Here is a 57,671-nt window from a genome sequence, read left to right on the forward strand (position 1 = left end):
CGCACCCGGCGCAGCCGCTCGCCGATCGGCGACTCGATGCCGGTCTGGGCGAAGGTGATCGTCCAGGAGGAGATGTCGGTGGACAGCAGCTCGGGCTTGCCGTTGCGCAGGACGAAGTCGTTGGACGCCGTCTCCTCGTAGTTGAGGAAGAAGTCCTTGATGTGCCGGGCGCCGTAGCCCAGGCACAGGATGAACTCGGTGTGCCCGAAGTACGCGTAGTAGCGCATCACGTGCCAGATCAGCGGCCGAGGGCCGACCATCGCCATCGGCTTGGGCACGTCGTCGGAGGCTCCGCTGCGCATGCGCAGCCCGTAACCGCCGCAGAACAGGACGACCTTCACGACCCCACCTCGACAATGCTCAGGTCCGGGATGGGGAAGACCAGGCGGCCGCCCCACTCGTGCACGAACGACAACTGCTCGATCAGCTCGGCCCGCAGGTTCCACGGGAGGATCAGGACGTAGTCCGGCTTGTCCTCGGCGATCCGCTCGGGCGCCAGGATCGGGATGCGGGTGCCCGGGGTGAAGCGGCCGTGCTTGTACGGGTTGCGGTCCACGGTGTACGGCAGCAGGTCGGGCCGGATGCCGCAGTGGTTGAGCAGGGTGTTGCCCTTGCCGGGGGCGCCGTAGCCGACGACGGTCTTGCCGTTCTCGGCCGCCTCGACCAGGAACCTCAGCAGGTCCCGGCGGACCTTGGCGACCCGGGCGGAGAACTCGGTGTACCCGGACAGCTCGCGCAGGCCCGCGGCCTTCTCCCGGTCCAGCACGTCGCTGACCCGCTGCGTCGGCTCGCCGGCCACCTCGGAGGGGCGCGCCCACAGGCGGATGGAGCCGCCGTGCGTGGGCACCAGTTCGACGTCCACCAGGGCGAGTCCGCCGCTGGCCAGGGCCTGGATGGCGGAGGCCACCGTGTAGTACTGGAAGTGCTCGTGGTAGATCGTGTCGTACTGGTTCTCCTCGATCAGGGTCAGCAGGTGCTGCACCTCGATGGAGACCCAGCCGTCGTCGGCCACCAGGGCGCGCAGACCCTGGGTGAAGCCCACCACGTCGGGGATGTGCGCGTACACGTTGTTGGCGACGACCAGGCTCGCCGGGCCGTGCTCGGCGCGCACCGCCGCGCCCGTCTCCGGGGACAGGAACTCGGTGAGCGTGGGCACGCCCGCCTCGCGGGCCGCGGCGCCGACGTTGACGGACGGTTCGATGCCCAGGCAGCGGATGCCGCGCCCGACCACGTGTTGCAGCAGGTAGCCGTCGTTGCTCGCCACCTCGACCACGAAGGAGTCCTCGCCCAGGCCCAGGCGCTCCACGGCGCCGTCGACGAAGGTGCGGGCGTGCTCCACCCAGGACGTCGAGAAGGAGGAGAAGTACGCGTACTCCTTGAACGTCTCCTCCGGCGTGATCAGCGGCGGGATCTGCGCCAGCCAGCAGTCCGTGCACACCCGCAGGTGCAGCGGGTACGTCGTCTCCGGCAGGTCCAGCTGCTCGGCGGAGAGGAAGCTCTCGCACGGCGGGGTCGCTCCCAGGTCGACGACGCTCCCCAACGCCGTCGATCCGCACAGTCGGCAACGTGTCATGGTGTGGTGTCCCCATTCCTGTCCGGGCGGTCGCCCCGCCGCGGGCCTGCGTTTCCATTCGTCACCGGCGGCGCGCCCTCCGCGCCGCCGGACCGGTCCGCGATCGCGGACCGGTACCCCTCCACGAGGCGCTCCAGGCCGACGGCAGGGCTGAACCCCTGCTCGTAACGGCTCCGGGCCGCCAAGCCCATCTCCTTGTTGCGGCCGGCCTCCGCCGCGATGCGGCGCAGGCTCCCCGCGAGCGAGGAGGCGTCGTTCGGCCGGTGCAGCAGCCCCGTCACCCCGTCCTCGACGAGTTCGACGAAGGCGCCGTGGCCGGCGGCCACGACCGGCACCCCGGCCGCCATCGCCTCCACGACCACCAGGCCGAACGCCTCCAGCCAGGTCGACGGCGCCACCACGGCGACGGAGCGCGCGATCGCGGCCCGGCACTGCTCGGTGTCGTACAGGCCCACGGCGCGCACGTCGCCGCGGCCCGCCGCCCAGGCGGCGACCTCCTGCTCCAGGGGCCCCGTCCCGGCGATGACCAGCGGCACGCCCACCCCGCCGGCGGCGGTGAGCTCGTCCCAGGCCGCCATCAGCAGCCGTACGCCCTTGGCCTCCGCCAGCCGGCCGAGGTAGAGCACGTGCTCGCCCCCGCCCTCGCGCAGGACCCCCGGGTCCGGCACGAAGTTGTGCTTCACCGCGAGCCGTTCGGCCGGCATCCCGGCCCGCGCCAGGACGTCGCGCTGGGCGGCCGAGATGCAGAAGAACCGCTCCACCCCGGACCACCAGCGCCGCCGGTTCACCGCCAGGCTCACCGCCAGCGGCGCCGTCGCCAGGCTCGAGCCGCGGTAGCAGCCGTGCTTCACCGCCGGCAGCGGCGAGCCGCCCACGCACTCGGTGCACGGCCGCCCGTCGCGTTGCAGCGTGCCCGGCGGGCAGACCTGGGTGTAGTTGTGCAGCGTGGCCACCACCGGCACCCCCGCGTCCGCGCAGGCCGCCAGCACCGACGGCGACAGCAGCGGGAACACGTTGTGCACGTGCACGACATCAGGGCGCTCCGAGCGCAGCTTCGCCGCCAGTTCCCGGCGCACCGCCGGGTTCCACGGCACCAGCAGCGGCACCGCCACCTTGCCCGGCAGCGAGCGCCCGGCGATGGTGTCGCTGCGCCGCTCGAACAGCTCCACCCGGTGGCCGCCCTCGCGCAGCAGGGCCACCTCCTGGTCGACCACCTTGTTCTCTCCGCTCGGCTGCGCCGAGGAGTAGCGGTTGTGCACCACGAGGACGTGCATCTCAGCTCACCTCCGTTCTCCGGGCTCGTCGTGGTCCGCGTTGGCGGGGGATCCTCAGCACCGGCAGGGCAGGCGCGGGGTCGGGCACCACCAGCAGCGAGGCGGCCACCGTCAGGTGCAGCAGGTACGGCGAGGCGTCGCCGAGGCCCGCCTCCGTGTACGAGGCGATGGCGCAGTAGCTGATCAGGTAGATCGCGCAGGCCCGCGCCAGCGAGGGCGGCCGCAGCAGGGCGACCCCGCCCAGGGCCAGGAACACCGCCGCCACGATGCAGACCCCCGCCAGGCCCTGCTCGTTGAACACCGCCAGCCAGCTGTTGTCGATCGGCAGGCCCCCGAAGGACTTGTCGCCCAGGCCGAAGCCCAGCCACTCCTCCAGCGGGGTGCGCGGCGCCGCCAGCAGCGCGTCCCACACCTTCGCCCGGCCCGTCAGGTTGGAGAAGTTCTCCTGGCTCTGGCCGCGCAGGAACCACGCCTGGAGCAGCGAGCTCAGCCCCACCGCGGCCACCACCGAGATCACCACCGCCCAGCTGAAGAACCGCCGGGCGGCGGCGCTGGTCAGCAGCAGCGAGCCGATGGCCAGCAGCAGCCCGACGATCATGCCGAGGGTGGCCGTGCGGGTGTGGGTCAGCGCGAGCAGGACGAGCGAGGGCACGATGATCGCGGCCGCGCTGCGGCCCGTGGTGCGCCTGTCCAGCAGGAGCAGCACCGTCAGCCCGATGATGACCGCCGCGTACTGCCCGATCTGCGGCGGGGTCAGCGGCCACAGCGCGCCCACCAGCCGCCCGCCGTACAGCTCCGGCATGGCCGCGCCGGGGGAGGCGACCAGACCGGCCGCCACCGAGGCGAGCACTACGAAGTACATCCGGATGTGGAAGCGGACGAACGTCGGCCTGCCGTCCCACCAGCGGGAGAGCAGCCACAGGGTGCCCACGAACAGCGACAGCCGGAAGCAGCGGAACAGCGAGCCGAGGCCGGCGCCCGTGTGCACGCTGGCGACCACGCTCAGCACCAGCATCAGGGTCAGCAGGAACAGGAAGGCGCTGGCCCGCAGCCGGATCCGCGGGTTGAGCAGCAGCGCCAGCACGAACGCCGAGACCAGCGCGCCCATGGTGGCCATCTGGATGAGGGAGCGGGGCAGCGGGATGATCGTCTTGGCGCCGGCGGAGCCGAGGGTGTTGAGGATCAGCAGGCCCCAGATCAGCTCGACCGTCTTTGGCGTGCGGTTCTGCGCGGTCTCAGGGCTGTGCGCCATGTCACCCACCGGCCTTCTGCTGGTAGGTGCTGCCCGCGTCCTGCGCGTAGGGCGCGCCCTGCCACTGGTGGAAGTCGAGGGTGCGGCTCGGGTCGTGGGCGACGAAGGTCCAGGGGCCGGCGTAGGTGTTCCGGTGCCAGTGGTTGTCCTGCGAGCCGGTGATCGCCTCGGCCACCAGCTCGCCCTTGTAGGGCGACCAGTCCGGGTAGGTGCCGTAGTTGGCCAGCACGCCCATCCGGTCGCAGCCCGAGGTGCAGCCGACGACGGACGGGTCCAGCGAGAAGAGGTTGTCGTGGATGTCCACCCGCTGGGTCTTCCACCGGCAGTCGTCGTACAGCGCCCCGGCGGCGATGGACGGCTGGGCGCAGCGCGCGGTCTCCTTCACCAGCAGGGTGCAGTGCCCGGAGGAGGTGTTGGCCGGGCTGTTGCAGAACCGGTCGGCGTTCTCCCACAGGGTGATGCCCGACCAGTTGTCCTCCAGGACGTTGTGGTCGATCTCGATCCGGTCCGTCCGGGCGGGCACGCGCGGCTCGCCGCCGGACTCGGACAGGTAGACGGTCGCGTACGGGAAGGTGTCGCCGCGGTCGGCGGCCCGGCGGCCGTCCACCCAGTTGTTGCGCCGGATGGTGTTGTTGCGGATGACGGCGTTGTAGCTGGTCTCGTAGATCAGGGCGGCGCCGTCGTTGGACTCCAGCAGGTTGTCCTCGATGCGGAAGTCGTTGTCGTCGGTGTCCGCCCACAGCCCGGGCCCGCGGTTGTCGTGCACCCAGTTGCCGAGCACGTCGGCGCGGTTGACGGCCCAGAACTTGGCGCCGCCGGTGCAGCCGCAGCCGGGCTGGCGCTTCTCCCACTGGTCGGTGTCGTTGCCGGTGATCTCGTTGCCCTCGACCAGCAGGTCGCTCAGCGGCCCGCCGGACTTGTACGCGTTCAGGCCCAACTGGCCGTTGTCGCGCAGGCAGTTGGCGCGCACCTTCTGCCGGGCGCCGGCCATCAGCCCGGCGCCGGAGTTGTTCTGGACGACGGAGTGCTCGATCACCCAGCCGTCGGCGGAGTCGTGGTTGACCACGCCCTCGTTCTGGGGGGCGACGAAGCCCTGGACGGTCAGATAGCGGACGGTGACGTCGGTGGCGGGGCCGCCGAAGGCGTACTGGTTGACCTTGTGGCCGTCGAGGACGGCGCCGGGCGCGCCGAGGTAGGTGTCGCCCTCCTTGGGGACGACCTGGGCGTACCGGTCGGCCTCCAGGGAGTGGGTGCCGGGCTTGAGCCAGAAGGTGGTGTGCGGGGGGCTGGCCTTGGTCTTCGCCGTGAGGTCCCCGGTCACCGCCGGGTCGACGAGGACCGCGCCCTCCGGGGGCGTGGCCGGACCGGCCTCCGGCTCGGCGCACACCCGGGCGACGGCCGTCAGCGCGGACGGCGTGGGGAGCCCTGGGGCGGGCGCGGCCGTCGACAGGGAGGACGGCGCCGTCGCCTCCGGCGGGGCGTCCGATCCGCTGGTGCACCCGGTCGCCGCCAGCAGGGCCAGCACCAGCCCCACCGACGCTCCCCACAGCCGCCTTGTCGTACCCAACCCCGTGGCCCTCCCTAGCCGTTGACCTTCGCTGCGTTGAATTTCCGTTGATCGAGTACTAGGTGAACGTCAGTACGGTGACGAACCCCCGCGCGCCCTCCGCCGGGCCGAGGCCCGTGCCGACGAGCGTGGTGGCGGGCACCTTGCGGCCGAAGCCCTCGGAGTACCAGCCCAGCGGAGGCTCGCTCTCGCCCCGGTGCGCCCGCCAGGCCAGCTGCCCGGGCAGGTCGAGCACCGCGGAGCGCTCCTCGCCGTCGACGCTCCAGGTCAGCCGGGCGAGCCCGTCCGACAGTTCGGCGGTGACCTCCGGGCCGAGGTGGAAGGCCAGGCGCACCTGGCCGCCCTCGCCGACCACCTCGTCGGTGATCCGCAACTCCTGCGCGGCGTCGGCGAGTTCGACCCGGCGCCGGTGCGTCGAGGGCTGGTAGCCGTCGTGCTCGGCGCACCAGCGGGCCACGGCCGGGTCGGAGGTGTCGGCGACCAGGACGCGGGTCCTCGCGTGCCTGGTCCACAGGAACGGGCCGCCGGAGACGGACTGGTCCGCGCCGCCGAGCTCCAGGGTGTTGTGGCCCAGCGTGGAGCGGAAGTAGCTGCGCCACTCGGGCTGGCCGTGGTAGCAGTACGTCCCCGGGTCGGCGAGCACCTCGACGCCGTCGTGGCGCACCTCCACGGACAGGGCGTCCGCGTGGCCGTGCGCGGCGATGGACAGGAACCCGTGCGGCCCGCCGTCGCAGCGGCACCAGATCCGGTCGGCCGCGTCGCGCAGGATGGTCATCCCGGCGTCGGGCAGGTGCACGGGCCGGCGCTCCGGGCGGGCCACGCCGGGCCCGTACGGTCGCAGCAGCGCGGCCAGCATCGGGGTGCGGGCGTCGCCGGCCGTCACCTCCGGCCACCAGGGCAGCCGGCCGAACACGGCCTCCCCGGTGGCGAGGAGCGAGGCCCAGCGGTCGGTGCCCGCGCCGTCCACGACCAGGCCGTGCCCGTCGTCCGCGTCGCCCTGGCGCGGGGGCCGCAGCCGGTTGTCGACCACGGCCGCGAGGGCGTCGGTCATCCGCAGCAGCACCAGCCGCACCGTCGTGGGGACGGGCACCTCGGCGGCGTCCGCCTCGGCGAGCGCGGCCAGGCCCAGTTCCAGGACGAGCCCGTGGTACTCGCTGGCCAGCTCCCGGTTGAGGCCGGACAGGAAGGTGTTGGCGCGCAGGTGCCGGTCCAGGGAGCGCAGCGCCTGCCCGCGCCAGCGCTCCGACTCGGGGAACCAGTCGAAGGCGCAGGAGGCGGCGAACTGCCCGGCCGCCTCGGCGATGACGTGGTTGTTCGCGGAGGAGCCCCGGCTGGGGAAGGCGGCCAGCCAGCGCTGGTGGTGCCAGATCTGGTGCAGCGCCGTCGGGTTGGCCTCGAACAGCGCGGCCGCGCCCGGCCAGCCCTCCAGCAGCCGGCGCACCCACACCCAGGACAGCAGCCGGATGCCCAGCTCGATGCCGCTGACCCAGTGCACGCCCTCCAGCGGCGGGTTGACCTTCCACCAGGAGCGCAGGTGGGCGGCCACGCGCTCGGCGTAGCGCTCGTCGCCGGTGACGGCGTACGCGGCGGCGAGCACCGTCAGGTACTGGTGCCGGGAGGGCTCCCAGATCTGCTTGATGTCGCCGACGGTGTCCTCGTCGCGGTAGGGCACGTCGAGGGCGTAGCCGGCGGTGGCGCGGCGGCCGGTCTTGGGGTCGAGCCACCAGTCCGGGTCGGTCATGTCCTCGCGCTCCACGCCGAAGAACTCGGCGCGGCCGTCCATCAGCCGGTCCGCCTCGGCGACCAGCCGTTTGGCGGCGTCCACGGGCACCGCCTCGATCGCCCCGTCGGGCAGCACGGCGGTGAACCGGGCGCCGCTGACGGCCGGGCCCGCCGGCGGGGTCTCGTCGCCCCACCGGCGCCGGCGCAGCGTGTCGCCCACCCGGCCGGCGATCTCCTGCGGCCCCATGGCGGAGAGGCGCCGCAGGTACCAGCCCGCGCTCATGGTCACAGTGACCTCGCCAGGGCCACCGGGGCGCCGGCGGCCAGGCTGGCCTGCACGGCGAGGGTGGCCGCCGTGGTGGCGACCAGGGACTCCAGCGGCACCGGCATCGGCCCGCCGGTGCGCACGGCCTTGACGAAGGAGGCCAGTTCGTTGGACTGGCCCTTGTCCCGGGCCTTGGGCAGCCGGGAGCTGACCCACCGCTTGCGGCCATACACCGAGGCGCGCACGAAGTCGTCCAGCTTGAGCACCTTGCCGTCGGCGAGCAGGTCCAGCGTCTCCTTGGGGAAGGCGGGCGCGCCGGAGGTGACGTAGCTGATGGTGGCCGTGGAGCCGTCCGGGTAGGTCAGCACGATCTGCAGGTCCTCGTTGCCGGACGGGGCGACGGCGTACACCGAGACCGGGTCCGCGCCGAGCAGCCAGCTCGCCGTGTCGATGAAGTGCCCGCCCTCGCCCTCGAAGCGGGAGCCCTCGGTGCCCTGCTGGAGGTACCAGCTGCCGTGCTGGAGGCGGCCCGCGTTGACGAGGTAGCGCAGGCTGGCCGGGCCCGTGCGGGCGCCGAGGCGGGTCTTCGCCTCGCGCAGCAGCGGGGCGAAGCGGCGGTTGAAGCCCACCTGGAGGCGGTCGTTGCCGGATTCCTCCACCGTGGCGAGCACGGAGGCGAGTTCGTCCCCGGTCAGGGCGAGCGGCTTCTCCACGAAGACGGTCTTGCCGGCGAGCAGTGCCTGACGGGTGAGGCTCGCGTGCGAGCTGTGCCGGGTGACCACGAAGACCGCGTCGATCGAGGAGTCCCCGAGGACGGCGTCCAGGTCGGTGGTCGCCTGGGCAAAGCCGAACTTACGCTGGGCGTTGGCCGCCGAGAGCGCCGTGGTGGTGACGACGGTGGACAGCGCCACGCCCTCGCGCTGGGCCAGGTGCGGCAGCAGCATGGAGGAGGCGTAGTTGCCCGCGCCGATGAACGCCAGCCGCACGGGGGACTTGGCCGGGCGGGCCGAAGTGGCTTGCGCGGCCTGGCGCTTGACTGCGTGGATCTCGATCTTCGGGGCCTCCTGCGCCGGCGCCTGCGAATCCGACTCCGCCGGGGCGTAGCGGAACAGCGCGGTGACGGCCTTCAGTTCGCCGTCCTTCAGGCGCCGGTACGTCTCGACTGCGTCCTCGAAGTCGGCGACGTGGGAGATCAGCGGGTCGACGTCGACGCGGCCGCGGGCCATCAGGTCGATGAAGCAGGCGAGGTTGCGCCGCTCCGTCCAGCGCACGTACCCGATCGGGTAGTCGCGGCCCTCCAGCTCGTACGCCGGGTCGTAGCGCCCGGGGCCGTAGGAGCGGGAGAAGCGGACGTCCAGCTCCTTCTCGTAGTACGCGTTCCACGGCAGGTCCAGCCGGCACTTGCCGATGTCGATCACCCGGCCGCGGTCCCGGGCCAGGTGGGCGGCCAGCTCCACGGGCTGGTTGCTGCCGCCGCCGGCCGCCAGGTACACCTGGTCCACGCCGTGGCCGTCGGTCAGCTCCGCGACGGCGTTCTCCACGGCCGCCGAGCCCGGGTCCCCGCAGGCCGCCGCGCCCAGGCGCTCGGCCAGCTCGCAGCGCGAGGGGTCCGGGTCGGCCCCGACCACGCGCACGCCCGCGGCGGTGAGCAGCTGCACGACCAACTGGCCGATCAGCCCGAGGCCGATGACCAGCGCCACCTCGCCGAGCTGCGGCTCGCCCTGGCGCACGCCCTGGAGGGCGATCGAGCCGACGGTGCCGAAGGAGGCGTGCTGCGGCGCGAGGCCGTCCGGGACGGGGGTGTAGAGGTTCTTCGGCACCCAGTTGATCTCGGCGTGCAGCGCGTGCTCGTTGCCGGCGCAGGCCACCAGATCGCCGACCTTCACGTCGTCGACCCCGGCGCCGACCTGCTCCACGACCCCGCACAGCGAGTAGCCCAGCGGCGTGTAGGAGTCGAGCTTGCCCATCACCTTGCGGTACGTGGCGGGCAGGCCGTTGGTGGCCACGCTCTGCATGACCTTGGCCACCTGGTCGGGGCGCGAGCGGGCCTTGCCCACCATCGACATCCCGGCCTCGGAGACCTTCATCATCTCCGTCCCGGTGGAGATCAGGGAGTAGACGGTGCGCACCAGCACCCCGCCCGGCTTGCACCCCGGCACCGGCACCTCGAGCACCGACAGTTCGCCGCTCTTGTAGTTCTGCACAACCTGTTTCACCGGAAGTCCCCTTGTTTCTATGCCGGTTGCTTCAGTTCCGGGATGGCCGGTCTGGCCGGGATGGCCGCTACGCGCCGGTCGCGCCGCGGTACCAGTACTCGAGGGTCAGCACGTGCCACAGGTGCTTGGAGAAGTCCTGCTGCCCGGCGGCGTCCTCGGCCGCGAGCCGCGCCAGCGCCTCGCGGCGCAGGAACCCGGAGCGCACCAGCTCGCCGTCGTTGATCACCTCGCGCACCAGCGGGGCCAGGTCCCGGCTCATCCAGGCGCGCAGCGGGGCGCTGAACAGGCCCTTGGGCCGGTACACGATCTCGCGCGGCAGGATCGAGGTGGCCGCCTCCTTGAGGACGGCCTTGCCCTGGCGGCCGACGATCTTGCGGTCACCGGGGAAGGTGAACGCGGCCCTGACCACCTCGACGTCCACGTACGGCACCCGCACCTCGGTGGAGGCGGCCATGCTGGAGCGGTCGGTGTAGGTGAGGTTCAGGCCCGGCAGGAACATCCGGGCGTCGCCCAGGCACATGCGGTTGACGAAGTCGTCGAGGTCGTTGTCCTCGTAGACGTCCGCGTGCTCGGTCAGCACGTCCTCGACCGCCGGGGCGAGGTCCGGGTTGACCAGGTCGAGCAGCTCGGAGCGGTCGTACATGGTGTAGCTGCGCCGGAACGCCGTCTCCTCCGGCAGGTCGGCGAAGGAGAGGAAGCGCTTGGCGAAGCGCACCGAGCGCAGGCCCCGGTTGGCGGTGGCCACCGGCAACCGGTCCACGGCCGCGGACACGCCCCGGCGCAGGGGGCGCGGGACGCGCTGGTAGCGCAGGGCGAGCCGGTTGGCCAGGTGCTTGCGGTAGCCGGCGAACAGCTCGTCGGCGCCCATCCCGGAGAGCATCACCTTGACCCCGGCCTCGCGGGCGGCCGTGCAGATCAGGAAGGTGTTGATCGCCGCCGGGTCCCCGATCGGCTCGTCCAGGTGGTACGTCATCTGCGGCAGCAGGTCGAGGACGTCCGGGGCGATCTCGATCTCGTGCAGGTCGACGCCGAACTGCTGCGCGACCTGCCGGGCGTAGCGCAGGTCGTCGGGCATGGCCTCGAACTTGGCGTCCTCGGCGCGGAAGCCGATGGTGTACGCGGAGATGCCGGGGTGGTCGCGGGCCGCCAGCGCCGTCAGGTAGCTGGAGTCCAGTCCGCCGGACAGGAAGGTCGCCACGGGGACGTCGGAGAGCAGGTGACGGCGCGTGGACTCCTCGACGATGGCGGCGAGGTCGGGGATCTCGCCGGCCAGGGCGCGCTCCCGGCCCTCGGCGGCGACGTCCCGCAGGTGCCAGAACCGGCCGCGGTCCACCCGGCCGTCGGGGCGCACCCGCAGCCAGCTGCCCGGCGGCAGCTTCTCCGCCTCGCGGTAGGCGCAGCGCGAGTCCGGCACCCAGTAGTAGAGGAGGGAGGCGACCATCGCCGCGTGGTCCACCTCGAGGGAGCCGCCGGTGGCGGCGGCCAGCGCCTTGAGCTCGGAGGCGAAGACCAGGCCCTCGCCGCGCCGGATCAGGAACAGCGGCTTGATGCCGAGCTGGTCGCGGGCGAGCACCAGCTCGCCGGTGCGCTCGTCGAAGACGCCGAAGGCGAACATGCCGCGCAGCCGGGGCAGGCAGTCCGTGCCCCAGCGCCGCCACGCCTCCAGCAGGACCTCGCTGTCGGAGGTGCCGCGGAAGCGCACCCCGGCGGCCTCGAGTTCGGTGCGCAGCTCGGGCGCGTTGTACAGCTCGCCGTTGTAGGTGAGGACGAGTCCGTCGCGGACCATCGGCTGGGCGCCGGTCTCCGACAGGTCGATGATGGACAGCCGCCGGTGGCCCAGGTGCACCTCGCCCTCGGCGAGGGCGTGGCTGTAGCGGCCGGACCCGTCCGGGCCGCGGTGGGCGAGGGTCTCGGTGAGAAGGTCGGTCACGGCCTTCCCGTCCGGCCATCGGTACGTGCCTGCGATGCCGCACATGTCCTACCTCGCCTCCTGGTCACTGTCGTCGTCGGGGACCGCTGCGGTCCACACGGGCTGTCGTTCGGTCAGCCGCGGGGCGGCCCCGTTGAGGCGGGCGGGCGGTTCGCCCCCGCCGCGCGGTGGGGCGGGCGGGCCGTCCCACAGGGTGCCGTCGGTGCGGTCGCGCGGGTCGGGGTCGATCAGCACCACGCCGATCACCTCGATGCGCTGCTCGGCCATCTGGCGCGCCACGGTGTGCAGCCAGGCGGCGCTGCCGTGCCCGGCCCGCACGACCAGCACGGCGCGGGTGCCGAGGTGCTGAAGGTCCGTCCAGGCCGTACCGGGGGCCACCGAGCCGACGGCGAGGCGCAGTTGGCCGGGCTCCGGGCTGTCGGGGGCCTGCGCGGCGCGGACCACCGTGGTGTCCGTGCCCGTGCCCGTGCCCGTTCCCGAGGCCTTCGGGGCCTTGGCCAGCTGGGTGCCGGGCAGGCCGTCGACGAGCAGCACCGGCTGGTCCTTCCGGAGGTCGGCGGCGAGGTCCAGGGCGATCCCGGCGGTGCTGCGCGCGGAGCCCAGCTCCAGCAGGCACACCGTCTCCTCGCCGCCGCGCACCTGACGGGCCAGGGTCGCGGTGAGCCGCTCCCGGGCCTCGCGCACCCGGCGGCGCTGCAAGCGGGCGAGCGGCCCGCGTGGAGTGCGGGGCAGCTCGGTGAGGACGGACGCGCCCAGGTTGGCCGCGATGTCCCGGCGCAGCACCGGACGGTCCGCCACCACCGCGCCGACGGCGGCCAGCGCGATGCCCATGACCAGCCCGAGGACGAGCCCGACGGCGGCGTCCGTGGCGGCGGCCTTCGGCAGGGACGCCTTCACCAGGCGCGGGGCGTCCACGATCTGGGTGCCGGCGACGAGCCGGGGCGTGCCGACCCTCGCCTCGGCGGCGCGCTGCCCGAAGTCGGTGATGCGGGAGGTGAGTTCGGCCCGGCTGGCGAACAGCGTCTCCAGGTTCGGCGAGGTCTTGGCCGCGTTGCCCTGGGAGGCGTCGGTGATGGCCTTGTTGACCTGGTCGAGATCCGCCTTGAGCCGGTCGCGCTGCTCGGTCAGGGCCTTGGACTCGGCCTCCGCGGCCTGCTGGAGCCGGGCCACGTGGTCGGCGACGAACGCCTCGGCCAGCGCCTTGGCCCGGGCCGTCGCCTGGGTCTCGGTCTTGGCCGTGACGGTGATCTGGAGCAGGTTGTTGGTCAGCCCGGTGCCGCTGTACTCCTTGATGAAGTCCTCGGGCTTGTCCGGGGACCCGAGGGCCTTCAGAGCGGTGCCGGCGATGTTGGTGGTCTGGAGCAGGGCCGCGTCGGTCTTGATCAGCGTCCCGGGGTCGTTGGGCTGGTCCGCCGTGTGCTGGACCAGCACGGTGGCCACGGCGGTGGGCGGCGGCGGCTTCAGGACGGCCACGGCCGCGCCGAGCACGAAGCCGACCAGCGCCAGCAGCGTCCACAGGCGGCGGCGCCTGCGCACGGCGACCACCAGCGACTGGAGGTCCAGCAGGGGGGAGGCGGTCGACGGTGGGGAGGCCGTACGGGTGGTCACCGCTCACCGCCTTCGGTCTCCGTAGGTGTTGCGGCGGGCTCCGGGGCGGCCTTCTTCGAGGCGCGGCCGCCCGAGCGCCTCCCCTTGGTGACGACCGGGCCGGCCAGCACCAGGCCCACGACCTCGTGCCCGGCGTCCCCGCAGGCCTCGGTGATGCCGCCGAGCTCGAGGGCCGTCCAGTTGCCCGCGCTGAGCATCACCACGGCGCCGGACTCCTCGTCGTGGTCGGGCACCAGCGGCCTGCCGACCGGCACCTCGACCACCCGCAGCAGCGGGTCGCTCCCCGCCTCGGCGGCGAGCCGCTCGGCGCCCAGGCGGGCCGGCCCGTCCCCCTCGGGGACGAGCAGCAGCAGCCGCCGGGGCGCGGCGAACCGGTCCTTCAGCCGGGCGCACACCCGGCGGTAGCGGATCCGCCGGCCGGCCTCGTCCCCGGAGGCGTGCGGCACCGGCAGGTCCCAGCGCACGTCCAGGGCCAGCACCCGGCGCAGCAGCGCCCCCGGGCCCTTGCCCCCGGGCCGCAGCGCGGCCCGGTCGCCGGGCACGTCGACACTGCCCAGCAGCGAGGTGCCCAGCGCCGCCGTGATCTCGCCCTCGGTGCGTAGCCGCCGGCTCATCCGGGCGGCCGTCAGATGCCCGATGACGGTGAACAGGAAGAAGGAGAGCGCCCCGGCGGCGACGAGCTGCATCCGCGTCGGCGCCGCCTCCCCGGTGGGCCGGGCGGCCGGGCCCATGACCACCATGTTGGCGGACTTGAAGGTGGCCGGGTCCGCCTGGTCCAGCTTCTTGACGGCCTCCTGGAGGGCGGTGCGCAGCTTCGCGAGCTCCGTGCGGGTCTGCACGCTCTCGACCGTCTGCCCCGGGTTGGCGGCGTTGGCCAGGTCGGTGATGCGGTTGTTGGTCTGCTGCACCATCTGCCGCAGCGCCTCGGGCTGCGCCGCCTCCGGGTCGGTGCCGTCGCCGGTGAGCCGTGCCGCGTAGCCGACGAACTGCTTGGCGACCTGGTCGGAGAGCTGCTGGGCGCGCTCCGGGGTGTCGGCCGTGCCCGTGATCTCGATGATGTTCCCGTTCGAGGCCGTGGCGGTCACCTTGTCACGCAGTTGGGTGCCGCCCACCCCGGCCCATTTGAGGGTGGCGGCCGTGCGGTCGATCACCACCGAGCTGGTGGCGATCTGGGCCTGGGTGAGCAGTTCGCGTTCCTGCCACGCCCCCGGCAGCAGCACCGACGCGGAGGTCGTGTACTGCGGCGGGAACAGCAGGGACGTGCCGTAGCCGACGAGTCCGCCCACGACGGCGAGGACGGCGAGGAGCCGCCAGCGCCGCCGGAAGATCCGGCCGATCGTGACCAGGCGTATCGTGTCGTCGCTCAACGGTGCTTCCTGCTCCCGTGGTCACGGCAGGCGGCGGCGTAGGCGTCGAGCAGGGCTTTCTGGGAGTTGCGCCAGGCCAGCGGCCCGTTGATGCGTTCCTGGCCGAGCTTGCCCATCTCGGCGCGCCTGTCCGGGTCGTCCATCAGCTCGGCGATCAGCTCGGCGAAACGGGACTCGTCGTTGGCGGGCGCGTACAGGGCGGCCTCCCCGGCGGAGACCCGCGCCTCCCGCAGGTCGAAGGAGACCATCGGCCGGCCCATGACCATGTACTCCAGGACCTTGTTCATGGTCGACACGTCGTTGAGCGGGTTGAGCGGGTCGGGGGAGAGGCAGACGTCGGCGGAGGACAGGTAGCGCACCAGGTCCGCGTCCGGGACGCGCCCGGTGAACTCCACCTGCTCGGACAGGCCCAGCTCGCGGGAGAGCTCCACCATCGCGTCGAAGGTGTCGCCCCCGCCGACGAACACGGCGTGCCAGTCGGTGCGGCCCACCTCGTCGCGCAGCTTCGCCAGGGCGCGCAGGGCGTAGTCCACGCCGTCCTGCGGGCCCATCACGCCCAGGTAGCACAGCAGATGGGGCTTGCCGCGCTTCAGCTCCGGCTCCGGCGGCACCGGCTGGAACCGCGAGGTGTCGGGGGCGCTGCGCACCACGAACACGTCCTCGGGCCGCTTGCCGCCGCGGCTCTGCGCGACCTCCCGGTAGCTCTCGTTGGTGGCGATCACCACGTCGGCCGCGCGGTAGGTGAATCGTTCCAGCGCGCAGACGGCGCGGTAGAGCGCGTCCTTGCCGCGGTCGAACCGGGACAGGTACAGCTCCGGCACCAGGTCGTGCTGGTCGAAGACGAACCGGGCGCCGCGCCACTTCAGCAGCAGCGCCGGCAGGAACAGCAGGTCCGGCGGGTTGCAGGCGTGGACGACGTCGACCCTGCCGACCCTGAGGGCCAGCCGGGCGGTGTGCCACAGCGCCGTCCCGTACTCCTTCAGGTAGCTGGCGGGGCCGCCGGTGGCGGCCTGCAACGGGTAGCGGTGGATGCGCACCCCGTCGATCACCGCCTCGGGCTCGGTGTCCCGCTTGCTGCCCTGGGGGCAGATCACGTCCACCGTCCAGCCCGCTTCGCGTAGCGTCCTGCACTCCTGCCACACCCGCCGGTCGAAGGGCACCGACAGGTTCTCCACCAGGATCAGCGCGCGGCGTCCGCGCCCGCCGCGGCCGGTCTTTTCACCAAGCAAGGCCGATGTACCCCGGTTCGGTCCGGCGCGTGTCCGCGTCGGGAAGGCGGATGAGGTCGACGATCAGCGGGCCGTCACCGTGGGGCAGGGCCGACAGCACGGCCGGCTCCCTGGTGCCCACCACCGCCACCTCGGCGTGGTCGAGCACCTCCTCGACGGACTCCGCGAGCAGCTGCGCCAGGTGCGGCAGCCGGGTCTCGATGTACTCGCGGTTCGCGCCGAGCAGCCGGGACAGGCTCACGTTCGGGTCGTAGATCCGCAGGTCGTAGCCCTTGCCGAAGAGCCGCTCGGCGAGCTCGACGAGCGGGCTCTCGCGCAGGTCGTCGGTGCCGGGCTTGAAGGAGAGGCCGAACAGGCCCACCTTGCGCTTGCCGGTGCCCTCGATCAGCTCCACCGCGCGCTGGAGGTGGTCGGCGTTGGAGGGCAGCACGTGCGAGAGGATCGGCACCGAGACGTCGGCCCGCCGCGCCGCGTGGACGAGGCTGCGCAGGTCCTTGGGCAGGCAGGAGCCGCCGAAGGCGAAACCGGGGCGCAGGTAGGCGGGGCTGATGTTGAGCTTGCGGTCGGCGAGGAAGACGTCGATCACCTGGTGCGAGTCCACCCCGAGGGCCTGGCAGACGGCGCCCAGCTCGTTGGCGAAGCCGATCTTGAGGCCGTGGAAGGCGTTGTCCGCGTACTTGATCGCCTCGGCCACCGGAACGGGCACCCGGAACACCTCGCCGGGCAGGCCCTCGTACAGCGCGGCGACCACGTCTCCGCTGGCCGCGTCCAGCTCGCCGATGACGGTCTTCGGCGGGTCGAAGAAGTCCCGCACGCTGGTGCCCTCGCGCAGGAACTCCGGGTTGACCGCCACCCCGATGTCCACCCCGGCGGTGCCGCCCAGGTGCTTCTCCAGGATCGGCACCAGCAGGTCCAGGCAGGTGCCCGGCAGCATGGTGCTGCGGAAGACCACGGTGTGCCGCTCGCCGCGCCCGGCCTTCTCCGCCGCCGCCGCGCCGATCTGCTCGGCGACCCGCTCCAGGTAGGTGGTGCACAGGCTGCCGTTCGCCTCCGAGGGCGTGCCCACGCAGACCAGCGACACGTCGGTGCCCAGCACCGCCTCGCGGACGTCGACGGTGGCGCGCAGCGCACCCGAGGCGACGACCTCGGCGATCATCTCGCCGATCCGCTCCTCGACCACCGGGGCCTTGCCGTCGTTGACCAGGTCGACCTTCACCGGGTTGACGTCCACCCCGATGACCTCGTGACCCAGGCTCGCCAGGCAGGCCGCCGACACGCACCCCACGTAGCCCAGACCTAAGACGCTGACCCGCATGATCCGTCCCTCCCCTCGGGCCGGCCCCGGTGGCCGGCTCGCACCCCTTGCGCCTCTTGCTCGTCCTGCTTGTTTTGCACGTCCTGCACGTTCTGCTCGTCCCGCATTCAGTACGCCCCCTGCCCCTGGAGGACCGCCCGCAGCGTCTTCCAGAGGATCACCGCGTCCAGGGCCAGCGACCAGTCCTCGACGTACCGCAGGTCGAGGCGCACGGCCTCCTCCCACGGCAGGTCGCTGCGCCCGCTGATCTGCCACAGGCCCGTGAGCCCGGGCTTGACGAGCAGCCGCCGCTTGATGTCCGGCCCGTACGCGGCCGTCTCCTCCGGCAGCGGGGGCCGGGGGCCGACGAGCGACATCGAACCGGCCAACACGTTGAACAGCTGCGGGAGTTCGTCCAGCGAGTACCGCCGCAGCACCCCGCCCACCCTGGTCACCCGGGGATCGCGGCGGAGCTTGAACAGCAGGCCCGCGCCCTCGTTTCGGTCGGTCAGTTCGGCGCGCTTGCGGTCCGCCCCGACGACCATCGTGCGGAACTTCACCAGCGTGAACTGCCGTCCGTCCTTGCCCACCCGGTGCTGGCGGTAGAACGCCCCGCCCCTGCTGTCCATCAGGACGAGCAGCCCGACGGCCAGCATCAGCGGCGAGAACACCACCAGCAGGACCGCGGCGCCGAGCCGGTCCACGACCGCCTTGACCGCCCGGGGCCCGCCGGTGAAGGCCGGCATGGACACCCGCAGCATCGGGATGCCGAGGACGGCGTCCACGTGCAGCCGGGGCCCGGCCACCTCCATCAGCACGGGCGCCACGACCATCTCGGCGTCCCCGCCCTCCAGGTTCCAGGCCAGCCGCTGAAGCCGGTCCGGCGACCAGTACGGGTCGGGGGTGATCGCGACGACCCGGTAGCCGTCGCGGTGCACGTGGCCCGCCACGTCCGTGAGCCGGCCGACCACCGGAACGCCGTCCAGCCGGTCGCCGTTGGGCCCCAGCCCGTACGGCGTGCACACCGCCTCCACCCGCCAGCCCAGGTGAGGGAACTTGCGGGTGCGGGCGATCAGGTCGCGCAGGGTGGCGGGGCTCCCGGCGGCGAGCACCGGGCGCAGGCACCGCCCCTCCTTGCGCTGCTTGTGCAGCGCGAGCCGCAGCAGATAGCGCTCGGTCATGGTGACCAGCGTGATCGCCGGGATCGCGACGAAGATCCAGAGCTTGATGTTGGTCGACGTGAGGGCGATCCCGCCCAGCGACAGCACCACGGCCGCCGTGAACAGGGACCGTCCGAGCCTGCGGAACTCCTCGGCGCCCTGCCCGAGCACCGCCGGGGCCCACGCCCGGGTGGTCGTCAGCGCCACCAGCACCAGAACCTCGGTGCCGAAGGCGAGGATTCCCCACTTCTCGTGCCAGTTGGCCGCGTCCCTGACCCCGAAGAAGCCGCCGATCGCCGCCACCACGAAGGCGGTGGCCACCGTGTCGCTCACGATCACGGTCCGGCGGTACTGCTGCTCCCAGTCCAGCGCGTCCCGGTCGATCGCCCCCTGCGTCCGGTGCCGTCGCACCGGTTGCAACGGGGCCGATAACTCGGCTTCCCCCTGCTCGACAGCCCCTTCGAGGTCGTCAGCGGGTTCGACGTGTTCGCTCCACACGATTCCTCCCCCCAGGAAGGCTCGCGCCTTCCGTCCCTGATGCCTCCCCTGGGGAGGCCCCACCTCCCGTGCCGCACCGTTCCTGCAGCCGTCGCGCCGCACCCGGAACGCTGCTCCCGGGAATGGCGAATCGGCGGTCGTCGCTAAAGCCGCTATTGCCGCGTGACGTGGACACCCCGCCCGGGCGCCGAGAAATGATCGTCCCCACCGCGCGCCTGAGGGCGTGTCAACACACCGCCCCCGGCGCCGAACCCGCAGATCACCACTCGTCGCCCCTCGTCCAACCGTGCGAGGCGGAATCAATGTAGAGCATCCGGACCACCCGAAGAGGTGGATGTGTGAAACGCATGGTCGAGATTTGAAGATTGGCCTACCGCTTGTTACCGGGGGAGGGGGCGGCCGGGGCCGTGACAGGTGGGATGACCTGTGACGACACCTCTCTTCCGGGGCTGTGGAGGTGATGTGTCGAAGCGTCAGGAAACCGCCAGGAGTCCGTACACGAGGGCCCTCAGGCCCTGACGGTAGGTGTCCTCGGCCGTGATTTCGGCCCAGTCGGCCGCGACCCGGGCCAAACACGGGAACTCGTGTGCGTCGAGATCGGCGAAAACTCGCTCCCTGTACGTTCGATGGCCGCTGTCCGCGCGCCGCCGGCCGGCCGTCGCCCGGATCATGATCTCCCCGGCCGTGTAGTACCAGATCGCGCGGTACCCGTGGACGGCCCGCTCGGGGGTCAGGCCGCAGGCGAGCAGGCCCTCGACGATCTGTTCGACGAACCAGAGCGAGGCGGTGGACATCAGGTCGTCGGCGGTCAGCACCTCGACGATCCAGGGGCAGCCGGCCAGCGCGTCGTGGATCGCCGTCGCGGCCAGCAGCACCCGCTCCTGCGGGTCGGCCGGCAGCTCGGGGCGGCGCAGGTTCCGCCGGGCGTAGTCGTCGAGGAGCAGGACGAGCAACTCGTCCTTGTCGCGCACGTGGTGGTACAGCGCCATCGGGGTGCTGCCGACCTCCGTCGCGAGCCGGCGCATCGTCAGCTTGGCCACGCCCTCCTCGGTCACGACCCGGCGCGCGGCGTCGAGGACCTGGTCGAGCGAGATCCGGGGCGGGCGGCCGGGGGACTTGCGGGGCGCTCTGCGCTGCTCTTCGCGGGGCTCTTCGTGCTGCTCGGGCATGGACCCATCATCCCCCGGGCGCTCTTCCCGCCTCTCGCTCGACAGGGGGCGCTGCCGCGCGCTACGTTGCTATACATGTACAGAAACTCCCGAGGGCGCCCCGCCGTGGTGCTCGCGGCGGTCGCCGTCGCCCAGTTCGTCTTCGCCCTCGACCAGTCGGTCGTCAACGTCGCCCTGCCCGCCGTCCGCACCGCACTCGGTTTCGCCCCCCTCGACCTCTCCTGGGTCGTCCACGTCTACGCACTCACCTTCGGCGGAGCCCTCCTGCTCGGCGGCCGCGCCTGCGACCTGTACGGGCGGCGCAGGTTACTCACCCTCGGCCTCGCCCTCTTCGCCGTCTGCTCCCTCGCCGGCGGCCTCGCCCAGGCACCCTGGCAGCTCATCGCCGCCCGCGCCGGACAGGGCCTCGGCGCCGCGGCCGCCGCCCCCGCCGCGCTCTCCCTGCTCACCGCCACCTTCCCCGAGGGGCGCAGCCGGGTGCGCGCCCTCGGCGTGTGGAGCGCGGTCAACGCCGCGGGCGGCGCCCTCGGCGTACTCGCGGGCGGACTCCTCACCCAGTACGCCGGGTGGCGCTGGGTGATGCTCGTCAACCTGCCCATCGTCGCCGCCGCCCTCGTGCTGACGGCCGCCGGCGTACCCGCCGACGCGCGGGCCGCGCGCCGGGAGCGCCTGGACGTGCCCGGCGCACTCCTCGCCACCGGCGGCTGCGCCCTGCTGGTCCTCGGCGTCGTCCGCGCCGACCGCCTCGGCTGGGGCTCCCCGGCCACGCTGCTCACCCTGGCCGTCGCCCTGTCCTCGCTCGCCGGCTTCGTCCTCGTCGAGTCCCGCAGCTCCGCACCCCTGCTACGGCTGGGACTCCTGCGCAGCCGGTGGGTCGCCGGGGCCAACGTCCTGGTGTTCCTGGCGGCCGCAGGCCAGTTCGCCGCCTTCTACTTCGTCTCCCTCTATATGCAGCAGGTCCTCGGCATGGGCGCGGCCGCGACCGGCTCCGCGTTCCTCCCCTTCTCCGCGGGCGTCGTCGTCGGCACCGTCATCGCCACCCGCGTCACCACCACCCGAGGCCCCCGCGCCTGCCTCATCGCCGGCGCCCTCCTCGCCACCGCGGGCCTCGCCTGGTTCGCCCGCCTCAGCCCCGACGGCACCTTCCTCACCGATGTCCTCGGCCCCTCCGCCGTCACCAGCATCGGCCTCGGCCTCCTCCTCGCCCCCGTCGCCGCCGCCGCGACCACCGGCGTCACCCCGGCCGAAGCCGGCACCGCCTCCGGCCTGCTCAACAGCTCCCGCCAACTCGGCGGCTGCATCGGCCTGGCCGCCCTCGCCACCGTCGCCGCCCAGCGAACCGGCGGCGCCACCGACACCGCCGCGCTCGGCGACGGCTACGCCGCGGGCCTCACAGGCGGGGCCTGCCTGTTCCTGCTCGCCACGGCCGTCGCCGTCCTCGCCCTGCCCTCACGCCGCGCTGAAAGGAACCCCTCATGACCACCTCCTCCTTCTCCCTCTTCACCTCAGCCCTCCACTTCCACCCCGACGGCCACGTCCACGCCGCCGAACGGAAGATGACCACCAGCCCCACCGGCGCCTGGCAGATCGGCACCTTCCACGTCGAGACCGACGCCGACGTCCACGCCGACCACTGGGAGATGCACCCCCACGCCGAAGAAGCCGTCTGCTGCCTCACCGGCTCCCTCCGCCTCTACCTCCGCCCCACCCGCCCCGACACCCCCGAAGAGATGCACCACCTCACCCCCGGCACCGCCGTCATCGTCCCCCGCGGCCGCTGGCACCGCCTCGAACTCGACACCCCCAGCGACCTGATGTCCATCACCCTCCGCGAAGGCACCCGCCTCGAAAAGCGCCCCACCCCCTGACCCTCCCCGCTGCCCGCCCCGCGGCCTACCGCCTCCGCGCCTCAGTGGCCGGGGGAGGGCAGGGCGAGCGCCCGGCGGCGGACCTCGGCGGCCTTGTCGGTGTCGCTGCCGGTGATCGCGCCGACTCCGGCGGGTGCGGGCTGTCCGTCGGTGGCCACCGCGAGGAAGGCGCTGTGCGGGTTGGCCTTGGCAGCGGTGTCCAGTGCCTGGGCGAAGGTGGGCCCGACCGCGACGATCAGAGCGCAGTGCTGGGCGGCGAGTCCGGCGAGGTACGGCAGCGCCTGATCGGCGGTGGAGGCCGGAACGAAGAGCCGCTGGACGTTCAACTGGCTCTGCCGAGATGCCTCTTGGAGTGACGTCCAGATCGTGTTCGTGTCGGTTCGCCCGTCGGCCTCGGTGGTTTCGCCCGTCAGGCAGACGGTGGGACGCCCGGCGATGTTCGAGGGCGTGATCGGGGCGGGCCGGTCGTTCCCGGAGTCGTTCCACCCGAGGGCGAGCAACCCGGCGGCGGCACCCACTGCCAGTGCTGAGCCGAGGCCGACGGTCCAGCGAGTACGTGGACGGACGGGGAACGTCATCGCGGTCTGCTCCTCGCGCGTGGTGGTCGGTCGGCGGGGTTCGGTGGGCGCCCCAAGTCTTGCTCAGTGGTTTCGCTCGGAAGGTAAAGACTATGAAAAGAATCTGAAGATCATATGAGGAAATCATGGGATATCTTTCCATCTATTGACCAAGCGATCGTCAACTCCGCTCTGTACCCGCCAGCTTGGGCCGTATAGGAATGACCGGGGCCGAGCCAGGGGAGAGCCGGCCGCTTTGCTGGCATCTGTGGGGGATTGGCCATGCGGCGCTTACTCGTGTTCATGACGGCCCTGTTGGTTCTGCTGACGGTCGGTACGCAGGAGGCGAGCGCATTCACCGCCGCCAACGCCCCGACCCCGGTGGTCACTCCGAGCACTCCGCAACAGCTCAGCGGTGATCCGAGCCGGGGTGGCCACACCGTTCCGTCCGACCGGACGAAGAAGGACGGCGGCGCCTCAGGGGGATCCGCCCACCAACCCGGCCCGGGTGAACTGCCGGAGAGCAAGGGAGTGTCGGGCGACACCACCCCGCACCCCTCGGGTGACGGGCAGTCCAAGGCTCCGGTGAAGAGCGAACCCGTCGTCCCGCCGTCGTCGCTGGACCACCGCCCGGGCGACGCGAAGCCCGGCAGCCCCCGGCCCGGCGACCAGGGAAAGCCGGCAACGGCCGTACCGCAGAACGACACCAAGGACGACCGCGGCGCCCAGAAGCGTGGTGCCCAGGCCCCGGATCTCCAGGCCCGGAACGACGCGGGCACCGGGCCCGGCTCGCCGGGACTCGCTGCCGAGGGGGTCGAGGTCAGCGGTTCCCGGACCGACAGCACATCGGTGTACCAGAATCCGGACGGTACCAAGACCCTGCGCGTCTACCCCCGCCCCGTGCACTACCGGAGGGCCGACGGCAGCTGGGACGACATCAACACCAACTTCTCGCTCGACCGCGCCGGCCGGTGGGCGGAGCAGGCCAACAGTCAGCAGGCGACCTTCGCCGTCAAGTCCGACGACCCTTCGGTGGTGAGCTGGTCGCTGGACCAAGCGCACGCCGTCTCCTACGGCCTGGAGGGGGCGGCCCCGGTCCGCGGAGTCGTCCGGGGCGACACCCTGACGTACCCGTTGGCGCGCCCTGCGAGCGACGTCGTCTACAACGGCCTCGCACAGGGCGTCAAGGAATCCCTGGTGCTGCACGACGCGACCGCCCCGACGAGCTGGGTCTTCCCGCTGCACACGACCGGACTGACCGCAGCGATCGGCTCCGGCGGCGAGGTGCAGTTCAAGGACGCGGCCGGCGTCGTGCGGCTGACGATTCCGCGTGGCTTCATGACCGACTCGAAGGTCGATCCTGCTTCCGGTGACGGCGTGGTCAGTGACGGAGTCCACTACCGGCTGGTCGACAGGAACGGTGCCCCCGCCCTTCAGATGGACCTGGACGGAGCCTGGCTGCACGATCCCAGGCGTGTCTTCCCGGTCACCGTCGACCCGTCGACCGCGTCCATCGGCGTCGGCCAGTCGACCTACGTCCGCTCCGACCAGACGGCGAACTTCTCGACCGACCCGCTGCTGCGGATCGGGACCTCCGACGGTGGCGCCTCGAAGGTCAACAGCTACCTCTACTTCCCGGGCGTGGCCGGCTCGTTGCCGAACGACTACCTGCACGTCGTGTCCCTCAATCTGAACAACACGCACTCCTACGAGTGCTCGCCGCACCCGGTGAACGTCAACCAGATCACCAGCGGGTGGGACCCGGCGACGATCAACAGCTACCCCGGCGTGTCGATCGGCCAGCAGGTGGGAACCGCCAGCTTCTCCGCCGGTGACACCTGTGGCGGTGCGCTGTGGGAACCCATCTACCTCGGAAAGAGCCACAACGATCCGGGCGTTCAACTGGTCGAGAGCTGGGCACGGGGCGGCGCCAACTACGGCCTCGCGCTGACGGCCAGTACCACGGACTCGTACCACTGGAAGAAGTTCTCCAGCGCCAACAGCGCCTATCCGCCCTACCTCTCGATCGTCTACAGCGACTGGGCCGCGACCTACGCGCCGGCCGGCACCTACACCCCGCCGACGTACAACCAGTCCGGCCACCAGCAGGTCACCCTGACCAACGTGGCGGCCAACTGGTGGAATTCGCAGAGCATGCAGGTCAAGGCCCGCCTCTTCGACTCGAACTGGAACGAGCAGTCTTTCAACGCGCCGCTCATCGGAGTTCCCGGGCTGGTCAAGACCTATGAGTCCGTGACCATCGACGGGGTGATCCCACCGCTGCCACCCGGCCGGTCCTACTACCTCTGCTGGGACGGCTACGTCGGCGGGACTACGTCCCTGCACGACTCCTACTCGATACCCTTCGGCACCTGCACCCCCGTCGGCGCGGCCAACACCGCGCCCCAACTCGACGTCCTGGCACCGCCCAGCAACACGGTGGTCGGCAACCTGACCCCGCAGCTCTACGCCACCGGCCACGACCCGGACAACTATCCCGGCACGGGACTGGACTATGACTTCAGGGTCTACACCAACCCGTCGTCGGGTGACCCCCAGCTCGTGGTGGAGTCGGGCTGGCGGCCCAGCACCGCGTGGGCGGTGCCGCCGGGCAAACTCGCTTGGAACACGGGCTACCTGTGGAACGTCAAGGTCGGTGACCACGCGGGCGAGAGCCCGTTGTCCGGCACCGCCGCCTTCTCCACCCAGGTCCAGCAGCCGGTGATCACCTCGCACCTGGGCGGCGCCGTCGGCGATGGGGCGGGGCGCCCCTTCGACGCCAAGGTCGGCAACTACACCACGGCGGCCACCGACGCGGACGTCAAGGGCGTCGGACCGGCCCTCGCGGTCAGCCGCTCGTACAACTCCCTGGACCCGCGCACGTCGACGCTGTTCGGAAACGGCTGGACCTCCAACTTCGACATGCGGGTCCAGCCCGACAACGACGGCACTGACGCCGTCGTCCTCACCACCGACAGCGGGCGGGCGGCCCGCTTCGGGGCCGACCCGAACAAGGCCGCGCTGTACACACCGCCCTCGGGCGAGTTCCAGTCCCTCACCAAGGTCACGGGTGGTTTCGACCTGATGGCCAAGGACGGCACCCGCTACGAGTTCCACGTCGCCTCGGGCGACGGCTACGTCCTTTCCCTGGTCCGCGACGCGGTCGGCCGTACCCAGGAGCTGAGTTACGCCAACGGAGCCCTGGCGACGGTGAAGGACACCACCTCGGGCCGGATGCTGCACTTCGAATGGACAGCCGGCAACCGGCACGTCGCGAAGGTCTACACCGACCCGGCCACCGGGACGGACTGGAACACCGCCCTGACCTGGACCTACACCTACAACACCGACAACCCCGACCAGCTGGACCAGGTCTGCGCCCCGGCGACCGGCGGGAACACCGCGCGGTCCTGCACCAGCTACGCGTACACCGCCGGCTCGCACCTGCGTTCGGCGGTCCTGGACTCGGCCCCGGCCTCCTACTGGCGGCTCGGCGAGAAGTCGGGCAGCACCGCGGCCAGCGAGGTGATCGAGAACCAGGGCAACGACAACGCCCGCTACTCCGGCACCGGTGTCACCCTCGGCACACCGGGCCCCACGACCCCCGGCGCCACGGCCGCGACCTTCGACGGCACCTCCGGGTTCGTCGGACTGCCGCCCAGCGTGCTGGACACCTCCTCGTACACCTCGGTCGGCCTCTGGTTCAAGACCAACAGCTGGGGCGTGCTGTTCAGCTACCAGGCCGACACCTTCCCGGGCAACGGAACCACTCCGGCCAACTACACGCCCGCGCTGTATGTCGGTGAGTCGGGCAAGCTGCACGGCAAGTTCTGGAACGGTGCTGCGAACACCATCGAGTCCAAGAACCCAGTCAAGGACGACAAGTGGCACTTCGCCCTGTTGTCGGCGGCTGGCAACGCCCAGACCCTCTACCTGGACGGCGAGGCGCAGGGAACGCTGCCGGGAGCCGTGATCGCCCCCGGGCAGCGCTACGAAGCGGTCGGCGGAGGCTTCATCAGCGCGGGCTGGCCGGACAACCCGTACCAGTCGTCCGGGCAGGCGAACTACTTCAAGGGCAGCATCAGCGACGTCAGCTTCTACAACCGGGCCCTGGGCGTGCCGGCCGTCAAGTCCCTATGGCAGGCGGGGAGCCAGCAGTCGTCGGAGCTCTCCGGCATCAAGCTCCCCTCGGGCAAGTCCCAACTGGCCGTGAGCTACGACGCCGTCAACGACCGCGCGGACAAGGTGACCGACGAGAACGGTGGCACGTGGTCCCTGGGGCAGCCGACGGTGACCGGGTCCTCCCAGGAGTACCGCGGCTCGGTCATGGGCTCCCGGCCGAACGGATACTGGCGGCTGTCCGACGGCGCCGGGGTCCAGGCCGCCAACCAGATCTACACACCTCGGCCGACCCCCAACAACGGCACCTACGCCAACGTCGCGCTCGGGGCACCCGGTCCCATGGCCGGCTCGACCGGCGCCGCGTCCTTCGACGGCAGCACCTCCTGGGCGGAACTTCCGTCCTCCTACGCTCCGCAGAACGGTCCAGGGGCGCTCGCCCTGTGGTTCCGGACGGACCGCGAAGGCGTCCTGCTCTCGTACCAGTCGTTCCCGGTCAACGGCACCCCCAACGGTTCTACCGACCGCTGGAACCCGGCTCTCTACGTCGACAGCAACGGCAAGCTGCGGGCCCAGATGTGGATGGGCGACGCGGCGGCGACTCTGGCCTCCGGCGCCACCGTCACGGACAACAAGTGGCACTTCGCGGTGATCTCCGCCGACACCCCGAGCAGCCAGACCCTCTACCTGGACGGTGCGTCCGTTGCCGGGCCCCTCAACGGCACGATCGTCCCCAACGGCACCAGCCACGTCTTCCTTGGGGCGGGCAACGTGACCGGAGGCTGGCCACAGGCGCCGACCGACCGCGCGGGCCACTTCAAGGGACAGATCGCAGACGTGGCCGCCTATCCGCACGGTCTGAACGGTGCCGTCATATCGTTGATCTACTATCTCGCCACCAAATCCGGCGCCGCCCAGTTCGACGCCGCGATGGTGGACCAGAAGCCGACAGGTTACTGGCGCCTGGGCGACACCATGGGCAACCAGGCCACCGACCTCATCTCCTCGACGGCACTGGCCCAGAACCGTGGCAGCTACCACAACACCACCTGCTGCCAGCCCGGCCCATGGGCCTCCGGCACCTCGACGGCCACCGGCTTCAACGGCACCAACGCCCACGTCCAACTGCCCGCCGACACCGCCCCTCAGCACTGGGGCGCGGCCACCGTCGAGCTCTGGTTCAAGACCACCGCCCCCGGGGTGCTGTACAGCTACCAGTCGTTCCCGATCGACGGGAAGCCGAACGGTTCGACCGACCGCTGGAACCCGGCGCTCTACATCGGCTCGGACAAGAGGCTCTACGGCACCCTGTGGACGGGCTCGGCGAACAACGCTCTGGTCTCGTCCTCCACCGTCACCGACGGAGCCTGGCACCACGTGGCCCTGGCCGGCGACGGTTCCGGTCAGACCCTCTACCTCGACGGCGCGCCCACCGCGACGAGCACCACCGCGCTGCCCATCACCTACAACGGATCCGCGTACGCCTACCTCGGCGCGGGCTGGACCGGGGGAGGCTGGCCCAACAGCCCCTCGGACCAGGTCGGGTACTTCAACGGTTCCATCGCAGACTTCTCGCTCTACCGCTACCCCCTCACCAAGGACACGGTCTCCGGCCACTACAACCGCGCGACCTCCGGCGCCGTGGTCGGAGGGCTGGACGCCGCCGGGTCCTACCGGGTCGGCCAGATCCAGGACGGCGCGGTCGGGTACTGGCGCCTCAACGATCCGTCGGGCGCCTCGTCCGCCGCGAGTCAACTCGGCTCCGCCCGCCCAGACGTGAACTCCGGCGATCTGACCGATGTCCTGCTGAACGGTGAAGGCCCCTCCAACGATCCCAACCAGAGGTCGGCGATCTTCAACGGCACCACGTCGAAGGTCCAGCTCCCGTCCGATGCCGCCCCCATCCGGGGGCCGGCCAGCATCGAGCTGTGGTTCAAGACCACCGGCAGCGGCCCGTTGTACAGCTACCAGGACTTCCCGGTGGGCGCTTCGGGTAGCAGTTGGAACCCCGCCCTTTACGTCGGTACGGACGGCCGGATGCGCGGCGAGTTCTGGATGGGATCGGGCGCCCCGATGACCTCCGACCGGACGGTCAACGACGGCAAGTGGCACCAGGTCGTCCTCGCCGCGGACGACAGTGGTCAGACGCTCTACATCGACGGACAGGCCAGCGCCTCCGACACCAGCGGACGTAAGATCACCTTCAACGGCACCCCTTACGTCTACCTCGGCGCCGGCACCACCAGCCCGGGCTGGCCCGCCGGTGGCGCCGACCACTTCAACGGCAACATCGCGGAAGCCTCGTACTACACCAGCCGGCTCGACTCCGCGACCGTGGCCGCCCACTTCAAGGCCATGGGCGACGGCGGCTCCGCTGTCCCGGTGACCACCGCGACCGTCACGGACCCGACGGGCTACAAGCTCACCTACCAGTACGACGCCCGCTCCTCCCGGCTGCTCTCGCGCGGCGACGGCTACGGCAACACCACCCGCTACGGCTACGACACCGCCGGATACCTCTACGCCGTCAGCGACGCGAACGGACACACCATCACCACCGGGCACGACGCCCGCGGAAACACCGTCTCCCGCACCACCTGCCGAGGCGCCGGAAGCTGCCAGACCAGCTACGCCACGTACTTCCTGGACGCCGCCAACCCGTTCAATCCGACCAACGACAAGATCCTGACCTCCAGCGACGCCCGCTCCTCCGGGCCCGCCGACACCACCTACACCACCCGCTACGGCTACGACGGCAACGGGAAACTGACCTCCACCACCGGCCCGGCCACGCCGGACTTCCCGCAGGGCCGGGTCAGCTACACCCTGCGCACTGACGCCACCACCCAGGCGCAGGGCGGCGGAACCGTACCGGTCGGACTCGTGCGGGCCCAGACCGCCCTGCTCGACGCAGCCGCCTACCCGGACCCGGCCAAGGTCCCCGCCGACCAGCAGACCACCTACACCTACCGGGCCAACGGAGACGTCGCCTTCGTTGCCGCACCCTTGCGGCCCACGGTCTCGTACGGTTACGACAACCTCGGCCGCACCGTCAGCCAGTCCTACGGCTGCGACGACTGCCCCGGCGGCAGCACCACCAGCCCCCGCGTCCTGGAGACCGACTACACCTGGGACGGCCAGGGCCACCAGGTCACCCGCACCGAGCCGTACACCACCGACGCCGTCACCGGTACCAAGCACACCCGGCAGACCACCACCGCCTTCGACCTCGACGGCAACCCGCTGAGCCAGACCGTCGCCGACACCACGGGCGGCGACCAAGCGCACATCACGAACTGGACGTACGAGCCCGACACCAGCCGGGTGAAGCAGGTCAAGGACCCGGGCGGCCACGTCACCTCGTTCACCTACGACCGCTACGGCAACGTAGCCACGCGGACCGACGCGGCCGGAACGGTGTACAGCTACAGCCACTCGCCGATGGGGCAGCTGCAGCAGACCGCCATCGCCAACTACACCGGCAGCGCCGCCACTCCGACCGGACCGCGCTGGCAGGTCATCGGCTCCCGCGCGTACGACCCGGCGGGCCGTCTCGCGACCGACACCGATGGCATGGGGCGCACCACCCACACCTACTACAACGACGACAACACCGTCTCCGAGATCGACCGCGACGGCTACCACAACGCGGACGGCACCGTGCGCAACGTGGTGCTCCAGCAGAACACCTACGACGACGCGGGCCACCTCGCCCAGCAGGTGACGGGAGGTGGCAGGACCACCACCGCGACCGCCTACGACGCGGCCGGCCGGGTGACCCGGACGACCGTCGACCCCGGCGGGCTCAACCGCACCACCGCCTACACCTACGACGTGGCGGGCCGACCGACCAGCGTGGTCAGGACCGGTGGCGCGGACGCCAGCTCGGCCCAGACCGACTACACGTACGACGCGACCGGGAACGTACTCAGGCAGACCGCCCGGAACCAGCCGACCGACTCCGTGGTGGTCAACTCCTACAACAGCCGCGGCCTGCTCACCAGCACCGTCAGCCCGAACGGAAATGCGACCGGCGCCGACCCGAGCGCGTTCACGAGCAGCGTCTCCTACGACGAGGCGGGCCGGCCCACCGTCACCACCGGCCCGTTGGTGAGTGCCGAGTCGTACGATCCGGCCAGTCGCGGCACCAAGCCGCAGCAGGTCAGGCCGATCGGCCGGACCGGGTACGACACCTTCGGCCAGACGACTTCCATGGTCGACCCGTTGGGCAACACCGTCACCAACACCTACGACCTGGACGGCAACCGGGTCGCGGTGGCCGGCTCCGCCTACACCGACCCGCAGTCCGGCGCCACCGTCACTCCGGTTTCCACGGTCGAGTACGACGCGCTCGGCCGACCCGTGACGAGCGTGCTCGACCCGACCGGCCTGAAGTTGACCCGCACGATGCGGTACGACCAGTCCGGCAACGTCGTACAGGCCACCCTCCCGCCGACCGGCGGCACCGCCGCCCCGACCGTCACCAACTCCTACGACCTCGACGGCGAACTGCTCGCCACCACCGGCCCCACCGGTGCGGTCAGCCAGTCGACGTACGACGACCTCGGGCGGCGCATCACCAGCACCCAGCTGGAGCGCTACCCGGCCGTGGCCGCCTACACCTCCACGTTCACGTGGGACGACGCGGGCAACCAGATCAGCTCCACCCTGCCGGGTGGTGCTGTGACCAAGGCCGACTACAACGCCGTCGGCCAGGTGCTCAGCGCCACCGACCCGGCCGGAGTCACCGTCCGCTCCGCCTACGACGGGCTCGGCCGGACCGCCCGGGTGACCAAGGCGGACGGCACCGCAGTCACCTCCGGCTACGACCGGCTCGGACGGACGCTGACCGCGACCGACCTGGACACCACCGGCGCGGCCGTGGCCGGCCGCTACGCCACGTACGATCCGGCGGGCAACGTCCTGAGCGCCACCGACAGTGTGGCGAGCAGCGCCGACATCGCCGCGCACGCACGGAAGTTCACCTACAACGCGGCCGGTCAGGCGATCCAGCAGACCGAACCCGTCGCCGCCGGGCAGACGATCACCACCTCCGTCGGCTACGACGCCGGCGGGCGCAGGACCCGCTGGACCAACGGGAAGAACATCCCCGTCTACTACACCTACAACAGCCTCGGCCTCCCCGAGACGACCGTCGAACCGCCGACGACCGCCCACCCGACGGCCGCCGAGGGCCTCTTCACGACCAGTTACGACGCGGCCGGACGGGCCGTCACCCTGGCCGAGCCCGGAGGCGTGATCCGGCGCCGCAGCTACGACGGCTCGGGCAACCTGACCCAGGAGACCGCCACCGGAGCCGAGACGGCTACCCCGAACCGGACTCTCGGATACGACGCGGGCGGCCGCCTCGTCTCCGTCGGCACGCCCACGGGCACTCCCGACACCTACACGTACAACGACCGCGGCCAGCTGCTCACCTCGGCGGGCCCCGGCGGCGCCAGCGGCTACACCTACGACGGCGACGGCCGGATGACCGCCCGCACGGACGCCTCCGGCACCACCGCCTTCGGCTACAATGCGGCCGGTCAACTCGCGAGTACGACCGACCCGTTGACGCACCTGACCGTCGGCTACGGATACGACGCGGCAGGCCGCCTCAGTACCGAGAACTACGGCGCCGGCGGCGGCACCCGCACCTACGGGTACGACAACTTCGGCCGCCTGCGCGACGACACCGTCAAGAACCCGAGCGGGGCGACCGTCGCCTCGATCGGCTACGGCTACGACCTCAACAGCCGGATCGTCAGCAAGACCACCGCCGGCACCACGGGCGCCGCCAGTAACCAGTACGGTTACGACCTCCTCGGGCGGCTCACCTCCTGGAACAACGGCACCACCACCACGGCGTACACCTGGGACGCGGCCGGTAACCGCACCTCGGCGGGCAGTGTCACCTCCACCTTCGACGAGCGCAACGAACTGCTCAACGACGGCTCCACAAACTACAGTTACTCGGCTCGGGGAACCCTGACGAGCAGCACCGCCCAGGGCTCCCAGCCCAAGGACTTCCAGTTCGACGGCTTCGACCGGATGGTGAAGGAAGGACCGTCCACCTACACCTACGACTCGACGGACCGCGTCGCCCAGACGGGCAACACCACCTTCACCTACGACGGCGGCTCCAACAGCATCGTCACGGACGGCACCGCCACCTACACCCGCACCCCCGGCGGCAAGCTCCTCGGTACGGCAACCTCAGGCGCGACCCCCAACCCCCGCCTGGTGGTCACCGACCAGCACACCGACGTCGTCGCCACCATCGACCCCGCCGCCAAGGCCGTCACCGGCTCCACCTCCTACGACCCCTTCGGCAAGCCCACGGCAACCGCCGGCACCGGCAACTCCCTCGGCTACCAGAGCGGCTGGACCGACCCCGCCTCCGGCGACGTCAACATGGCCGCCCGCTGGTACCGCCCGGGCAGCGGCACCTTCGCCTCCCGCGACTCCTGGCAGCTCGGAACCAGCCCGTCCACCCAGGGCAACCGGTTCACGTACGGCAACGGCGACCCACTCGGCTCGACGGACCCGTCGGGGCACGAATCCTGCCGCATCAAGTTTGAGCTTAGGTGGCCGGTCATTCCGGTCTTCGGCCCCTGGGGCACGACGATCGAGTGTGAGAGGTCCAGGCGCGACCAGCCACCTGCGCCGGAAACCTTCGGTGACCGTCCCCCGCCGGGCTTTTCCGGGCCGCAGGCCGATTGCGACAGGCACCCGTGGACGTCGGACTGCAATAGTTCCGGCTCCCGGCCGGCGCCCTCGATCGACCCGGAAGAAATCACGGCAATCGGGCACCTTGACCGAGGAGACTCGGGCGGCGGTGGATACGGTCCCCCACACCGCAAGCGCCCGGGCGGCGGCCGCATACATCCCGGACCCACCCTCCCCAAGGCCAAGCCCGCGGTGCAGACCCGCCCGCTCAACGACCACGACCGCCCGAGCGCCGAGCCCGGCCCGTTCGACTTCCTGACCGACACCATCGTCAAAACCGCTACTGCCGCCTTCAGTACCGCGGTTGCCGCAGGGGGCTCGGCCCTCGCCGCCGTCGTCGCCGCCACCGGCGCCGGCCTCGTCGCCGGCACGGGCGCCCTGATCGACCTCGGCGAGGACATCTACAACCTTGTCAACGGCGGTGGCAACCCGGCGCCCGCCCCCGCACCCAACCCCGCGCCGACGTCGCGTCCGTGGCCGATCCCGCTTCCCCTGCCCGATCCGGAGCCGAACAACCCGGATGGTCCCAGGCGGAACGGCAACCGGCGCGTCCTTACCTGCAAGGATCTGCAGCCCGCGGGGGCCGTCCCTCTGAGCGGCGGCGGATGGGTCGAGTATCTGCCGTCGGATAGTCAGGGTCGTAATCAGGGAGTTAGTGCTTGTCTCCAAGGGAAGCCCAGTTCCAGTAGGGGACAGGCCGCAAGTGGCACGATCCGAGGCTGGCAGGAAGCTCAGAACAAGGCGACGAAGTACGGGTTCAATCCGGCCACTGCCCTCGCCCGCTGCCACTCCGTGCCACGCATGGCCGGCGGAACCACGGATGAGCGGAATCTGACGCCGTGCTTCCAGCAGGGGGCTAACACCAATCAGAGAACCGGTGGGAGGATCACGAACAGCATGCGGACGTTCGAGACCAGGGCAGAGACGGGCATGAACCGGGGATATGTACTCTACGACGTCCTTCCGCAGTACACCGATCTCAAGAGTACTGTCCCGAACGGATGGGCGATGGGCCTTGCGGCCTGGGACGCCAACACCGGCTTGCCCACGGACTTTGGATGGGCTGTTGTAGACAACGGGCGATACGGCGACAAGGGGTATGCGAACCTGGGAAACTAAGCTTCGGAGGAAACGGGTGGCCGATGGGAGACGGATGTGACGATCGAAGAGACGCTGGACCGACTCGGCGCGGTGATCGGGCCGCCGCCGGAGGGTGGGGTGGTCCCGGTGCCCTGGGAGCGCGGGCTGGAGGAGGTCGGGTTCCAATTGCCTGTGGACTACCGGGCGTTCATCGATCGGTACGGGATGGTCAGCATCAGCGACGAACTGCACGTCTACGCACCGTCGAAAGTGCCTAGCCCCCAGGTAGGGCAGCCGCTCGGCTATGCGGGATTCCTGTACTACACGACGGATCCCCATGGATACTGCGCCATGCTGGCTCAGGCGTTCGGGGATGGCGACTACGACGAATGCCCGTATCCGCTTTTCCCAGCTGAGGGCGGGCTTCTGAAGTGGGGTAACAACTGGAACTCCGACCACTTTTTCTGGCTTATGCGGGGCCCTGACCCGGACCAGTGGCCAGTCGCTGCCAAGTTCGACTCGATGCGGGAGTGGGACTTGTTCGAGGGGGGCTTTCTGGAGTTTCTGCTGTCGGCGGTGACGGAACAGTACCCATATCACGGGGATGTTGTTCCTGGAGGGATGAAGCAGGTTGGTGACGGCCGTGCCTATCGTCCTCGCGGTGACTGGTCGAAGCAGAGTTGGTAGTACCCGATCGGGATGATGGTGATTCCGGCCCGGCCCCCGAGTGTCGGGGGCCGGGCCGGTTGGGGTTTCAGCGGCGGCCGCCGGGGGCCCAGGGGTGGGTTTCGATGGTGGCGTAGGCGGTGGGGGTGAGGAGGGTGTGGGCGGTGGTGGGGGTGGGGGTGTCGAGGATGGCGGCGGTGCCGAGCCAGGTGGTGCCGTCGTCGGCGAGGAGGGGGCCGTAGGCGATGAGGTGGGGGGTGTGGGTGGGGGGTGGGGTGAGGTCGGCGGGGGCGCCTTCGCCGAAGGCGAGGACGAGGGTGCGGGGGGCTTCCTCGGTGAGGAGGCCGGGGTGGTCCCACATGGTGCGGCCGAGGGTGTTCCGCCAGCGGCGCAGGAGGACGTCCCGGTAGGCGCCGGCCTGGTAGTTGGGCTCGTCGAAGGCGAACGCGCGGGCGGCGGCCGGGTCGGGCAGGTCGACGATGTGGACGCTTCCGGTGCAGGCCTCGGTGGCCTCGTCGAAGGTCGGGCCGCGGGCGATCAGCTGCTCGGCGAAGCCGTCCATGTAGGACCAGTGGGCCTCGATCAGGGCGTCGCGCAGCGGCATCGAGCCGGGGCGGTCGCGGTGGTAGGCGAGAAACTCCATACCGCATGGTCCCGCCCCGGCCGCTGCCGTGGGAACGGATTTACTGCCCGGTGTGCCAGTCGGCCTCGAGCCCGGTGGTGCCGTCGGGGTGGCGGACCGGGTGCCAGTGGGCGTGCAGCCCGGCGGGCCGGGCGGTGGTGCGGGGGGCGCCCATGGCGTGCAGGACGGAGTTGTCGAGCGGGCTCGCGGTGAGCCGTTCGACGATCCGGGCGAACGCGGCGCGCAGGCGGTGCCCGGGGTGGTCGACGGCGGGCGCGGGGGCGTGGGAGTGGAACGCGGTGAAGACGGACATGCGGGCTCACCTCCGGAACGGCCTGCGGATGTGCAGGTCACGCCCACCCTGCACCCGGCGGGCGGAGTGCCGGTCGGGTTTTGACAGGGTGCTGATGCGGCCCTGACGTTTTCCTATTCCGCCGCGTCCGGGCGGTGGTTCCAGGTGAGGGAGACCTTGAAGTTGGCCTCGGCGGAGGTGCTGGAGATGACCACGTCCGCTTCGGCGGAGAGGGAGAGGCCGAACTCGATGCTGATCTCGTCGGGGGCGTGGGCGAGGCCCTGGAAGCCTTCGACGAAGTTCTGGGCGATGGGCCGGATGCCGGCGAGCATGTCGCCGAGGGAGCGGGTGGCGCGGGCGACGACCTGGCCGGGGCGGGAGACCTGGACGAGGCCCTCGCCGACCTGGGAGATCTCGACGCGTACGGTCTCGGGCGCGTCCGGGCCGGCGGTCACGGGCAGTTCGACGAAGTAGGTCACGAGGTCCCCCGGGGTGGTCTGGGCTGCGGCTCAAGTGCCCAGGGAGCGGGGTGACTTGTCCGCCGGTCGCCAACCACCGTAGCGGCTGCGGCGGGCGCCGGGGCGGGATCGGGGCCGGTCCCGTACGCACCATCGGTATCATCGGTGCGCACAACGGGCACGGGGAAGCGGGACGACGTGGAGATGCTGGGGCCGGACGGGCCGGAGTGGATCGGGCCGTTCCGGGTGCTGGCGGTGCTCGGCCGTGGCGGGATGGGGCGGGTCCTGCTGGGGGTGTCGCAGGACGGGCGGGCGGCTGCCGTGAAGCAGGTGCACGCCGAGCTGGCCGAGGACGAGGGTTTCCGGGCGCGGTTCCGCCGGGAGGTGGAGGCGTCGCGGCGGGTGTCGGGGGCGTACACGGCGGCCGTGATCGCCGCCGATCCGGACGCGGCGACGCCCTGGCTGGCCTCCGAGTTCGTGGCCGGGCCCTCCCTGGGCGAGGCGCTGCGTACGGCGGGCGCCCTGCCGGAGGGGTCGGTCCGCAGGCTGGCGGCCGGGCTGGCGCAGGCGCTGGTGGACGTGCACCGGGCGGGGCTGATCCACCGGGACCTCAAGCCCTCGAACGTGCTGCTCGCGGCGGACGGCGTGCGGGTGATCGACTTCGGGATCGCCCGGGCCGCCGCCGAGGGCCAGGACACCAGGCTGACCCGCACCGGGGCGATGATCGGCTCGCCCGGCTACATGGCGCCCGAGCAGGTCGAGGGCCGCGAACTGACCCCCGCCGGCGACGTGTTCGCGCTCGGCGCCACCCTCGCGGTGGCCGCGACCGGGCGGCCGGCGTTCACGGGGGAGTCGCTGCCGCGCGTCCTGTTCAACGTCCTGCACGCGCAGCCGGACGTGGACGGCGTCCCGGACGGGCTGCGCCCGCTCGTCCTGGCCTGCCTGGCGAAGGACCCGGCCGCGCGGCCGACCCCGCAGGCGGTGCTCGCGGCGGTGGGCCGGATCGCGCCCTCGACGCGGCCGTGGCCGGAGGCGGTGCACGGGCTGCTGGCGGCGCAGGAGGCGGAGCTGGCGGTACTGATGGGCGCTGTGACGGCGATGAAGGAGCCGGTCGCACCCGAGCCCGTGCGGCGGCCGCGCAGGGCCGCCCTCATAGCCGGCGCCTCCGTCGCGGCGCTCGCCGCCGTGGCCGGCACGCTGCTCGCCACCGGGGCCGTCAGCCTGGACTCCCTCCGCCCCGAGCCCGTCCCGACCCCCGGGACCACGCCGCTGTCGCAGGTCGCCGACAGGTACCGGGCCACCGCCCCGACCTGCGAGGACGCCCGCGCCGTCGACACCCCCGGCGAGTTCGCCGCCCCGGCGGGCAACCCGCCGGGGCCGCCGAGCCCGGACGGCCACGCCACCGACTTCTGCGAGTGGACCTCCCGTTCGGGCGACCGGATACAGATCGTCTGGGACGTCTTCGCGAGCACCCCCGGCGGCGAGACCGGCGCCGAGCGGGCCAAGGACCACTACGAGGGCCTCTACCTGGGAGGCCGCACACGCGACCCGGGCATCGACTTCGCCGAGGAGGGCTTCTGGCTGCCCGCGAAGCAGCTGGGCGAGGAGAGCTGCGTGCTCTACCTGCGGGACGTCAACCTCGGCGTGTTCGTGGCGGTCAAGGGCGGCACCTACCCGCGCGGGCACTGCGAGGAGATGACGAAGGGCCTGGGCGAGTCCGCCGTGCAGGTCGCCGCCACCGTCTCCCGCGACGGCCACGCGCCCGCGCCCGCGCCCACCCCGGAAACGACGGGTGCTCCCTGATGCGGCCCCTGCGCGAGGGCGATCCCGCCGAGGTCGGCCCGTACCGCGTGCTGGGCGAGCTCGGCCGTGGCGGCATGGGCCGGGTGCTGCTCGGCGCGGCGCCGGACGGACGGCTGGCGGCCGTCAAGCAGGTGCACGAGCGCTACGCCGCCGACGACGGCTTCCGCGCCCGGTTCCGGCGCGAGGTCGGGGCCTCCCGGAGGGTCTCCGGCGCGTACACGGCGGCCGTGCTGGACGCCGACACCGAGGCTGCCACCCCCTGGCTGGCCTCGGTGTTCGTGGTCGGGCCTTCGCTGGGCGCGGCCGTGTCGGCGGCGGGCGCGCTGCCGGCCGAGGTCGTCCACCGGCTGGCGGTGGGGCTGGCGACGGCGCTCGTCGAGATCCACCGGGTCGGGCTGATCCACCGCGACCTCAAGCCGGAGAACGTGCTCCTGGCCGAGGACGGCGTGCGGGTGATCGACTTCGGCATCGCCCGGGCCGTCGGGGACGACGGCGACCTCACCCACACCGGCGGGGTGATCGGCTCGCCCGCCTACATGTCCCCCGAGCAGGCCGAGGGCCGGGCGCTGACCCCGGCGAGCGACGTGTTCTCCCTCGGCTCCCTGCTGGCGCTGGCGCTCTGCGGCCGCAGCCCGTTCGAGGGCACCTCCACCTTCCAGACGCTGTACAACGTCGTGCACGCCGAGCCGGACCTCGCCGACGTCCCGGCCGCCACCCGCCCGCTGCTGGCCGCCTGCCTCGCCAAGGACCCGGCCGCCCGGCCCACCCCGGCGCGGCTGCTCGAACTGCTCGGGCCCGTCGCCCCGACCCGGCTCGCCTGGCCGCCGGCCGTCCACGCGCGGATCGCCGAGCAGCAGAGGGCGGTGGACGCGCTCCTCGGGGCGGCGCCGGAGCCCGTACGAGTTCCGGATCCGCCCACCCTGGTCGACCGAGAGCCGCCCGCACCCCGGCGGACCCGTCGTACGCGCCGCCGGGCGGCGCTGGCGGCCGTGGCCGTCGCCGTGGTCGTGGCCGGGCTCGGCGTCGGCGGGTACCTGCTGGCGGACGGCGGCGGCACGGACGCGCCCGTCGTGGCCGACAAGTACCTCAAGGCGCCCGTCTGCGAGGAGACCGTCGCCCGGCTGCCGCTGCCGGAGGAGGAGCACCGGGCGGAGGAGGACAGGTACGACGAGAAGTCCGAGACCGCCGACACCCAGTGCACCTGGTACACCGGCACCGTGCAGACCCCCTCCGCCACCGTCCGCTGGGAGCTGCGCCGCAGCGCCGGGGCGACGGAGAACGCGACCCGCGTCCAGAAGCAGGACTTCGCCGACGCGGCCGAGCAGGACAAGGTGGCCGGGGCGACGGGCCCGGGCGACGAGTCCTTCTGGGACCGGCCGGGCAACGGCGAGACCTGCTCCCTGGCCGTCCGCGACGGCAACCTCCGCCTGTGGGTGGGCCTGGGCGGCCCGGCCCACCCGGAGAAGGGGTGCAGGGAGCAGGCCACCGCCGTCGCCCGCGCGGCGCTGGAGGCCATGCCGCGCTGAGCGGCCGTCAGGGCGCCGGGGGCGGGGAAGCGGTCCGACCGGTCGTGCTCGGCTTCGGCTGGTCCGGCGTGTCGGCGCCAGCGGCACCCCGACCAGCGAGGCCACGTACCGGCGCCACCAGGGCAGGCCGGAGCAGGTGAACTCCCCGGCCCCCGCCGCCCGTAGGACCGGGGTGGGGGCGCGGTATCGGCGGCGCCCCGGTGGGCGATGCGGGGAGGACGTGGATGCAGTCCCGACGCGACCAGGTACAGGCGCACCTGTTCGTGATGAGCAGGCTGGCCTCCGGCATGCTGCGGGCGGAGCCCGACGCGCCGGACACCCCGACGGGCAGGACCACCCGGGGTGCGGTGACGGGCCTGGCGGTGGCGGTGCTGATCGGGCTCGGCGTGACGGTGTACGGGGTGATCAAGCCCGGCGGCGACTCCGGCTGGGAGAAGCCCGGCACCCTGCTGGTGGTGGAGGAGAGCGGCGCCCGCTACCTGTCCATCGGCGGGCAGTTGCACCCGGTGCTCAACGACACCAGTGCCAGGCTGCTGGCCGGCGACCAGCTGACGGTCCGTTCGGTGAGCCGGGACTCGATCGCCGACGCCCCGCGCGGGCTGCCGGTGGGGATCGCCGGCGCCCCGGACGGGCTGCCGCCCGCCGGTGACCTGGGCGGCGGGACCTGGCTGGTGTGCGGCACCGTCCAGCCCGGTCCGACGGGCGCCCCCGCGCCCCGGCTGGCGCTTCAGGTGGATCCGGCGGAGGAGGGCAAGGCCCTGACCCCCGGCCAGGGCCTGCTGGTCGCACTGCCGGACGGCTCGGTGCACCTGCTCTGGCAGGGCCAGCGGCTGCGCGTGGACACCGTCAACGGCGCGCTCCAGGCGCTGGGTTACGGCGGCGCGACGCCGTTCCCCGTCCCGGCCGGGGTGCTGAACGCGCTGCCCGCCGGGCCGGACCTCGCCGCGCCCGCCGTCCCCGGCCGGGGCGACCCGGGCCCGGCGCTCGCCGGGAAGCCGACCCGGGTCGGCCAGCTCTTCGACGCCCCCGGCGGCGCCCGGTACGTGCTCACCCGCGAGGGCCTCGCCCCGCTGACGGCCACCCAGTACGGGCTGCTGCTCGGCGACCGGCGCACCCAGCGCGAGGCGTACGGCAGCGCCGCCCCCGCGCCCGTCGGGATCGGCGCGGAGGACCTGGCCGCGCACTCCGCGCCGGGCGCGGCCCCGGGCGGCGGGCTGCCGCAGTCGCCGCCGCAGCTGGTGACCCCGCTGCGCGGCGAGGGCGTCTGCGCGGACCTGCACACCGGCGCCGCCTCCCCGACCACGGCCGTCACCGTGCTGCCCTCCGCCGCGGCGGACGTGGGCCGCGCCCCGGCCCCGGCGGCGCCCGGCGCCTGCGCGGTGGCCGACCGGATCGCCGTACGGCCCGGGCGGGGCGCGCTGGTGCGGGCGCTGTCGGGCGCGGGCGGCGGCGGGACGCAGTACCTGGTCACCGAGGGCGGGGTGCGTTACGCGCTGCCCTCGGCGGCGGTGGTCAAGCAGCTCGGCTACGCCGGGGTGACGCCGGCGGCCGTGCCCGCCGCCGTGGTGGCGCTGCTGCCGGCCGGGCCGAGCCTGGACCCGGCGGCCCTGACGGACGTGCCCGCCGTCTCCGCGACCGCCGGCGCCGTGGCGGGGGCCCCGGTGGCGGGGGGCTCCGGGGCAGGTGCTCCCACGGTGGGGGTGATCGGCCCCGGAGCCCAGGGCACCACCGCCCCGGCCCCGTCGGCCTGCGACTGAACCACCCGTCCCGGCAGCCCCGTTGAGTCGTTCGGAACCGCGCGCGCCCGGCGCGCGGAGGAAGGGAGCACCCGGTGAGCACGCCTGCCATGCTGACGAAACAGGATGAGGCGATCCGCAAGGTCCTCACCGATCTGCAGCAGCAGATCGACGACATGATCACGGCCGGCCGTACGGTCGAGCGGATCAAGGAAGAGGTCGGGGCGGGCTGGATCTCCGGCGCCAGCTCGACCTTCCAGGAGAAGATCGACGACTGGATGCGCCGCTACCACGAGGTCATCGGCGCCTTCGAGCGCTTCGTCGAGGCGACCCAGGGCGCCAGCCAGATCATCACCAACGCCGAGGCCGAGGCCCGGGCCCAGGCCGCCGACGGCATCTACGAAGGACTCCAGGGCGCCTGACGGCGCGTACGACGGGAAGGGATCGCCGCACCATGGGCATGGACAACTTCGGGAGCATCCAGCTCCACCACGAGAGCATCGAGCAGGCGCAGAGCGAGCTGGCCCAGGCCGGCGGCGGGATGAGCGACAGCCTCCAGGCGCTGATGGCCCGGCTGACCGCGGTGACGGAGGGCGGGCAGTTCCAGGGCGCCGCCGCCGGCGCCTTCACGGCGTTCCAGGACGCGGTGCGCAGGAACGCCCAGGCGATGAACGACGACATCGTCGCCGCGGCGGGTCGGCTCGGCCACATGCACAGCACCATGATCCAGGCCGACCAGGACGGCCGGAAGCAGTTCAACTAGCCACGATGGCGGAGGAGTTCGCCCATGGGCGAGGGAACGATCAAGGTCGATCCCGACGGAATCAAGGACTTCGTCGGGGACCTGCAGAACTTCAGGGACGAGGTGGGCACCAAGTCGGCGACGATCACCAACCACGCGCTGCTGCCCGGCAACGACTCGTTCCCGCCGGTCAAGACCCTGCGGGACAGGCTGAACGCGTACCGCACGAGCCTCACGACCTCGATGGGGACCATCCACGACGCCATCGACAAGGTGGTGGTCGACCTCCAGAACGCGAACACCCGGCTGGGCGAGGGTGAGCACGGCGCCTGGACCGAGGCCAACATGATGCAGATCCTCAGCGACGTCCTCAACGGTGGCGGCGGCGGAAGCACCGGTGGCGGCGGAATCACCGGTACCGGCGGAAGCACCGGCGGCGGCGGGACCGGGAGCTAGCCGAACGTCCGACCGCAGGGCGGCCGGGCCGCGGACCCACCCGGCCCGGCCGCCCACGCCTCGACCAGTCCCCCCTCGCACCAGGAAGCAGCCATGGCAGAAACCAAGGATCCCCAGAACTCCGGGACGGCCACCACGCCGCTCCAGCCCTGGGAGGAGATGATCAAGGCGTTCGCCGCCTCGAACCAGGTCGACGTGGCGAAGCGCGAGGACGTCCTGGCCGAGCAGTGGATCAGCGACATCCAGGTCTATACCAGTACCCAGGGGCAGATCAACGGCTACAAGGACGGCTTCGTCGTGTGGACGGAGTGGACCTACCCGGGCACCAACCCGGCCGTCTCGACGATCATCGGCTGCAAGCTCCACTGGGAGACCTGGACGCCGAGCGACCCGAAGGACGTCCGCACCAATCTGTACCGCTTCGAGCACATGGCCGACGAGATCCTCGGCCCGATGCTGTGGGGCGGTCGCGGGAACGACACCACGAGCATCCAGAGCTTCGCCGACGTGGCCCAGGACATCGCCGACCTCCACACCTGGGCCACGGAGTGCCAGAAGAAGGTCCAGGGCTGGGCCGACCACGTGGACGGCGCCGGCGACAAGTTCCAGGGCAGTGCGGCCGGCCGGTTCAAGGAGGTCCTGGTCGGCCTGCGCAGCGAGTTCGACCAGCTGCGTGAGCGGCTCGGCGGGGACGACCACCGCGTCGAGACGCACCTCAAGTCCGGTGGCGACGGCCTGAACTTCGCGCTGTACGGCCTCTACGACGGCTACAACACCTGGCGCAACAAGTCCGGGAACCTGGACGGGGGCACGGGCTGGGAGGTCAAGCACTTCAAGGACGACTCCCTGTCCTGGCCCTGGTACTGCGTCCACTACGCCTTCAGCATGATGACCTACGGCCTGGTGCCGACCCTCGCCGACAGCTCCGACTACGGCAGCGTCACCTGGTCGGTGAGGGACGGCGTGCAACCGGTGGCCGGCAGCAACTCGGCCTTCCTCCAGCAGATCGAGCAGCAGGCCAAGGCCCTCTGGAACCTCTGGGTCGCCTGGACGCTGGACAGTGCGGCCATCAGGGTGAAGGCGAACCTGACGACCTCCTACGGCTACGCGGGCGGCCCGCTCGGCAAGTTCGGTGACGTGCGGATGATCCTCCCGGTCGACGCGCCGCCCAAGGCGCCGGACACCCAGGGCGGCGGCGGTGGCGGCGGCCAGGGCGGTGGAGGCAAGGGCGGCCCCGACCTCAAGGACCTGAACAACAAGGACAAGAACGGCAACCACACCGGCAGCGGCGGGCCGCCCCCGCCCAAGCTCGACCTCAATCCCAACAAGAACGGCAGCCACACCGGCAGCGGCGGCCCCGGCAGCAACCTCAACCTCGGCACCGCGGGCCAGTCGCCGCTCCTCGACAAGGACGGCAAGCCGCTCCTCGGCAAGGACGGCAAGCCGATGTACGTGCCGCCGGGCACCACGGTCAACGGCAAGGGCGAACTGATCGGCCCGAACGGCCAGCCGCTGCTGGATGCGAACGGCAAGCCCCGGAAGGTGCCGCCCGGCACCAAGGTCGGCCCGCCGGACCCGATCATCCCGGGCGGTGCGTTCAAGGTGCCGCCGGGCTCCAAGCGCAACCCCGACGGCACCGTCACCCTCCCCGACGGCACGCTGATGAAGGACGGCAACGGCAACACGGTCGTGCTCGACAAGGACACGACCATCGACAAGGACGGCGTCGTCCGCGACTCCGGCGGCCGCACCGTCTCACCGTTCGACCAGATGATCTCCGACCAGCGCCGCGCCATCGAGAGCCACCTGGGCACCGGCTCCGGCGGCAGCGGCGGCCTGCCCGGCCTGGGCTCCAACTGGAGCGGCGTCGGCGACTTCGGCTCCGGCCGCACGACGGCGCTCCCGAGGATCGGCGAGGGCATCGGGGAGGGCTTCGGCGCGGGCGTGCGCACCACCGGCGGTGTGTCCGGCGGCGTGCCCACGATCGGCACGGGCGGGCGGTTGTCGCCGATCGCGGCCAAGGCGAGTGCCGCGATGGCCGAGGAGGCGGCGATGGCCCGCAACGCGGCCGCCGGGCGGGCCGCCGCGGCCACCGCCGCCGAGGAGGCGGCGCTGATGGGCCGCGGCATCTCCACCACCGGCGGCTCGGGCGCCCCGATGATGCCGCCCCCGGGCGGCGCCGGTGGCGCGGGCCAGGGCGAGAAGGAGCGCCAGCGCACCACCTGGCTGGCCGAGGACGAGGAGGTCTGGGGCACCGACTCCGGCGCGGTGACGGGAGTCATCGGCCGCTGATCGCGGGCCCGTCGAACCGGGCGGCCCGCCCCGTCCGTAGAGAGGACCGTACGACCCCGAAGACCGGCGCGTCCCGGGCCCGACCCCCGTGGGCCCGGGACGACGCCATCGGGGTGACCGCGGGGACCGACACGGAGGAGGCGGGAATGGCGTTCTCGTACGCCGAACAGATCGAGCAGGCGATGACCAGGCTCACCGAGCAGCAGGCCAAGATGACCGAGGCGGCCCGCGAGCTCCAGAACGCGACGGCCACGGCGACGTCCAAGGACCGCATGGTCTCCGTCACGGTCGGCGCCCAGGGCCAGGTGGTGTCGATGACCTTCCACACCACCGGCTACCGGTCGATGGCCCCCGCCGCGCTCGCCTCGCTGCTCACCGACCTGCTGAACACCGCGCGGGCCGACATCGGCGACCGGATCACCGAGACGATGGGCTCCTTCAAGGGCCTCGGCGAGAGCCTGCGGGCCTCGCTGTCCGGCGGAACCGAACTCGACGACCTCTTCGCGCCCTTGCGGCAGATGCGCCCCGGCTTCGCCGACGAGGCGGCGGCCGAGGAGCGGCGCAAGCGCGACCGCCAGGAGGAGTTCCGTGGCTGAGGAGCTGAAGGCCCTGTCGGACCTGGAGTCCAAGTTCGCCAAGTTCCACGAGATGTCGGACCTGATCACGCTGATCAAGGGCAAGACCGACGAGATCAACCGGTACAACAAGAGCTCGGCCGGCAACGACGAGATCGGCAAGCAGTACCACGAGAACGTCGACAGGCCGACCGAGGGCGTCATCAAGCTCTTCTCCAGGGTCAGTGAGGTCCTCGACAGCGCCGGCCAGGGCGGCAAGGCCACCACGCAGATCCTCAACGACGCCGACCACGACGCCTCGGGCCAGGCCTGACGGCCCGTCCTCCTCCCCTCCGCGCCCCGCCCTCACCACCGCCAGGAGCCCACCGCCGTGTCCATCCCCCTGCCCGAGGGCCTGCGGAAGCTGTTCCACATCGTGACGGGCATGAAGTGGCCGGAGGGCAGCGAGGACGACCTGCGCATCGCGGGCGACGACTACCTGCTGATCCACCAGAAGGTCCCGGAGCTGCGCGAGTACCTCGTCCAGCTCGTCGGGGTCTGCAAGGACAACTTCGAGGGCGAGGCCGCCGACCAGTTCGTCCTCAAGATGCGCCGGCTCTACGGCGGCAGCGGCGCCACCGACTACCTCACCGCGGCCGGCAACGCGGCGAAGGAGCTCAGCGACTACGCGTACAAGGTGGCCAACGCCATCGAGTACACGAAGTGGATGATCATCGCCCAGCTCATCCAGCTGCTGGCCCAGATCGCCTGGGCGATCGCCAACATCCCGCTCACCTTCGGCGGTTCGCTCGCGCAGATCTTCGTCGCCGAGGGGATCACCCGCGAGGTGGTCAAGCAGCTCTTCATCTGGCTGTTCAAGCAGCTGATGCTGCACGAGTTCCTCTCCATCACCACCGGCATCGTGATGGACGGCATCATCCAGGGCATCCAGATGGCCCAGGGCCACAAGGACCACTACGAGACCGAATCCCTCATCCAGGCCATCGAGTTCGGGGCGATCAACGGCCTGCTCACCGGCCCGCTGGAGCTGCTCACCTTCGGCCTCGGCAAGCTCTTCGGGAAGATCTTCGGCGGCGGCATCCTCGGGAACCTGACCAAGGACCTCTCCGGGATCGGCAAGTTCCTCACCGGGGACCTGGTCAAGAACCTGGAGAAGAACGAGCTCAAGAACCTGGAGAAGACCGTCGTCAACGACGCCATCCGCGAGATCGGCGGCGGGGTCGGCAAGACGATCGGCAACGACCTGGGCAAGACGGGCGCGGGCGCCCTGGCCAAGGACGGCCTGGGTGCGGTGGTCAAGGACGGCGGCAAGGCCCTCACCAAGGAGACCGCCGACGAGATCGTCTCCAAGCTGACCAAGCAGGAGGTCTTCACCAAGGAGCTGGTCAAGTCCTTCGAGGAGCACCTCGGCCGGCTCGGCGTCAGCGGGGAGGTCGCCCGCGAGGCCGCCGAGAACTTCGCCAGGACGATCATCGGGAGCGGTACCCGCTACGCCGTCGACATGGGCGCCGTGCGCAAGCTGTTCAACGCCGTCGTCAAGGACGTGGCGGACCCGGGCGCCAAGCAGGTCGTCAAGGACCTCACCGACCGGGCGATGATCCTGATGGACGGCCTGCGGCCGCAGACGGCGATGCAGTTCCTGTACAAGTTCGGGGAGGCGCTCGCCGGCTCGCTCAGGGGCGGCCTCCAGAACGTCCTCACCGAGGGCACCTACAACCTGGTCTTCAGCGAGGACCACTCCTTCAACGTCACCGTCGACAGCTTCGTCGGCGGCGTCTCCATGGGCGTGCTCGGCCACCTCGGCCACGTCGCGACCGGCCCGCTGCGCCTCAGGTTCCAGGAGTACGTGAAGACCCTGGACGAGGCGTCGGCCCTGACCAGCGACGGCAAGTACTACGGCCTGAAGGACCCGCGGGTGTGGCTGGCCGTCGCGGCCACCCTGACCGGGCACCCGACCAACCCGTTCATCCCGCGGCCGGAGGGCCCCACGGCCCGCGCGGCCCGGGAGGCGGCCGCGCTGCACGAGGGCGTGCAGCCGCCGGACCTGCGCCTGAGCAGCGACGGGCAGACGGGGCCGAAGCGCGGCGTGGCCGAGTCGCCGATCCCCACGGAGTCCAAGGGCGGAGGCAAGCAGGGCACCGAGGAGACGGTGGACGGCCCGCAGAAGGTGCCCACCAGCAGCAAGGAGCACAACACCCCCGCGCCCGAGCGGGAGCATCCGGGCGAGGAGTCGCCGGGCAGGGAGTCGCCGGGCAGGGAGTCGGAGAACTCGGGGAACTCGGGGAACTCGGAGAACAAGGGCGCCTCCGCGCACGCCGGCGGCTCGGGGAACGAGACCGTCACCAGGCCGGAGCCCGTCAAGTCGACCGTCTCCCACCACCAGCCGGAGCCCGTCGAGCAGCCCCGGCCCACGCACACGCCCGAGGAGCAGGTCACCTACCTGGAACTCCCCGAGTACGGCCACTCCGTGCCCGGCGGCCCCGACCGGCAGCCCGCCTGGGTGCTCGGCGACCACCCGTCCGACGCGACGCGCAAGACGCTGGAGCTGCTCCCCGTCGACCAGACCCGCCTCGCCGTGGTGGCGCACACCACCGACGGGCTGCCGACGCGCAACGGGAAGCCGCTGACGGTCGACGAGTTCGTCCAGACCATCACGGTGCTCCAGGCCAACGGGCACCTCGACAACGGCCGCCGCACCCTCGACTTCGTCGCCTGCGACCTCGGCGGCTCCGGGCACGCCTTCCTCAAGGAGGCGATGGCGAAGGTCTGGGAGAACCCGGCCACCGCCGACCTCAAGGTCGTCGTCGCCAAGGGGTCGGTCTGGGTGGCCCCCGCGTTCGAGACGACCAAGGAGGGGCTCACGCCGATTTCCGGCCCGGGCCACGTGATCGTGGCGGCGAACGTCGGCTTCGACGCGCAGGGCCGGCCGATCCTCGAAGGCCGCGGCACCGTCCTGGAGTTCGGCAAGGACGACGTCGACGCGCCCCGGGAGCGGCCCGCCCCGCTGCCCGACCGGTACCTCCGCACCCTCGACCCGAGCAGGATCACCGACCCGATCCCGGACGCGCAGAAGTTCGGCGAGAACGCCCCTGGCGAGAACACCCCCGCCCCCGAGCACGAGCACCGCTACGCCCCGCTGCCCGAACACCTCCGCACCGAGGAGGGCCGCGAGGAACAGTGGCGACAGACCCAGCGCGACCTCCAGGACACGTACGACACCAAGCTCACCGAGGCGTCCGACAAGCTGACCCACGACCCGGACGGCAGCGGCCACCGCCGCGACGAGGACGCCGAGGCGGCGCTGGAGCGCGCCTACACGGAGGGGCCCGTCCGCCTCCCCGCCGACGACCCGGACGGCCCCGCCCACCCCGAGCGCCGGCGCGCCCGCGACCTCATGTACACGGAGCTGGAGCGGCGCCCGCAGGACCGCGAGGAGATCCTCGCCCGGGCCGACGACTTCACCCGCCTCGCCGCCGCCCGCGAGAACGCCGTCCGTACGGCCATGGACCACTTCGAGCGGACGGTCACCGACTGGGGCGCCCGCAACGCCTCCGAACTCCCGCCCGCCGGGCTGGACCTGATCCGCCCCGAGGCCCGCAGGACCTTCCGCGCCCTGGCCGAGAACGAGGCGGCCCTCGTCCTCGACCACCCGGACGCGCTGGGCGAGGCCGGGTACGACAAGGCCCGGGCCTCGCTGGAGGGGCTGCACGAGCACCTGCTCGCGGACCTGCGGCTGCGCGCCGACCACGAGCGCGCCCTCGCCCAGGCCGACCACCTCACCGAGCAGGCCGCCGACACCTGGTTCGACCGGCTCTCCGCGGACGACCGGAAGATGCTCGCCGACCTCGGGATCACCGAGAAGCCCGAGCTGTCCCCGGTCGGCGAGGACCGGCTGCGCGAGTCCCTGCGCGAGCAGCTCGCCCGCGACTTCGAGGAGAGCGCCGGGGGCCTCGACGGATTCATCGGCCCGCGCCGCGAACGCGCCGAGGCCACCGCCGAGTTCGCGACCGCCCTGGCCGGGCGCGCCCGGCACCTGCCGCACGAGTACGCCCTCCAGGCCGCCCGCGAGACGGTGGTGCGCCGCGCCGCCGACGCCGTCGACCAGGCCTCCGACAGCTGGTCCAAGCAGGAGGAACAGCGCAACCTCGCCAAGGAGTTCGGCGCCGACACGGCCGACGCCGACCGCGCCCGCGACACCGTGATGCGCGAAGTCGCCGACGCCGCCGACCGGTTGGTCACCGACCCCGACGCCGACCCGCACACCCTGGCCGCCAAGGTCGGGGAACTCACCGCCACCGCCGCCCTGCACGAGCGCATCACCCACCAGGCCGCCCGCCTCGCCGCCCGCCGCGAGGCCGAGGAGGCGGCCCGCACCGCCGCCCGCGAGCACGGGGGCCTGACCCCGGCCGCCACCGACCGCCTGAGCACCGGCCACACCGACCGCGCCGGCCGCGCCTTCGACGAGGTCTTCGACACCCCCGCCGAGCTGCGCGAGCGGCTGCCGGCCTGGCAGACCCGCAAGAGCGAGCTGCACGACGAACTCGCCGACCACGCCCGCTTCGAGGCCGAGGCCGCCCCCGCCCTGCGCGAGGCCGCCCGCGGCTTCGACGACCTCGCCGCCCGCCACGCCCTCAACGACGACCTCACCCGCCACTTCAAGGGCGAGTACGGGGACGAGTTCGTCGCCGAGTACCACAAGCTCTGGACGCTCAGGAACCTCGACGCCAGGAGCTGGCGCGAGCACGAGCGCGCCAACGAGGACGCCTTCGGCCACCGCCCGGAGAACCCCGGCCCCGAGGAACTCGCCGTCGCGCTGCGCGGCGGCGGCAAGCCGGGCCTGCACGAGCTCTCCTCCGCCGACCGCTCCGAGACGCTGCGCCACCTGACCCCCGAAGAGCGCTCCGACCTGCGCACCGACCCCTCCGTCCTGGAGAACCTCAGCAGGCTCGACGACCACGAACTCTCCCGGGCCGCAGCCGAGTTGCTCGTCGACGTCGACGGCCGCACCAGCGAGCCCGGCCTCGCCCGGCGTAACGCCGTCAGCCTCCTCGGCCGGATGCTGCGCGACCGGGACGTGGCCCTGAAGCTGCTCGCCGAGGACACCCGGGTGCACGTCCTGCCCAAGGACGTCCCCCTGACCGAGCTGGGCCCCTTCACCCACCTCGCCGGCACCCACGGCGCCGAGGGCGGCGCGCTCCACCGCCCGTACACGACCTCGCGCGGCGCCTCCGGCGAGCGCGACACCGCCGTGCCCGAGGAGAACCTCACCGGCGAGAAGACCACCATCGGCCCGGCCCCCCACCAGGCGGACGGCTACTCCACCGCCACCCACGAGTTCGCCCACGCCATCCACCGCGTCCTGTCCGAGACGGACCGGAGGACCATCTCCGAGGCGTACCGGAAGAAGCACGAGGCCGGCGACGACGCCCCCTGGTCGGACGGCCCCCGGCGCGTGAAGGACGACGACGCCCAGAACTACGCCTCCCGCAGCGAGGAGGAGTACTTCGCCCAGCTGACCAACGCCTACCTCGGCACCAACCACGGCGAGGACCCGTACACCGGCCAGGCCCGCAACAACGGCCCCGGCTGGGTGCGGCGCAACGAGTCGCCCGAGATGGTCGCCCTGCTGGAGAAGCTCTACGGCAAGGACCGGCTCTCCTCGGAGCGCGCCAACCCCGTGCACCTGAACGAGGGTTACGAGGGCGTGCGCTTCCTGTTCGGCGAGGGCGACGCCCACCTGGGCGCGACGCCGCCGCGCCGCGAGGGAGAGGGAGAGGGAGAGGGAGAGCGCGAGCGCGAGCGCGAGCGCGACACCACGGTGACCGTGCCCGTGGAGAACGGCCCGCTGATGGCCCCGCCCGGCTTCCTCCTCCCCGCGACGCCCGCCGCCGGACAGACCGCGCCGCCGCTCGGAGTGCCGCAGCGGATCATCGAGCGCGGACTCTCCCGCACGGACATCCTGATGGGCCTGGACGGCCCGCCCGCCGACCTGGTCGCGGGCCTCACCCGCAGCCTCGAGGCGGCGCTGCACGGCCACGGCGCCACCGCGAAGTTCCTGGCCGAGACCGTGCTCAACCCCGGGACGCTGCGCGCCCGGCTCACCGGGCTCTCCCGGGGCGAGGCGTGGACCGTCCCCTTCGAGGCGGGCGCCTGGTCGGGCACCCTGCGGATCAGCGCCGACCGCTTCACGGCGGGCAGCGGCACCCTGCTCGGCCGCCTGGGCGGCCTCGAGGTCGAGTACGGCTCCGAGCACCAGACCTCGGTCGGCTTCACCGGGGACTCGCTCCTGCAGTTCTCGCTCACCGCCCAGGGGACCGGCAAGATCGGCAAGGGCGGCCTCACCGGGACGGCCGGAGGCCAGAAGGGCCGGCGGGAGGGCTCGGTGACCGGGGAGGCCAGCCGCAACCTGGCCCGCGCCAAGACCACCGCCGAAGCCGCCGTCTACGAGCTGCCGTTCACCCTCAGGATGACCTTCGAGGACCTGGGCTTCATCGGCGTCCCGGGCGGCCCGCTGCTCCGGCCCGAGAACCCCGGCGAGGTCACGGTGACGGCCCACGTCGCCGTGCCCAAGTGGTCCTGGGACCTTCCCCCGGGGGCGAACGAGGAGGTCCTGCCCGCCGTCCTGCCGGGCGGAGCCGACACACGGCTCAAGGGCCCGTACGTCCTGGCCGAGGTCTGGCCGGTCGCGGTGCCGGGGAGGACCCGCCCCGTGGGAGCCTCGGGCGCGGACGGCCTGGAGATGACCCCCCACAACGGGGCCTCCGACCGGCGGGGGATGGACCTGTTCATCGATGGCTTCGAGGCGCAGGCCGAGACGTTCTTCGGCAGGAAGACCTGGTCGGCCCTGCGCAGCCGCCTCGTCGAGGAGGTGGACCTGGATGTCCTGCACCAGCAGCTCAAGCCCCTGATGGCGGGGGAGGAGCTGACCGTCACGCTGGGGACGGTCACCTCCCCCGAGGGCACGCTCACCTTCCGCAGGGCGCACGTCCTCACCACCGAGTCGGTGGTCGCCCTGCCCGGGGACACCGAGCTCTACGTCTCCACCGGCATCAGCCGCTCGCACGTGGACCAGCAGATCGACAGCAAGGGCTGGCAGGCGTCGTTCGGCGGCTCCGGCTCCGGCAAGAACGGCGGCGGAGGGGGCACCGGCGGCCTGCGCCGCACCAAGGACGACGTCCACCGCGAGGGCGGCGGCGACGACGTGGCGCTGGGCAGCAAGCCCAAGGTGCCCGCCCGGACGGCCACCGGCGTGGCCACCATCGAGGTCGTCTTCGGCAGGCCCGGCCACCAGCACGTGGAACGGACGGACGGCCAGAACCCGTACCCCGCCCCGGACACGGCCGAGGCCCGCCTCGGATTCCGCACCGTCATCGAGACGGCGGAGTTCCCGGACGTCGCCCCGGCGGCCGCCCCCGGGCCGGCGCCGCACCTGGACACCCCCTCCCTGCCCACCACCACCCTCGTCCGCGACCTGGTCTCCGTCGCGCCGCTGCACGCGGCGCTGGACCGTGCCGGTCGGGACGCGCTCGGCGCGCACGAGTGGGCGAAGGTCCGCGAGGACGTCCTGCGGGTGTACTCGCACGCCGCCGTCGGCGCCCACCTGGTCGGCATGAGCAACGGCGTGCCGCTGCGCACCCCGGTGACCGACCGCGGGCCGATGAGCGGGCTGCACATCGAGGTGACCGCCACGCTCGTCGGCGCCGAGTACCGGCGCTTCCAGAGCGCGACCGAACTCAGTGTCGTCCGGGAGACCTCCGGCTTCGAGGGCGGGCGCAGGCTCGCCGCGACCGGGGCCAACGGGCAGGGGCAGCTCTTCCTCAAGGGCGCCTTCCAGACGTCGAAGAAGCTCACCCCGCAGGGCACCGCCCTGGGTGGCCTCGACGGCCAGGCCCGCAGCGGCTGGACGGAGAGCACGTCCACCAAGGACTTCGCGAACGGCAAGCTGCGCGTCCCGCAGGCGATGTACGACGCGAGGATCGACCTCACGGTGACGGTGAACGGCAGGCGGCTGGAGGCGCCGGTACGCCTGGACGTCGAGCTGAGCCGGCCGTTCGCCACCGAGGCGTTCGAGGCCCTGCAGCTGACCCCGCACGTGCCGACCGTCCTCGGCCGCTCCCACGTCGTGCTGTCGCTGGGGAACGAGGCCGCCGGGGTGCTGCGCTTCGTCAAGGAACGGCTGGGCCTCGCGGTGTCGCCCACCGACCGGCCGGGCGGGGTCCTGTCCCAGCTGGGGCTCTCGGCGCCGCCCGCCGCGCAGCAGCGCCGGGCCCTGGTCCAGCTCGAGCAGGGGCTCGACCTGACCGCGCTGACCACCGCCCTGCCCCGCCTCACCCGGGGCGGGCGGATCGAGATCGCCGTCGACACCGGCATCTGGAAGGGCACCGTCGAGGTGACGGCGGCGCCGCTGACCCTGACCGGGCGCCGGTCGATGGCCTCCTTCGAGTTCGAGCTGGGCTCCCAGCAGCGCGTCACCGTCGGCTACACCTGGGACCGCCAGACCCGCGTCGTCGTCGGCGGGGCGTCCAGGCTGGGCATCGACAACGTGACCGTCGGCTCCGACGGCTCCCACACCAAGGAGAACTCCCGAGGGCTGACCATCGAGCGCACCGGCGGCACCAACAGCCGGGTCAAGAGCACCGAGCCCGCCGACCTGCTCAACGGCCGGGCCGTCTTCACCGTCACCCTCCGGCCCGAGAACGCCGGCGCCCTTCCCGGCCACCGGGTCGATGCGCCCGTCGAGGTCGCGGCGCCGAGCCGGGAGGTGTCCCCGCGCGAGCTGGAGCAGCCCCGGCGGATGCCGGACGACCAGCTCGGCTCCTCCGACACCGTCACCCGCGTCTACCACCTCGACGACCAGGGCGTGGCGCGGTACGGGTCGGAGGGCGTCGAGGCCGTCGTCAGCCACCTCGACGGGACCGGGGAGAGGGTCTTCGGCGAGGGCGTGTGGGGCGAGCTGCGTCCCAAGGTGATGGAGGAGCTCGGGTTCGACAACCTGCACTCCCACGTCAAGCCGATGACGGCCGGTGAGGAACGTGTCGTCCGCCACGGCCGCCACACGGTGCGGATCACCGCCTCCGTGGCGGAGACGCGGCGCAGCGGGGAGGTCAACGCCCCCGGCGCCGTCGAGTTCAACATCGGCACCAACCTCCAGACCGGGTTGGTCAACACGGAGGTCGACGGCAACACCGGCGGCGGCCACGTGTTCACCGGCGGCGTCGGCGGGCAGGTCGTCATCGACCCGACCGGGTCCGGCCTGGTCGGTGGCGTCATCGGCGGCAACGTCGCGCTGACCCGGAGCATCCAGCAGCTGGAGCACCACAGCGAGGTGCTGGCCACGGGCGCGGCGATCAAGGAGAAGGTGACCGCGGACGCCCACCGGGCGAAGGTGGTGCTGACGGTGCGGATGGAGAGCACCTCCCTGCTCGGCCCCGACGGGCGGACCGCGGTCAAGCCGTCCGAGGCCGGGTGGCTGACGCAGCGTCCGCCCGTCGGCAATCCCGACCTGCCTCCCGCCACGAGCCGTCTCCGGCCGCTCGTCCACCTCCAGGAGGCCGGCCGGGACCTGGTCTCCCGGTGGCGGGCGCGGCGCGACGTCGCCGAGACGACGGTGTACGTCGACGTCCTGACCGAGAAGGGCCGCACGCTCGACCCCGGGGACCGCACCCGCTGGCGCGGCCGCGACACCGCCGTCGTCCGGGTGCCCCCGCCCGTCGTGTTCACCGAGGGGCTCGGCACCGGCCACGTACTGCGCTGGCTCGGCGACACCAGGAGCCTGGCCACCCTCCTCCAGGAGCAGGGCCCGGCCTTCTTCGGCAAGACCACCTGGGGGAAGCTGGAGCCCCTGGTCACCGGCAGCCTCGGCCACGCCCAGCTGTCGGCCCTCCTCGGCGACGCGATCGGCCCGCGCCCGAACCCCGGGAACCCCGGGGCGGCCCAGCACACCATCGGCACGCCCGCCCTCGGCCGGCGCTGGATCGTCGGCGACGCCGAGGTCAGCGCCACCGTCTCGCTCCTCCAGCTGGAGTACCACGACAGCCACAGCGCCGCGGCGTTCAGCCCGGCGAACGAGTCCGCCGGCGGCTCCCGCAACACCCGGCTCGACGGCCTGGGGGGCAACGCCCGCGTCACGGGCGGCGTGCAGGTCGGGCCCGCGGGCGCGGCCGTCGGCAGCCTCACGGCCACCGTCGGCGGCGCGTACCAGAAGCGTGGCGGCACGGTCACCAGCGAGGCGTCCAAGTTCCCCGGCAACCTCAAGGTCGGGGTGCCGATGGCCCGTTACACGGGCCTGGTGGAGGTCAGCGTCACCTTCCGCAAGGGCGGCGAGGCCCTCCGGCCCGATCACTCGGCCACCCGGCCGAGGCCCCAGGAGGAGAGCGAGAACGGGAGCGTGCTCGGGAGCGTGCTCGAGGGCCCCGACGCGACGTCGTCCAAGCCCTTCGACCAGCTCACCAGGCGCCTGCCGATCGAACTGGACATCCCCGAGCGCGAGACGCGGGCCGTCACCCCGAGGTTCGAGCACTGGCTCCGGTTCACGCCGGAGACGCCCGGGGGAGAGGAGGTCGCCAAGATCACCCACACGGTGGCCGACGTCCTGGCGCGCCCGATCAACGAGGCCGGGACGCGCTGGCTCGCCGACCCGGAGCACCGCCGGGACCCCGCCAGTACACCGGTGCGGGAGGCACTGCAGGCCATCCCCCACCAGGACGGCACGGTGACCATCGGCTACCACACCACCCGCGACGACGGCGTTCCGGAGTGGAACGGCGAGCCGCTCAGCCCCGCGGAGTTCGTCCAGGGCCTGCTGGACATGCGCGGGCAGGGGCACTGGCAGGTCGGCCAGACGGTGCGGCTGATCGGCTGCCGTGCCTCCCGCATGAGGGAGGATGACAGCGGCTCGTACGTCATCGACGTGCTGGACCTCCTCCACGCGGCCCTGCCGGGCGAGGCCCTCCACCTCGTCGCCACCCCGGGCCACGTGGTGGTCATCCCCGCCCCCGAGGGCGGCACGGCCCGGGTGCTGGCCGGCGAGGTGCGGTTCACCGAGGACGGCCGCCCGCTCGTCATGACCCCCGGCGAGTTCGAGCACCTCCGGATGGACGAGAACGGCCACCTCGAGGTGACGCTGGGCTCGCACGAGCTCGGCGGCCCCGAGGACCAGGACGGCGAACTGCCGCAGGTGTCCTTGGAGGGCGTGAACGCGGTGGTGCTCGGCAACGCCGGCAGCCGCCCGGCGGCCGTGCCGCCGCCGGGCGCCGACGGCACACCGCCCCCGCCCCCGCCGGCCCTGGTACCCCCGCCCGGCGGGCACGTGACCCCGCCGCAGCCGCCGCCGGGGGAGCACGCCGCGCCCGCGCGCATCGCCGGCCGCGGCCTGGCGCCCGCCGACGTGCTGCTGGGCGTCGACGGCACCCACGCCGAGCTGATCGAGCACCTCACCACCGCCTTCGCGGGCGCCCTGCACGGTGAGCACGCCGCCGCGAAGACCCTCGCCGAGTACCTGTTCAGCCCCGAGAGCCTCCAGGCCAAGCTCACCTCCCTCTCCCACGGCGAGGTCTGGGACATCCCCTACTCCGTCGACACCTGGTCCGGCACCGTCCGGATCAAGGCGGACCTCGTGCAGAGCGTGTTCGACCGGACCCTGGCCGGGTTCGAGTTCGAGTACGGCTCCGAGCAGCAGACCTCCGTCGGCGTCACCGGCGACCGCCTCTGGCAGGGCGCCGTGAGCTTCCAGGGCACCGTCAAGCCCGACAAGGCCGGCACCGCCACGGGCACCCTCGGGCTGCAGTACGGCAAGCAGCACGGCACGACGACCATGGAGGCCAGCAGGACGCTGGCGCGCGGCAAGACGAGCGAGGAGGCCACCGTCCACCTGACGACCTACACGCTCACCGTCGAGTTCGTCGACACCGCCCACCGCAGCATCGACGTCCCCTCCGCCCTCTCCCGGCTCGTGACGCCGGCCCCGGTGACCGTGCCCGTGCACGCGTACGTCGCCTTCCCCTCCCGGGAGGCGGGGCAGTCGACCC

32 protein-coding genes (2 of these 32 running past the window's edge) are annotated in these 57,671 nt (G+C 72.3%); 14 read left to right on the forward strand and 18 right to left on the reverse strand.

The features are described from left to right. The 14 genes from ACIBCA_RS27190 to ACIBCA_RS27255 form a co-directional block, all read right to left on the reverse strand. On the reverse strand, positions 1-341 hold the start of the coding sequence (locus ACIBCA_RS27190) for a glucose-1-phosphate cytidylyltransferase (protein ID WP_396285630.1). The gene continues 463 nt to the left of window position 1, outside the view; the window shows 341 of its 804 coding nt (coding positions 1-341); the start codon lies at positions 339-341; its stop codon lies off the left edge, out of view. Next, on the reverse strand, positions 338-1,573 hold the full coding sequence (locus ACIBCA_RS27195) for a class I SAM-dependent methyltransferase (RefSeq protein ID WP_396285631.1): 1,236 nt from the start codon (positions 1,571-1,573) through the stop codon (positions 338-340). The genes ACIBCA_RS27190 and ACIBCA_RS27195 overlap by 4 nt, the downstream gene beginning before the upstream one ends. Beyond that, entirely contained in the window at positions 1,570-2,847 is a 1,278-nt protein-coding gene (locus ACIBCA_RS27200) for a glycosyltransferase (RefSeq protein WP_396285632.1), read from the reverse strand. Before ACIBCA_RS27200 ends, ACIBCA_RS27195 begins: the two co-directional genes overlap by 4 nt. A gap of 1 nt (position 2,848) precedes the next feature. Next, entirely contained in the window at positions 2,849-4,099 is a 1,251-nt protein-coding gene (locus ACIBCA_RS27205) for an O-antigen ligase domain-containing protein (RefSeq protein ID WP_396285633.1), read from the reverse strand. A 1-nt stretch (position 4,100) separates the two neighbouring features. Next, on the reverse strand, positions 4,101-5,666 hold the full coding sequence (locus ACIBCA_RS27210) for a right-handed parallel beta-helix repeat-containing protein (RefSeq protein ID WP_396285634.1): 1,566 nt from the start codon (positions 5,664-5,666) through the stop codon (positions 4,101-4,103). A 58-nt stretch (positions 5,667-5,724) separates the two neighbouring features. Beyond that, positions 5,725-7,677 carry an alginate lyase family protein gene (locus ACIBCA_RS27215; RefSeq protein ID WP_396285635.1) on the reverse strand — a complete coding sequence of 651 codons (1,953 nt, stop codon included), beginning with the start codon at positions 7,675-7,677 and terminating at the stop codon, positions 5,725-5,727. Beyond that, positions 7,674-9,869 (reverse strand): bi-domain-containing oxidoreductase, encoded by a 2,196-nt coding sequence (locus tag ACIBCA_RS27220; protein WP_396285636.1) that lies wholly within the window; start codon positions 9,867-9,869, stop codon positions 7,674-7,676. The genes ACIBCA_RS27215 and ACIBCA_RS27220 overlap by 4 nt, the downstream gene beginning before the upstream one ends. A 67-nt stretch (positions 9,870-9,936) precedes the next feature. After that, entirely contained in the window at positions 9,937-11,844 is a 1,908-nt protein-coding gene (asnB, locus tag ACIBCA_RS27225) for an asparagine synthase (glutamine-hydrolyzing) (protein ID WP_396285637.1), read from the reverse strand. Positions 11,845-11,847: 3 nt separating this feature from the next. Continuing rightward, positions 11,848-13,407: a Wzz/FepE/Etk N-terminal domain-containing protein gene (locus tag ACIBCA_RS27230; protein ID WP_396285638.1), complete on the reverse strand. Its 1,560-nt coding sequence runs from the start codon at positions 13,405-13,407 to the stop codon at positions 11,848-11,850. Continuing rightward, on the reverse strand, positions 13,404-14,774 hold the full coding sequence (locus ACIBCA_RS27235; protein WP_396285639.1) for a Wzz/FepE/Etk N-terminal domain-containing protein: 1,371 nt from the start codon (positions 14,772-14,774) through the stop codon (positions 13,404-13,406). The genes ACIBCA_RS27230 and ACIBCA_RS27235 overlap by 4 nt, the downstream gene beginning before the upstream one ends. Beyond that, the gene (locus ACIBCA_RS27240; protein ID WP_396285640.1) at positions 14,771-16,003 is read right to left on the reverse strand and encodes a glycosyltransferase family 4 protein; all 1,233 of its coding nucleotides are present in this window, start codon (positions 16,001-16,003) and stop codon (positions 14,771-14,773) included. Before ACIBCA_RS27240 ends, ACIBCA_RS27235 begins: the two co-directional genes overlap by 4 nt. Then, positions 15,993-17,318 carry a nucleotide sugar dehydrogenase gene (locus tag ACIBCA_RS27245; RefSeq protein ID WP_396285641.1) on the reverse strand — a complete coding sequence of 442 codons (1,326 nt, stop codon included), beginning with the start codon at positions 17,316-17,318 and terminating at the stop codon, positions 15,993-15,995. Before ACIBCA_RS27245 ends, ACIBCA_RS27240 begins: the two co-directional genes overlap by 11 nt. A gap of 107 nt (positions 17,319-17,425) precedes the next feature. After that, complete coding sequence (locus ACIBCA_RS27250) at positions 17,426-18,868, reverse strand: sugar transferase (RefSeq protein WP_396285642.1); 1,443 nt, start codon at positions 18,866-18,868, stop codon at positions 17,426-17,428. Between the two features lie 560 nt (positions 18,869-19,428). Further along, the gene (locus ACIBCA_RS27255; RefSeq protein ID WP_396285643.1) at positions 19,429-20,124 is read right to left on the reverse strand and encodes a TetR/AcrR family transcriptional regulator; all 696 of its coding nucleotides are present in this window, start codon (positions 20,122-20,124) and stop codon (positions 19,429-19,431) included. Between the two features lie 75 nt (positions 20,125-20,199). On the opposite strand from ACIBCA_RS27255, the gene ACIBCA_RS27260 reads away from it, so the two are divergent. Together ACIBCA_RS27260 and ACIBCA_RS27265 are read left to right on the forward strand one after the other, a co-directional pair. Then, positions 20,200-21,603, forward strand: coding sequence for an MFS transporter (locus tag ACIBCA_RS27260; RefSeq protein WP_396285644.1), 1,404 nt, complete (start codon positions 20,200-20,202; stop codon positions 21,601-21,603). Further along, the gene (locus tag ACIBCA_RS27265; protein ID WP_396285645.1) at positions 21,600-21,992 is read left to right on the forward strand and encodes a cupin domain-containing protein; all 393 of its coding nucleotides are present in this window, start codon (positions 21,600-21,602) and stop codon (positions 21,990-21,992) included. Before ACIBCA_RS27260 ends, ACIBCA_RS27265 begins: the two co-directional genes overlap by 4 nt. A 41-nt stretch (positions 21,993-22,033) precedes the next feature. On the opposite strand, the gene ACIBCA_RS27270 is transcribed toward ACIBCA_RS27265, so the two are convergent. Beyond that, positions 22,034-22,570 carry a hypothetical protein gene (locus tag ACIBCA_RS27270; protein ID WP_396285646.1) on the reverse strand — a complete coding sequence of 179 codons (537 nt, stop codon included), beginning with the start codon at positions 22,568-22,570 and terminating at the stop codon, positions 22,034-22,036. 261 nt (positions 22,571-22,831) lie between these two features. On the opposite strand from ACIBCA_RS27270, the gene ACIBCA_RS27275 reads away from it, so the two are divergent. Continuing rightward, positions 22,832-34,516 carry a LamG-like jellyroll fold domain-containing protein gene (locus tag ACIBCA_RS27275; protein ID WP_396285647.1) on the forward strand — a complete coding sequence of 3,895 codons (11,685 nt, stop codon included), beginning with the start codon at positions 22,832-22,834 and terminating at the stop codon, positions 34,514-34,516. 36 nt (positions 34,517-34,552) lie between these two features. Then, the gene (locus ACIBCA_RS27280) at positions 34,553-35,164 is read left to right on the forward strand and encodes a hypothetical protein (protein ID WP_396285648.1); all 612 of its coding nucleotides are present in this window, start codon (positions 34,553-34,555) and stop codon (positions 35,162-35,164) included. 67 nt (positions 35,165-35,231) lie between these two features. On the opposite strand, the gene ACIBCA_RS27285 is transcribed toward ACIBCA_RS27280, so the two are convergent. The 3 genes from ACIBCA_RS27285 to ACIBCA_RS27295 form a co-directional block, all read right to left on the reverse strand. Beyond that, on the reverse strand, positions 35,232-35,786 hold the full coding sequence (locus ACIBCA_RS27285; RefSeq protein ID WP_396285649.1) for a YciI family protein: 555 nt from the start codon (positions 35,784-35,786) through the stop codon (positions 35,232-35,234). 40 nt (positions 35,787-35,826) lie between these two features. Then, positions 35,827-36,078 carry a hypothetical protein gene (locus tag ACIBCA_RS27290; protein ID WP_396285650.1) on the reverse strand — a complete coding sequence of 84 codons (252 nt, stop codon included), beginning with the start codon at positions 36,076-36,078 and terminating at the stop codon, positions 35,827-35,829. 113 nt (positions 36,079-36,191) lie between these two features. After that, positions 36,192-36,536, reverse strand: coding sequence for a CU044_2847 family protein (locus ACIBCA_RS27295; RefSeq protein WP_396285651.1), 345 nt, complete (start codon positions 36,534-36,536; stop codon positions 36,192-36,194). A 183-nt stretch (positions 36,537-36,719) separates the two neighbouring features. Between ACIBCA_RS27295 and ACIBCA_RS27300 the strand changes: the two genes are divergently transcribed. The 10 genes from ACIBCA_RS27300 to ACIBCA_RS27345 all read left to right on the forward strand — a co-directional run. Continuing rightward, entirely contained in the window at positions 36,720-38,318 is a 1,599-nt protein-coding gene (locus ACIBCA_RS27300) for a serine/threonine-protein kinase (protein WP_396285730.1), read from the forward strand. After that, entirely contained in the window at positions 38,318-39,844 is a 1,527-nt protein-coding gene (locus ACIBCA_RS27305; RefSeq protein ID WP_396285652.1) for a serine/threonine-protein kinase, read from the forward strand. The genes ACIBCA_RS27300 and ACIBCA_RS27305 overlap by 1 nt, the downstream gene beginning before the upstream one ends. A gap of 224 nt (positions 39,845-40,068) precedes the next feature. Beyond that, the gene (gene eccB / locus ACIBCA_RS27310; RefSeq protein WP_396285653.1) at positions 40,069-41,601 is read left to right on the forward strand and encodes a type VII secretion protein EccB; all 1,533 of its coding nucleotides are present in this window, start codon (positions 40,069-40,071) and stop codon (positions 41,599-41,601) included. A gap of 74 nt (positions 41,602-41,675) precedes the next feature. Beyond that, the gene (locus ACIBCA_RS27315; protein WP_396285654.1) at positions 41,676-42,002 is read left to right on the forward strand and encodes a hypothetical protein; all 327 of its coding nucleotides are present in this window, start codon (positions 41,676-41,678) and stop codon (positions 42,000-42,002) included. A 32-nt stretch (positions 42,003-42,034) separates the two neighbouring features. Further along, complete coding sequence (locus ACIBCA_RS27320; protein ID WP_396285655.1) at positions 42,035-42,343, forward strand: WXG100 family type VII secretion target; 309 nt, start codon at positions 42,035-42,037, stop codon at positions 42,341-42,343. A 24-nt stretch (positions 42,344-42,367) separates the two neighbouring features. After that, on the forward strand, positions 42,368-42,778 hold the full coding sequence (locus ACIBCA_RS27325; protein WP_396285656.1) for a hypothetical protein: 411 nt from the start codon (positions 42,368-42,370) through the stop codon (positions 42,776-42,778). Positions 42,779-42,871: 93 nt separating this feature from the next. Next, complete coding sequence (locus ACIBCA_RS27330) at positions 42,872-45,070, forward strand: hypothetical protein (protein ID WP_396285657.1); 2,199 nt, start codon at positions 42,872-42,874, stop codon at positions 45,068-45,070. A 146-nt stretch (positions 45,071-45,216) separates the two neighbouring features. Further along, a complete protein-coding gene (locus ACIBCA_RS27335) occupies positions 45,217-45,666 on the forward strand; it encodes a YbaB/EbfC family nucleoid-associated protein (protein ID WP_051836981.1) in 450 nt (149 codons plus the stop codon). Beyond that, positions 45,659-45,958, forward strand: coding sequence for a hypothetical protein (locus ACIBCA_RS27340; RefSeq protein ID WP_396285658.1), 300 nt, complete (start codon positions 45,659-45,661; stop codon positions 45,956-45,958). The genes ACIBCA_RS27335 and ACIBCA_RS27340 overlap by 8 nt, the downstream gene beginning before the upstream one ends. Positions 45,959-46,015: 57 nt before the next feature. Beyond that, positions 46,016-57,671, forward strand: the 5' portion of a protein-coding gene (locus ACIBCA_RS27345) for a hypothetical protein (RefSeq protein ID WP_396285659.1). 10,508 nt of this gene lie beyond the right edge of the window; 11,656 of the gene's 22,164 nt are visible here — the first part of the coding sequence; the start codon lies at positions 46,016-46,018; its stop codon lies beyond the right edge, outside the window.

This window comes from Kitasatospora sp. NPDC051170 (assembly GCF_044455705.1).
Taxonomy (GTDB): domain Bacteria; phylum Actinomycetota; class Actinomycetes; order Streptomycetales; family Streptomycetaceae; genus Kitasatospora.

Excerpts from the sequence above, each read along its gene's own strand:
- ACIBCA_RS27335 (WP_051836981.1), top strand. The coding sequence starts at position 45,217 with ATGGCGTTCTCGTACGCCGAACAGATCGAGCAGGCGATGACCAGGCTC.
- ACIBCA_RS27325 (WP_396285656.1), top strand. The coding sequence starts at position 42,368 with ATGGGCGAGGGAACGATCAAGGTCGATCCCGACGGAATCAAGGACTTC.
- ACIBCA_RS27270 (WP_396285646.1), bottom strand. The coding sequence starts at position 22,570 with ATGACGTTCCCCGTCCGTCCACGTACTCGCTGGACCGTCGGCCTCGGC.
- ACIBCA_RS27285 (WP_396285649.1), bottom strand. The coding sequence starts at position 35,786 with ATGGAGTTTCTCGCCTACCACCGCGACCGCCCCGGCTCGATGCCGCTG.
- eccB (WP_396285653.1), top strand. The coding sequence starts at position 40,069 with ATGCAGTCCCGACGCGACCAGGTACAGGCGCACCTGTTCGTGATGAGC.
- ACIBCA_RS27265 (WP_396285645.1), top strand. The coding sequence starts at position 21,600 with ATGACCACCTCCTCCTTCTCCCTCTTCACCTCAGCCCTCCACTTCCAC.
- ACIBCA_RS27330 (WP_396285657.1), top strand. The coding sequence starts at position 42,872 with ATGGCAGAAACCAAGGATCCCCAGAACTCCGGGACGGCCACCACGCCG.
- ACIBCA_RS27275 (WP_396285647.1), top strand. The coding sequence starts at position 22,832 with ATGCGGCGCTTACTCGTGTTCATGACGGCCCTGTTGGTTCTGCTGACG.
- asnB (WP_396285637.1), bottom strand. The coding sequence starts at position 11,844 with ATGTGCGGCATCGCAGGCACGTACCGATGGCCGGACGGGAAGGCCGTG.
- ACIBCA_RS27290 (WP_396285650.1), bottom strand. The coding sequence starts at position 36,078 with ATGTCCGTCTTCACCGCGTTCCACTCCCACGCCCCCGCGCCCGCCGTC.
- ACIBCA_RS27305 (WP_396285652.1), top strand. The coding sequence starts at position 38,318 with ATGCGGCCCCTGCGCGAGGGCGATCCCGCCGAGGTCGGCCCGTACCGC.
- ACIBCA_RS27245 (WP_396285641.1), bottom strand. The coding sequence starts at position 17,318 with ATGCGGGTCAGCGTCTTAGGTCTGGGCTACGTGGGGTGCGTGTCGGCG.
- ACIBCA_RS27300 (WP_396285730.1), top strand. The coding sequence starts at position 36,720 with ATGCTGGGGCCGGACGGGCCGGAGTGGATCGGGCCGTTCCGGGTGCTG.
- ACIBCA_RS27320 (WP_396285655.1), top strand. The coding sequence starts at position 42,035 with ATGGGCATGGACAACTTCGGGAGCATCCAGCTCCACCACGAGAGCATC.
- ACIBCA_RS27255 (WP_396285643.1), bottom strand. The coding sequence starts at position 20,124 with ATGCCCGAGCAGCACGAAGAGCCCCGCGAAGAGCAGCGCAGAGCGCCC.
- ACIBCA_RS27260 (WP_396285644.1), top strand. The coding sequence starts at position 20,200 with ATGTACAGAAACTCCCGAGGGCGCCCCGCCGTGGTGCTCGCGGCGGTC.
- ACIBCA_RS27195 (WP_396285631.1), bottom strand. The coding sequence starts at position 1,573 with ATGACACGTTGCCGACTGTGCGGATCGACGGCGTTGGGGAGCGTCGTC.
- ACIBCA_RS27205 (WP_396285633.1), bottom strand. The coding sequence starts at position 4,099 with ATGGCGCACAGCCCTGAGACCGCGCAGAACCGCACGCCAAAGACGGTC.
- ACIBCA_RS27200 (WP_396285632.1), bottom strand. The coding sequence starts at position 2,847 with ATGCACGTCCTCGTGGTGCACAACCGCTACTCCTCGGCGCAGCCGAGC.